General features: G+C 58.0%; 48 protein-coding genes and 1 tRNA gene (2 of these 49 cut by a window edge). 24 read left to right on the top strand and 25 right to left on the bottom strand.

Annotation, left to right across the window (positions count from 1 at the left end; genetic code table 11):
- A protein-coding gene (gene dxs, locus ATO10_RS08325) for a 1-deoxy-D-xylulose-5-phosphate synthase (RefSeq protein ID WP_035250285.1) crosses the window boundary here: on the top strand, positions 1-303 show its end. 1,527 nt of this gene lie to the left of the window's left edge; the window shows 303 of its 1,830 coding nt (coding positions 1,528-1,830); its start codon lies beyond the left edge, outside the window; it ends in the stop codon at positions 301-303.
- A gap of 75 nt (positions 304-378) precedes the next feature.
- Here the strand turns inward: dxs and ATO10_RS08320 are convergent, their stop codons facing one another.
- Entirely contained in the window at positions 379-1,221 is an 843-nt protein-coding gene (locus tag ATO10_RS08320; RefSeq protein ID WP_035250283.1) for an SDR family oxidoreductase, read from the bottom strand.
- A 34-nt stretch (positions 1,222-1,255) separates the two neighbouring features.
- The gene (locus ATO10_RS08315; protein ID WP_035250281.1) at positions 1,256-1,699 is read right to left on the bottom strand and encodes a hypothetical protein; all 444 of its coding nucleotides are present in this window, start codon (positions 1,697-1,699) and stop codon (positions 1,256-1,258) included.
- A 128-nt stretch (positions 1,700-1,827) separates the two neighbouring features.
- Between ATO10_RS08315 and ATO10_RS08310 the strand changes: the two genes are divergently transcribed.
- From ATO10_RS08310 to ATO10_RS08290, 5 genes are all read left to right on the top strand, one after another.
- Positions 1,828-3,312: an AMP nucleosidase gene (locus ATO10_RS08310; protein WP_051598039.1), complete on the top strand. Its 1,485-nt coding sequence runs from the start codon at positions 1,828-1,830 to the stop codon at positions 3,310-3,312.
- Between the two features lie 135 nt (positions 3,313-3,447).
- Positions 3,448-3,735, top strand: a complete 288-nt coding sequence (locus ATO10_RS08305; protein WP_035250279.1) for an HU family DNA-binding protein — start codon at positions 3,448-3,450, stop codon at positions 3,733-3,735.
- A gap of 74 nt (positions 3,736-3,809) precedes the next feature.
- Positions 3,810-4,676: a DMT family transporter gene (locus ATO10_RS08300; RefSeq protein ID WP_035250277.1), complete on the top strand. Its 867-nt coding sequence runs from the start codon at positions 3,810-3,812 to the stop codon at positions 4,674-4,676.
- 26 nt (positions 4,677-4,702) lie between these two features.
- A complete protein-coding gene (locus ATO10_RS08295; protein WP_337588301.1) occupies positions 4,703-5,458 on the top strand; it encodes a cytochrome c biogenesis CcdA family protein in 756 nt (251 codons plus the stop codon).
- A 12-nt stretch (positions 5,459-5,470) separates the two neighbouring features.
- On the top strand, positions 5,471-5,884 hold the full coding sequence (locus tag ATO10_RS08290) for a thioredoxin family protein (protein ID WP_035250275.1): 414 nt from the start codon (positions 5,471-5,473) through the stop codon (positions 5,882-5,884).
- Here ATO10_RS08290 and ATO10_RS08285 read toward each other — a convergent pair.
- The 13 genes from ATO10_RS08285 to ATO10_RS08225 form a co-directional block, all read right to left on the bottom strand.
- Positions 5,881-6,813 (bottom strand): AEC family transporter, encoded by a 933-nt coding sequence (locus ATO10_RS08285; RefSeq protein WP_035250273.1) that lies wholly within the window; start codon positions 6,811-6,813, stop codon positions 5,881-5,883. The two genes, ATO10_RS08290 and ATO10_RS08285, sit on opposite strands and share 4 nt — an antisense overlap.
- Positions 6,813-7,913, bottom strand: a complete 1,101-nt coding sequence (gene aroC / locus ATO10_RS08280; RefSeq protein WP_035250271.1) for a chorismate synthase — start codon at positions 7,911-7,913, stop codon at positions 6,813-6,815. Before aroC ends, ATO10_RS08285 begins: the two co-directional genes overlap by 1 nt.
- Before the next feature lie 104 nt (positions 7,914-8,017).
- A complete protein-coding gene (locus tag ATO10_RS08275; RefSeq protein ID WP_238323431.1) occupies positions 8,018-8,656 on the bottom strand; it encodes a c-type cytochrome in 639 nt (212 codons plus the stop codon).
- Complete coding sequence (locus ATO10_RS08270; RefSeq protein WP_051598038.1) at positions 8,641-10,380, bottom strand: SulP family inorganic anion transporter; 1,740 nt, start codon at positions 10,378-10,380, stop codon at positions 8,641-8,643. The genes ATO10_RS08275 and ATO10_RS08270 overlap by 16 nt, the downstream gene beginning before the upstream one ends.
- Before the next feature lie 127 nt (positions 10,381-10,507).
- The gene (locus ATO10_RS08265) at positions 10,508-11,302 is read right to left on the bottom strand and encodes a cytochrome c1 (protein ID WP_035250269.1); all 795 of its coding nucleotides are present in this window, start codon (positions 11,300-11,302) and stop codon (positions 10,508-10,510) included.
- Positions 11,303-11,319: 17 nt separating this feature from the next.
- Positions 11,320-12,666, bottom strand: coding sequence for a cytochrome b (gene petB, locus ATO10_RS08260; protein WP_035250268.1), 1,347 nt, complete (start codon positions 12,664-12,666; stop codon positions 11,320-11,322).
- An 11-nt stretch (positions 12,667-12,677) separates the two neighbouring features.
- Positions 12,678-13,241, bottom strand: coding sequence for a ubiquinol-cytochrome c reductase iron-sulfur subunit (gene petA, locus ATO10_RS08255; protein ID WP_035250267.1), 564 nt, complete (start codon positions 13,239-13,241; stop codon positions 12,678-12,680).
- Between the two features lie 245 nt (positions 13,242-13,486).
- Positions 13,487-14,128, bottom strand: a complete 642-nt coding sequence (locus tag ATO10_RS08250; RefSeq protein ID WP_035250266.1) for a glutathione S-transferase — start codon at positions 14,126-14,128, stop codon at positions 13,487-13,489.
- 101 nt (positions 14,129-14,229) lie between these two features.
- On the bottom strand, positions 14,230-14,817 hold the full coding sequence (locus ATO10_RS08245; protein WP_155886725.1) for a hypothetical protein: 588 nt from the start codon (positions 14,815-14,817) through the stop codon (positions 14,230-14,232).
- A 41-nt stretch (positions 14,818-14,858) separates the two neighbouring features.
- Positions 14,859-15,470, bottom strand: coding sequence for an FMN-binding negative transcriptional regulator (locus ATO10_RS08240; RefSeq protein WP_035250264.1), 612 nt, complete (start codon positions 15,468-15,470; stop codon positions 14,859-14,861).
- A gap of 9 nt (positions 15,471-15,479) precedes the next feature.
- Complete coding sequence (gene mtaB / locus ATO10_RS08235; protein WP_035250263.1) at positions 15,480-16,745, bottom strand: tRNA (N(6)-L-threonylcarbamoyladenosine(37)-C(2))-methylthiotransferase MtaB; 1,266 nt, start codon at positions 16,743-16,745, stop codon at positions 15,480-15,482.
- Positions 16,742-17,581 (bottom strand): diaminopimelate epimerase, encoded by an 840-nt coding sequence (dapF, locus tag ATO10_RS08230; RefSeq protein WP_035250261.1) that lies wholly within the window; start codon positions 17,579-17,581, stop codon positions 16,742-16,744. Before dapF ends, mtaB begins: the two co-directional genes overlap by 4 nt.
- A 48-nt stretch (positions 17,582-17,629) precedes the next feature.
- Complete coding sequence (locus ATO10_RS08225; RefSeq protein ID WP_035250259.1) at positions 17,630-18,523, bottom strand: LysR family transcriptional regulator; 894 nt, start codon at positions 18,521-18,523, stop codon at positions 17,630-17,632.
- A gap of 132 nt (positions 18,524-18,655) precedes the next feature.
- On the opposite strand from ATO10_RS08225, the gene ATO10_RS08220 reads away from it, so the two are divergent.
- The 4 genes from ATO10_RS08220 to ATO10_RS08205 all read left to right on the top strand — a co-directional run bounded on the left by ATO10_RS08220 (position 18,656) and on the right by ATO10_RS08205 (position 20,887).
- On the top strand, positions 18,656-19,249 hold the full coding sequence (locus ATO10_RS08220) for a glutathione S-transferase family protein (RefSeq protein WP_035250257.1): 594 nt from the start codon (positions 18,656-18,658) through the stop codon (positions 19,247-19,249).
- Positions 19,249-19,668, top strand: a complete 420-nt coding sequence (locus tag ATO10_RS08215) for a VOC family protein (RefSeq protein ID WP_035250255.1) — start codon at positions 19,249-19,251, stop codon at positions 19,666-19,668. Before ATO10_RS08220 ends, ATO10_RS08215 begins: the two co-directional genes overlap by 1 nt.
- A gap of 229 nt (positions 19,669-19,897) precedes the next feature.
- Positions 19,898-20,686, top strand: coding sequence for a hypothetical protein (locus ATO10_RS08210; protein ID WP_155886724.1), 789 nt, complete (start codon positions 19,898-19,900; stop codon positions 20,684-20,686).
- Between the two features lie 125 nt (positions 20,687-20,811).
- Positions 20,812-20,887, top strand: a tRNA-Lys gene (locus ATO10_RS08205).
- A 132-nt stretch (positions 20,888-21,019) separates the two neighbouring features.
- Here ATO10_RS08205 and ATO10_RS08200 read toward each other — a convergent pair.
- The 6 genes from ATO10_RS08200 to ATO10_RS16690 form a co-directional block, all read right to left on the bottom strand.
- Complete coding sequence (locus tag ATO10_RS08200) at positions 21,020-21,769, bottom strand: HNH endonuclease (RefSeq protein ID WP_035250252.1); 750 nt, start codon at positions 21,767-21,769, stop codon at positions 21,020-21,022.
- Entirely contained in the window at positions 21,769-23,730 is a 1,962-nt protein-coding gene (locus ATO10_RS08195; protein WP_035250250.1) for a chromosome segregation protein SMC, read from the bottom strand. Before ATO10_RS08195 ends, ATO10_RS08200 begins: the two co-directional genes overlap by 1 nt.
- Positions 23,720-28,147: an Eco57I restriction-modification methylase domain-containing protein gene (locus ATO10_RS08190; RefSeq protein ID WP_035250248.1), complete on the bottom strand. Its 4,428-nt coding sequence runs from the start codon at positions 28,145-28,147 to the stop codon at positions 23,720-23,722. The genes ATO10_RS08195 and ATO10_RS08190 overlap by 11 nt, the downstream gene beginning before the upstream one ends.
- A 2-nt stretch (positions 28,148-28,149) precedes the next feature.
- Entirely contained in the window at positions 28,150-30,921 is a 2,772-nt protein-coding gene (locus ATO10_RS08185) for a DEAD/DEAH box helicase (RefSeq protein ID WP_035250245.1), read from the bottom strand.
- Position 30,922: 1 nt separating this feature from the next.
- Positions 30,923-36,100, bottom strand: coding sequence for a DEAD/DEAH box helicase (locus tag ATO10_RS08180; protein WP_035250244.1), 5,178 nt, complete (start codon positions 36,098-36,100; stop codon positions 30,923-30,925).
- Positions 36,101-36,337: 237 nt separating this feature from the next.
- A complete protein-coding gene (locus ATO10_RS16690; RefSeq protein ID WP_272945291.1) occupies positions 36,338-36,463 on the bottom strand; it encodes a hypothetical protein in 126 nt (41 codons plus the stop codon).
- A gap of 1,253 nt (positions 36,464-37,716) precedes the next feature.
- Here ATO10_RS16690 and ATO10_RS08165 point away from each other — a divergent pair.
- The 12 genes from ATO10_RS08165 (at position 37,717) to ATO10_RS08110 (ending at position 49,952) form a co-directional block, all read left to right on the top strand.
- Positions 37,717-38,415, top strand: coding sequence for a TnsA endonuclease N-terminal domain-containing protein (locus ATO10_RS08165; RefSeq protein ID WP_051598037.1), 699 nt, complete (start codon positions 37,717-37,719; stop codon positions 38,413-38,415).
- Positions 38,409-40,559, top strand: coding sequence for a Mu transposase C-terminal domain-containing protein (locus tag ATO10_RS08160; RefSeq protein ID WP_035250237.1), 2,151 nt, complete (start codon positions 38,409-38,411; stop codon positions 40,557-40,559). The genes ATO10_RS08165 and ATO10_RS08160 overlap by 7 nt, the downstream gene beginning before the upstream one ends.
- The gene (locus ATO10_RS08155; RefSeq protein WP_051598036.1) at positions 40,559-41,569 is read left to right on the top strand and encodes a TniB family NTP-binding protein; all 1,011 of its coding nucleotides are present in this window, start codon (positions 40,559-40,561) and stop codon (positions 41,567-41,569) included. The genes ATO10_RS08160 and ATO10_RS08155 overlap by 1 nt, the downstream gene beginning before the upstream one ends.
- Positions 41,566-43,443, top strand: coding sequence for a TniQ family protein (locus ATO10_RS08150; RefSeq protein ID WP_081806471.1), 1,878 nt, complete (start codon positions 41,566-41,568; stop codon positions 43,441-43,443). The genes ATO10_RS08155 and ATO10_RS08150 overlap by 4 nt, the downstream gene beginning before the upstream one ends.
- A gap of 1 nt (position 43,444) precedes the next feature.
- Positions 43,445-44,008 carry a metallophosphoesterase gene (locus ATO10_RS08145; RefSeq protein ID WP_035250233.1) on the top strand — a complete coding sequence of 188 codons (564 nt, stop codon included), beginning with the start codon at positions 43,445-43,447 and terminating at the stop codon, positions 44,006-44,008.
- A gap of 226 nt (positions 44,009-44,234) precedes the next feature.
- Positions 44,235-44,555 (top strand): hypothetical protein, encoded by a 321-nt coding sequence (locus ATO10_RS08140; RefSeq protein WP_035250231.1) that lies wholly within the window; start codon positions 44,235-44,237, stop codon positions 44,553-44,555.
- A 4-nt stretch (positions 44,556-44,559) separates the two neighbouring features.
- Entirely contained in the window at positions 44,560-45,537 is a 978-nt protein-coding gene (gene bioB, locus ATO10_RS08135) for a biotin synthase BioB (RefSeq protein WP_035250455.1), read from the top strand.
- Positions 45,537-46,667: an 8-amino-7-oxononanoate synthase gene (locus ATO10_RS08130; RefSeq protein ID WP_035250229.1), complete on the top strand. Its 1,131-nt coding sequence runs from the start codon at positions 45,537-45,539 to the stop codon at positions 46,665-46,667. Before bioB ends, ATO10_RS08130 begins: the two co-directional genes overlap by 1 nt.
- Positions 46,664-47,290: a dethiobiotin synthase gene (bioD, locus tag ATO10_RS08125; protein WP_035250227.1), complete on the top strand. Its 627-nt coding sequence runs from the start codon at positions 46,664-46,666 to the stop codon at positions 47,288-47,290. The genes ATO10_RS08130 and bioD overlap by 4 nt, the downstream gene beginning before the upstream one ends.
- Positions 47,287-48,570 (top strand): adenosylmethionine--8-amino-7-oxononanoate transaminase, encoded by a 1,284-nt coding sequence (gene bioA / locus ATO10_RS08120; protein WP_035250225.1) that lies wholly within the window; start codon positions 47,287-47,289, stop codon positions 48,568-48,570. Before bioD ends, bioA begins: the two co-directional genes overlap by 4 nt.
- Positions 48,571-49,188: a pimeloyl-ACP methyl esterase BioG family protein gene (locus ATO10_RS08115; RefSeq protein ID WP_035250223.1), complete on the top strand. Its 618-nt coding sequence runs from the start codon at positions 48,571-48,573 to the stop codon at positions 49,186-49,188.
- Positions 49,185-49,952 carry a methyltransferase domain-containing protein gene (locus ATO10_RS08110; protein ID WP_035250221.1) on the top strand — a complete coding sequence of 256 codons (768 nt, stop codon included), beginning with the start codon at positions 49,185-49,187 and terminating at the stop codon, positions 49,950-49,952. The genes ATO10_RS08115 and ATO10_RS08110 overlap by 4 nt, the downstream gene beginning before the upstream one ends.
- On the opposite strand, the gene nadC is transcribed toward ATO10_RS08110, so the two are convergent.
- The 4 genes from nadC to glpK all read right to left on the bottom strand — a co-directional run bounded on the left by nadC (position 49,949) and on the right by glpK (position 55,077).
- Positions 49,949-50,797 (bottom strand): carboxylating nicotinate-nucleotide diphosphorylase, encoded by an 849-nt coding sequence (nadC, locus tag ATO10_RS08105; protein ID WP_035250219.1) that lies wholly within the window; start codon positions 50,795-50,797, stop codon positions 49,949-49,951. The genes ATO10_RS08110 and nadC overlap by 4 nt on opposite strands.
- Complete coding sequence (locus ATO10_RS08100) at positions 50,794-52,362, bottom strand: L-aspartate oxidase (protein ID WP_035250217.1); 1,569 nt, start codon at positions 52,360-52,362, stop codon at positions 50,794-50,796. Before ATO10_RS08100 ends, nadC begins: the two co-directional genes overlap by 4 nt.
- 8 nt (positions 52,363-52,370) lie before the next feature.
- Entirely contained in the window at positions 52,371-53,420 is a 1,050-nt protein-coding gene (gene nadA / locus ATO10_RS08095) for a quinolinate synthase NadA (protein ID WP_035250215.1), read from the bottom strand.
- A 166-nt stretch (positions 53,421-53,586) separates the two neighbouring features.
- Complete coding sequence (gene glpK / locus ATO10_RS08090; protein WP_035250213.1) at positions 53,587-55,077, bottom strand: glycerol kinase GlpK; 1,491 nt, start codon at positions 55,075-55,077, stop codon at positions 53,587-53,589.
- A gap of 177 nt (positions 55,078-55,254) precedes the next feature.
- Between glpK and ATO10_RS08085 the strand changes: the two genes are divergently transcribed.
- Positions 55,255-56,514 carry an imelysin family protein gene (locus tag ATO10_RS08085; RefSeq protein WP_035250211.1) on the top strand — a complete coding sequence of 420 codons (1,260 nt, stop codon included), beginning with the start codon at positions 55,255-55,257 and terminating at the stop codon, positions 56,512-56,514.
- A gap of 160 nt (positions 56,515-56,674) precedes the next feature.
- Positions 56,675-57,671 carry the 5' portion of a di-heme oxidoreductase family protein gene (locus ATO10_RS08080; RefSeq protein ID WP_155886723.1) on the top strand. Its footprint extends 533 nt past the window's final position, so 997 of the gene's 1,530 nt are visible here — the first part of the coding sequence; the start codon lies at positions 56,675-56,677; its stop codon lies off the right edge, out of view.

The following is a 57,671-nucleotide window of genomic DNA, read 5'->3' as shown; positions in this document are numbered from 1 at the left end:
GACGGGATCACCCCGACCGTCGCGGATGCCCGCTTCGCCAAACCGTTGGACCGCGATTTGATCCTTGAGCTGGTTGCCGCGCATGATGCGCTGATCACGATTGAAGAAGGTGCTGTGGGGGGCTTTGGCAGCCACGTAGCGCAGCTGTTGTCCCAAGAAGGTGTGTTTGATCGCGGCTTCAGGTTCCGCTCGATGGTATTGCCCGACACATTCATCGACCACGCCACGCCGCAGCAGATGTACGAACAAGCCGGGCTGACGGCGCGGGATATTGCCGACAAGGTCGCGGGCTTGCTGAAGTAATGGGGTTCTCCCGCCCGTCGTTGCGGCCCTTTGGGCCGCGCCTCCCGTTGGGCCGGGCGCCGCTGGCGCGGCGCGTTAGCGTTCTAAATCCAGCAGGGCGGCCAGACCGGCGCGGTAGTCGGGGTAAAGGAGTTTGACGCCCAGCTCGTCTTTTATCCGGTCATTGCGAACCTTTTTTGACTCGGCATAAAAGCTGCGGGCCATTGGGGTCATATCGGCGGTGTCATAGTCCACGGCGGGCGGCAGGGGCAGGCCCAGCAGTTCAGCGGCATGGGCGATGACATCTTGCGGCGGGGCCGGGTCATCGTCGCAGACGTTATAGGCGGCGCCGGGATTGGGGCGCTGGATTGAGGCCAGAAGGACCTGCGCGATATCTTCGACATGGGTGCGCGAAAACACCTGCCCCTGTTTGATGATCCGTCGCGCGGTGCCCTTGCGGACCTTGGCAAAGGGACCGCGGCCGGGGCCGTAGATGCCAGCAAGGCGGAAGATATGCAGGGGCAGGTTCAGGTCGGCCCAGGCGGCCTCGGCCTGTTTGCGGGCGATGCCGCGTTTGGTGGCGGGGGTGAGGGGCGTGTTTTCGTCGACCCAGCCGCCATTGTGATCGCCGTAAACGCCGGTGGTCGACAGATACCCGACCCATTCGAAATCGCCTGCGCACAGGTCATCGGCATAGGCGTTCAGCACCGGGTCGCCATCCGCGCCGGGCATGACCGAAGTCAGCAGATGGGTGGCCTGTGCAATCGCCGGGCGCAGGTCTTCGCCGGGCCAGATCAGCACCTCGATCCCACTGTCGCGGAGGGGGGCGGCTTTTTCTTCGGAACGGGTGGTGGCGATGATGCGCCAGTCGTCGGGCAGAAGGCGGGTCAGCGCGCGGGCGGAATAGCCGTGGCCGATGGAAATCAAGGTCTTGGTCATGGGAGGGATCATTCTCAGTATTGGTGCAGGGGTACTATTTGGTTGCAACAGGAGAGGGAAGCATGAACGTTTTGCCATTGTACAGCTCGCGTGAGACTTCGACTGGGCCGAAACGAGCGAGGAAACCTCCTATCTGGGAGGTATATTCTTCATGTTGCTGGGTCACGCTGGCATCCAGAAAGTACAAAAATGGTATGTGGAGGTCCCAGCAAAAAAGAGTGAAAATTTTCTCATCGGAACCGGCTATCTGGCATGTCGTTGGCTTGTCTGCACCAAGTGAAGTGTACAGTACGTCCCGATAGTTCGGGTAGATTGTCCCACCCATTTCTACGAGTAAGTCTTCCAACTGATCTTTGACTGTTTCTTTAGTTACTGTGGTTTGGCTTAAATCGACCCTGAATGTCGTTTGGCTGTTCTCTACTGGAATGCAAGCGCTCAACGAAATAAGGCAAAGCAACATTGCCGATAGGTGTTTCATGTCGGGCCTTTGTCTTAACTCCCTACGAGGATGGGCGACTTCAGGTGAAGGCGCAAGCGCAAGGGCAGGGTTGCGTGTTGTGAAAATTCGGGCACAGTTAGCGGAAACGGGAAGCGAGGCAGGGCATTATGGCAACGAACGGACAGAACCTTCCGGTGAAATCGCCACCTGCTGGGGTGCCGCGCAGTTTTTCTGATGCGGATGCGGCGGTGGCTTATCTGCAAGAGCTGTATGCTGAGGCCACCACATTCCTGCGCGATCATTTCGATGCGACGATTGCCGGGGCCGAACGCACCGCACGGTATCGGGCGTTTTACCCAGAGCTTCGGATCGTCACGACCAGCTTTGCCAAAATCGACAGCCGGCTGAGCTTTGGCCATGTGTCGGAACCGGGGGTCTATACAACCACCATCACCCGGCCCGATCTGTTCGCCAATTACCTGACCCAACAGATTGAGCTGTTGATTGAAAACCACGGGGTGACGGTAAGTGTTGGCCCGTCGATCACGCCGATGCCGGTGCATTTCGCGGTGGCTGGGGATGACAGCATCACCGTGCCCCAGGATGGGGCGCTGGATTTCCCGCTGCGCGATGTGTTCGATGTGCCTGATCTGGCCACCACGAATGATGACATCGTCAACGGGTTTGGCTTTGAATACGAAGACGGCGCCGCGCCGCTGGCGCCGTTTACGGCGCAGCGGGTGGATTACTCGCTGGCGCGGCTTAGCCATTACACCGCCACCACGCCTGAGCATTTTCAGAACCATGTTCTGTTCACCAACTACCAGTTCTATGTCGAAGAGTTCGAAGGTTTCGCACGTCAGATGTTAGCCGACCCTGACAATGGCTATACGGCGCTGGTGGGGCCGGGCAATGAGGTGATCACTGAATCGAGTGCCCATCTGCCCACCCCCGCCAAGCTGCCTCAGATGCCGACCTATCACCTGAAACGCGAAGGTGGGGCGGGGATTACCTTGGTCAATATCGGGGTGGGGCCGTCAAATGCCAAAACCGCGACCGACCATATCGCCGTGCTGCGCCCTCATGCGTGGCTGATGGTGGGGCATTGCGCGGGGTTGCGGAACTCGCAGTCGTTGGGGGATTTCGTGCTGGCCCATGCGTATCTGCGCGAGGATCACGTGCTGGACGATGACTTGCCGGTATGGGTGCCGATCCCGGCTTTGGCCGAGATTCAGGTGGCGCTGGAAACCGCCGTGGCCGAGGTGACCAAGCTGGCCGGTTATGACCTGAAACGCATCATGCGTACAGGCACCGTGGCCACCATCGACAACCGCAACTGGGAACTGCGCGACCAGTCCGGCCCGGTGCAACGGCTTAGCCAATCGCGCGCCATCGCGCTGGATATGGAAAGCGCCACCATCGCCGCGAATGGCTATCGGTTCCGGGTGCCTTATGGCACGCTGTTGTGCGTATCTGACAAACCGCTCCACGGTGAGCTGAAACTGCCCGGCATGGCGTCGGATTTCTATAAGACCCAGGTGTCGCGTCATTTGCTGATCGGAATTCGTGCGATGGAGCAGTTGCGCGACATGCCGCTAGAGCGTATCCACAGCCGGAAATTACGCTCTTTTGAGGAGACAGCTTTCCTCTGAAGCAAAAAACCACCCGCAAAATCGGCGATTTTCCACTGAAAATGACCACAACTTGTTGTGTTATAACCCAAGATAGACTTAAATTGCGCGGATAAGCCCCAAATCGAACTCGGGGTATGAATGAGGAGACCATACATGGCTAAACCGTTGACCAAGACTCAGCTGGTAGCTGCATTGGCAGAGGAAATGGGTGTCGACAAGAAAGCCGCCACCTCTGCGCTGGAAGCTGTCACGAGCGTAATCACCAAAGAAGTATCGGGCGGTGGTGCCGTGACGCTTCCTGGTGTTGGCAAAATCTATTGCCGCGAGCGCCCCGAGCGTATGGTGCGCAACCCTGCCACCGGCGAGCAAATCAAGAAAGACGCTGACAAGGTGGTCAAGATGACCATCGCCAAGGCGCTGAAAGACAGCGTAAACGGCTGATCTGGGCTTTACCAAGCCACAAAGTTAAGAAGGGTCGTCCTGGGGGCGGCCCTTTCTTTGTTTGAGGATGTGAAATGGATCTGCGTGCCATCGTTATGGGTCTGGCGTTTTCGTTGATGTGGTCGTCGGCCTTTACCTCGGCGCGGATCATCGTGGCCGATGCCCCACCGTTGTTGTCGTTGTCATTGCGGTTTTTGATTTCTGGCCTGCTGGGCGTGCTGATCGCCTTGGCGCTGGGTCAAACGTGGCGCCTGACGCGGGCGCAATGGAGGGCGACCTTTGTCTTCGGGCTGTGTCAGAACGCGTTGTATCTGGGTCTGAACTTCTTTGCGATGCAAACGGTCGAGGCGTCGCTTGCCTCGATCATCGCGGCTTCTATGCCGTTGCTGGTCGGTGCGCTGGGCTGGATTTTCCTGAAGGAACGGTTGCGTCCAATGGGCGTGATCGGGCTGGTCGCGGGCTTTGTCGGCGTAGCAATCATCATGTCCAGCCGGATTGGCGCGGGTGTCGATGTGGTGGGGGTGATGTTGTGCGTTCTGGGCGCTTTGGCGCTGTCGATCGCGACGCTTGCGATGCGCGGGGCATCTTCCGGGGGCAACCTGTTGATGGTGGTCGGCCTGCAGATGTTGGTGGGGTCAGCGATCCTTGCCGTGGTCGGCGGTGTAAGCGAGACATGGGATGTCACCTGGTCGCCGCCCCTGATTGCGGCGTTTGCCTATACGACGCTGGTCCCGGGTCTTTTGGCCACGTTTGTGTGGTTTGTTCTGGTCGAGCGCGTCGGTGCGGTGCGCGCTGCAACCTTTCACTTTTTGAACCCGTTTTTCGGCGTCGCCATCGCAGCGATGCTGCTGGGCGAGGCCTTGGGGCCGGGCGATGTGATCGGCGTAGCGGTGATCACGCTGGGAATTCTGGCCGTGCAGCTTTCGAAACAAATGCGCTGACGCGCATGTGATTTGGCGTTAGCGACATGTTTGATGACAGTCCCGCCGCACTGCGGCAGGGTGGCGTCATGGATTTAGTGCTTGGATATCTTGCGGGTCTGCTGACCCTGATTAACCCCTGCGTGTTGCCGGTTTTGCCAATCGTATTGGCCACCGCAGTGCAGGCCCACAAACTTGGCCCTGTCGCGGTTGCGGCCGGGATGAGCCTGTCTTTCGTGGCCCTGGGTATGTTCGTGACAGTTGCTGGCTATGCGCTTGGGCTGGACGAGACCATGATCGCCAATGGCGGTGCCGTTTTGATGATCGGTTTTGGTCTGGTGCTGCTGGTGCCGCGCTTTTCGGCCGGGTTTGCCACGGCAACGGCGGGCATGTCGGCCCAGGCTGATGGCCAGCTGGATCAGGTTGATCGATCTGGCCTGCGGGGGCAGTTCCTTGGTGGGCTGTTGTTGGGCGCGGTATGGAGCCCATGCATCGGGCCCACGCTGGGCGGGGCAATCTCTCTGGCCTCGCAGGGCGAAAGCCTTCTGTTTGCGGGCGCAATCATGGCCAGTTTTTCGCTGGGTGTGTCCACCATCATTTTGGCGCTGGGCTATGGGGCTCGTGCTGCCATTATGCGCCGTCAGGCGATGATGCGGTCGCTGGCCAATAAGGCCCGCCCGGCTATGGGCGTTGTCTTTGTCGCGGTCGGCCTGATGATCCTGTTCAAAGTTCACTACATGCTTGAAGCCTGGGCCGTGCAGAACCTGCCCGCGTGGCTGATTGATTTTTCTGTATCCATCTAACGGAGCTTAAACATGAACCGTCGTGATTTTCTTCTGATGACCTCGGCCGCAGCCGTGACATTGCCAACGGTCAGCTGGGCTGCGCCCCTGACTTACACCGACGGGCTGGTGCAAGAGCATCTGGCCAAAGGCGAAACCGTATTTCTGGATTTCAAAGCCAGCTGGTGTTCGACCTGTGCGGCACAAGAGCGCGTGATTAATGCGCTGAAGGATGAGTACCCGGACTATGAGAAAGCCATCACTTTCATTGATGTTGACTGGGACGACTACGGCAAATCGGATCTGGTGAAATCGCTGAAGATCCCGCGCCGTTCGACTCTGGTTGTGTTGAAGGGTGACGCCGAGCTAGGCCGTATTGTTGCCGGCACGGGCACCGCACAGATCAAAGAGCTTATGGACATGGCGCTGACGGCGGCGACAGCCTAAGTCAGCCAGACCAGAGCAATATTCAGTGTAACGAAAGATGCGGCCGTCGCCCCAAGCTGGGCGATGGCCGCAAGCCCTTCGTGGCCGGATTCCTGTGCGAAAACTGTGTACAGCCCGAACATGGGCATTGCCGCGGACAAGATAACGGCAGCCTTCATTTCGGGGGTCATCGGGATACCTACGGCCACGACAAGGCTTGCGAACAGCAAGGTCAGCGCGGGCTGCACCAGCAGTTTTCCAATGACGATCTGTAGCGCCAGAAGCCGCTCTCCGACCAGCTGCAACCCGACCAGCGTGCCCCCAATCACGATCAGCGCCAGCGCCGCCGCCGAAGCGCCCAGCATGCTGGTGAACTGCATGAACGAGGCAGGAACCGGGATGTTCAGCACCGAGACAATCAACCCGGCTGGCAGGGCCAAAAAATAGGGCCGCCGCAGCAGGTTTGTGATCAACCGCACAATGCCGCGCCCTCCGCTGCCGCCCCGCGCGGATTCAAAGAACAGCAGGCACAAAGGCAGGATCAGCAGGTTCTCGACCAGCAGGTTCATCGCCAAAACCGGTTCGGCGATGGCTGGAAACGTCAGCAGCATGATCGGATAACCCAGATAGACCGAGTTCGGGCAGGTACAGCCCATGGCCCCAATCGCACATCGGTTTGGGCCTGTGCCCGTAATGCGGAACCAGCCATAGGCCAGCAGGACTGTGCTTAGACCGCCAAGCGCATAGGCGGCCAGATAACTTGTGTGAAGCACTTCGCCGATCTGGCGGCTGGACACGGCGGTAAAGATCAGCGCGGGCAGGGCAATACTGACAACATAATTACCCAGAACGCGGATGTCAGAGGGTTTGAAAATACCCTTCCAGACGACGAAGTAGCCGACACCGATCAGGGCAAAGATCGGAAAGGTAATTCCAAGTATGTCCAGCATCAGCCGATCGTGCCGCCGGCATCGCCGACCTGACCGCGATGCAACATCAGTTGATCCAGCAGAACGCAGGCCATCATGGCTTCGCCCACGGGCACGGCGCGGATGCCGACGCAGGGGTCGTGACGGCCCTTGGTGATGATCTCGGCCGCTTCACCCGATTTGGTGATCGTTTTTCGCGGCGTCAGGATCGACGAGGTCGGCTTGACCGCAAAGCGCACCACCACATCCTGTCCGGTGCTGATCCCGCCCAGAATGCCACCCGCGTGGTTCGAGCTGTATTCGGGGCCGTTGGGGCCCATGGTGATCTCGTCGGCGTTATCGACGCCGGTCAGCATGGCGGCGGCCATGCCATCGCCGATCTCAACGCCCTTCACGGCGTTGATCGACATCATCGCGGCGGCCAGATCGGTGTCCAGTTTGCCATACACCGGCGCGCCCAGCCCGGCAGGGACGCCGCGGGCGACGACCTCGATGATTGCCCCGACGGAATTGCCGTCTTTGCGCAGCGCGTCCAGATCATCGGCCCACAGGTCGGCGGTTTTGGCATCCGGCGTCCAGAACGGGTTCTGTTCGATCTGATCCCAATCGAAATTGGCGCGATCAATGGCGCGCGCGCCCATTTGCACCATGTAACCGGTGATCTGAATGCCGGGCACAAGCGCGTCCAGCGCGGCGCGGGCAACGCCGCCAGCGGCCACACGTGCCGCCGTTTCACGGGCCGAGCTGCGCCCGCCACCGCGATAGTCGCGGATACCGTATTTCTGCCAATAGGTGATGTCGGCATGGCCGGGGCGGAATTTTTCGGCGATGTCGCCGTAGTCTTTCGAGCGCTGATCGGTGTTTTCGATCAGCAGCTGGATCGAGGTGCCGGTGGTCTTGCCCTCGAACACGCCCGACATGATCTTGACCGCATCGGGTTCGCGGCGCTGCGTGGTGTATTTGTTCTGCCCCGGCTTGCGCTTGTCCAGCCAGTGCTGAATCATCTCGGCATCCACCGCAATGCCCGGCGGGCAGCCGTCCACCGTGGCGCCCAGACCGGGGCCGTGGCTTTCACCCCAGGTGGTGACGCGGAACAGGTGACCGAAAGTATTGATGCTCATGGATGCGCTCCTTTCGGGCTGAAATACCGGGCCGGGCAGGGCGGGGCAAGCAAAAGGGCCGCAGGAATGAACCTACGGCCCTTAAATTACGACAGGTGTGCCGTTTACTTCAGGCTGGCCAGATAGGCGAACAGGTCGATCGCTTCTTCGGGCTTGCGCACTTTGAAAGACATTTTCGAGCGGCCAGATTCGCCGGTGGCTTCGGCCATCGATTTGCTGGGGTCCTGAACGAAGGCGGCAAAGACTTCTTCGGTGAAGACAACGCCTGCTTCGGCGGCGGCCATCTGCAGCTTGGAGTATTTGAAGCCTTCGACCGAACCGGCGGTCGCGCCAGCGATGCCATACAGGTTCGGGCCGGTTTTGGCTTTCTTACCAGCCAGAGTCTCGCCAGCTTCGTTGGCTACAACGTGGCACGATACGCATTTCTTAAAGGCTTTTTCGCCTTTGGCTACGTCCCCGGTGACGGTCAGTTCCATCTCCATGGTTTCGGCGGTGGCGTCGCCTTCGGTTGCGGTCTCAGCAGCGTGAGACTCGGCGAAGGCCGGTGCAGCGGCCAACAAGGTTGCGGCGACGATGGCCATAGTGGATTTCATGAAGATTCTCCTCTCATTCAAGACGCTGAATTTCAGCATAGTCCGGCTTCCCAACCGGTCAAACCTTTCGGGCGATTCCGCCTGCTCTTGGGCACAATACTGCGACAATGCGCCGCCCGACATGCGACTTTTGGTCAGGATGTCAGGCATTTCACTGCCTCATATTGCGAAAGGAATACTTTTCCCGACAAATCGTGCAGGAAATGCGTGCGGCTCAGGCGATCCATCACCGGGCCTTTAATTTCAGACAGGTGTAGCATCAACCCCATATCGCGCAGGCGATGGTCGATGGCTTCAAGTGATTCCAGAGCGGAACTGTCAATTGTGTTCACCGCCGAACACATCAGGACGACATGTTTCAGGTCGTCATCCCCGACCACGCGGTCATAGATGTAATCTTCAAGGTAGCGCGCGTTGGCGAAATAGAGGTTTTCATCCACACGGATCGTCAGGATGTCCGGGCGGGTCTCTACCTTGTGACGGTTGATATTGCGGAAGTGTTCAGTGCCGGGCACCAGGCCGACCTCGGCGATATGCGGGCGCGAAGTGCGGTAAAGAAACAGGAAGATCGACAAGATCACCCCGGCTGACACACCGATTTCCACGCCAAAGCCCAGCGTCAGCAGAATCGTCGCGGTGACAGCAGCGAAATCGGTTTTGGAATAGCCCCAGGTCGTGCGCAGGATCGAGAAATCCACCAAAGACAGCACCGCGACAATGATGGTTGCGGCCAGAGTCGCCTTGGGCAGGAAGTACAGCAGGGGGGTCAGCAGCAGGGCAGCAATGGCGATGCCGATGGCGGTGAAGGCGCCGGCGGCGGGTGTCTTGGCGCCGGCGTCGAAATTCACGACCGAACGGGCAAAGCCGCCGGTCACCGGGTATCCCCCGCTGATCGACGCCGCGATGTTTGACGCGCCCAGCCCGATCAATTCCTGATCCGGGGTGATGCGCTGGCGTTTCTTGGCGGCCAGCGTTTGCGCCACCGAAACGGATTCAACAAAGCCGATGATTGAAATCAGCAGGGCCGAGCCAAACAGGCTGCTCCAGACATCCATGTCAAAGCGTGGCAGAGTCAGCGGCGGAAGGCCTTGGGGTACGTCGCCCACGATGGCGACTCCGCGTTCGTGAAGTCCCAGTGCCCAGCTTAGCACGGTGGTGATCACAACGGCGCCCACCGGGCCGGCTTTGGCCAGGTTTCCCGCCAGCCGAGGTGACAGCCCGGCGGATTGCAACATGGGTTTCAGCCCGGTCCTGACCCAAAACAAGAAGGCGGTCGCACTGGCGCCAATGATCAGCGTCCAAAGGTTGGTTTGACCGATTTGGGAAACCAAGGATCCGATGAGTTCGGCCAGATTATGCCCCGAGGCGTCAATGCCCAGAATGTGTTTCATCTGGCTGGTCGCAATGATGATGCCCGACGCGGTGATGAACCCCGCGATCACCGGGTGGCTTAGGAAGTTCGCCAGAAACCCCAACCGGAAGATTCCCATCACCAACAGGATCACCCCCGATAGGAACGCCAGAGCGATGGCAGCGGCGATATATTCGGCGGTGCCTTGCAGTGCCAGATTGCCCACCGCCGCGGCGGTCATCAACGACACCACGGCGACAGGGCCGACAGCCAAGGCGCGCGAGGTGCCAAAGATCGTATAGGCGACCAAAGGCAGGATAGACGCATAAAGCCCCATTTCCGCGGGCAGACCGGCCAGTAACGCATAGGCCAGCGATTGTGGGATAAGCATAATCGTAACGATCACGGCGGCCAGAAGGTCTCCCTCCAGCGCATCGCGGTTATAGCGCCTGCCCCATTGCAAAATGGGCATGTGGCGCAGCAAAGGTTTGATCAGGTGGAAGCGCATTGGCTCCATCAACATATTCGCACGTCCTAATGTGTCTAAGCATGACACCTTGAAAGTTCAAGGATTTCGGGCAGGACGGGCCTTAAAAAGTAAGAAACGCGCCCCAGGGGGCGCGTTTCGGTTTTCTACAAAGTCGATCAGATCAGGCCTTTTTGGCGCCTTGTTTGATCGGCTTCCAAAGCTTTTTGTTGGTCAGGTACAGCAGCACCGACAGAACCGACAAGAACAGCACCGCAACAAAGCCCGCGCGCTGGCGCGCCATCATCTTGGGCTCGGCCGCCCACATCAGGAAGGCCGAAACGTCGACGGCTTCGTGGTGCAGATCGTTGGAGTGACCGTCGGCATACTCAACATCCTCACCGTACAGCGGCGGGGCCATTGCGATCCAGCCACCGGGGAAGGCGTCGTTGCCGTAGAACACGGTACCGGCTTCTTCTTTTTCCTTACCGTTATAGCTGGTCAGGATCGAAGCGATGTACTCTGCGCCACCCATGCCGTTGACCAGCTGCGAGATGCCGGTGCCCAGCGGGCCATGGAAGCCTGCACGCGCCTTCGCCATCAGCGACAGGTCAGGGGCGTTCGGGTCGTTCGACTCGGGGAAGAAGTCGGTCGGCTTAGCCGGGCGAAAATCTTCCAGTTCCTCGTCATAGGCTTCGAAGTTCTGCTCGGAGTAGGCGCGAACCTGATCTTCGGGCAGGTGCGGACCGCCTTCGTCAGCCAGGGTGCGCAGGGGCACGTACTTGAGGCCGTGGCAGGACGAGCAAACCTCGGTGTAGACCTGAAGGCCGCGCTGCAGCTGGTTCTGGTCAAACTTACCGAACGGGCCTTCGAACGAGAATTGCTCGTCGTGGACGTGGCCCGCGCCACCCGCGGCAAGCGCAGTGCCTGCCGAGAGTGTCAGAGCGGTCAGAGTCGAAAGGGCTAGCTTTTTGAACATTTGCTTGTTCCTCTCTCTCATTCGGCCGGGGTCGAGGCGGACGCGCCCGACTCGGCTTTGGCTTTGCCATAATGAGCGTTGAAGTCGTCTTCGATCGTGGCAACCGGGGTCTGCGGTTTCTCAATCACGCCCAACAGCGGCAGGATCACCAGGAAGTAGGCGAACCAGTAAGCCGAAGCGATCAGCGAGAAGGTTGCATAGGGCTCTTCAGCGGGCATGGCGCCCAGCCACATCAGCAACATGAAGTCCAGAAGCAGCAGGTAGAACCACCACTTGAACATCGGGCGATAGCGGCCCGAACGTACCGACGAAGTGTCCAACCACGGTGCCAGAGCCATCACTGCGATGGCGCCGAACATGGCCAGCACGCCGAAGAACTTAGCGTCGATGATGCCACCGGTCACAAAGGATGCGAACTGAACAATCCAGACTTCCGAGGTGAAGGCACGCAGGATCGCGTAGAACGGCAGGAAGTACCATTCAGGCACGATGTGTGCGGGCGTCGCCAGCGGGTTTGCCTCGATGTAGTTATCGGGGTGGCCCAGGTAGTTCGGCATAAAGCCGACGATGGCGAAGAACACAGCCAGAATAACGGCCAGCGCGAACACGTCCTTGATCACGTAGTACGGGAAGAAGGGAACAGTGTCTTTCTCGGCTTCTGCTTTCGAGCCACGGCGCACTTCAACACCCGAGGGGTTGTTGTTGCCGGTGTTGTGGAAGGCCCAGATGTGAACGACAACCAGGGCGGCGATCACGAAAGGCAGCAGATAGTGCAGCGAGAAGAAGCGGTTCAGCGTGGCGTTGTCCACCGCCGGGCCGCCCAGCAGCCAGGTTTGCAGCGCGTCGCCGATAAACGGGATCGCACCAAACAGGCCGGTGATCACGGTTGCACCCCAGAACGACATCTGACCCCAGGGCAGAACATAGCCCATGAAAGCAGTGCCCATCATGCACAGATAGATCAGCATGCCGATGATCCATGTGATTTCACGGGGCGATTTGTACGAGCCATAGAACAGGCCGCGGAAGATGTGCAGATACACAGCAACAAAGAACAGCGAGGCGCCGTTCATGTGCAGGTAACGGATCATGTGACCCGCGTTCACGTCACGCATGATGTGCTCGACCGAGGCAAAGGCCAGGTCAACATGCGGGGTGTAGTGCATTGCAAGAATGATACCGGTGACAATTTGCAGGCCCAGGCAGAAAGCCAGGACGATGCCCCAGATCCACATCCAGTTCAGGTTCTTGGGCGTGGGGATCATCAGCGTGTCATATACCAGACCAACGATCGGCAGACGCTCATGAACCCATTTCTCGAAACCGGTTTTCGGTTCGTAATGATCGTGCGGAATACCAGACATAAGCCCCTCCCTTAACCCAGTTTGATCGTCGTTGCGTCGACGAATTCAGCGACCGGGATCCACAGGTTCTCGGGCGCGGGGCCTTTGCGGATTCGCCCGGCAGTGTCGTAGTGCGAACCGTGGCAGGGGCAGAACCACCCACCGAATTCACCAGCGCCATCCCCGATGGGCACGCAACCAAGGTGCGTACAAACGCCAACCATCACCAGCCACTCGCCGGCTTCATCCAGCGTGCGGTTTTGGTCATCCGCGTTCGTGTCGGGCTTGTTGGGGTTCTGCGACCCTTGGTCGATCGTCAGCTCGGCAGCCGAAACGGCACGCGCTGCTTCGATTTCTTCAGCCGTACGACGGCGAATGAAAATCGGTTTACCCAGGTACTTTACCGTCAGCTGCGAGCCCACGGCAACGTCAGCAACATCCACGCGGATCGAGCTGAGCGCCTGAACGTCGGCAGACGGGTTCATCTGGTTTACGAGCGGCCAGACGGCCGCACCGGTCGCTACTGCACCTGCGCCACCTGTGGCGTAGTACAGAAAATCGCGACGTGTGGTATCGTGAGTTTCACCTTGGGACACGAGACAACTCCCTTTCCTTGGCCCTTCTGCACCCCTCAGACAGAAGGCCTGAGACGCGCAATTGGCGCGGTTGTAACGACCTTCCCCCACATCGTCCAGCGATCAATAGACGCAGGTGCAGCAATTGTTGCCTGATAACGCCATCAATGACCCGCGCAGAGAGGAGCAGGCTCTTGAACACGGGAAATTCGCGCCTAATTAGCCGGGTTTGCTGCGTTAAATCCGCGAATCCCTTCGAATCTGGATTACGCGCCAAGTGTGTTGGGGAACCACGTGGCCGGATCACCGTTCTGCCAGCGGGGATACTTGCCCATAATGGTCAAAAACCGGGGCGATGCGATGAATGTTTCCAGCCAGCGCGACAGGTTTGTCCAGGGCTGAGCATCGAACCAGTTTTTATCTGTCATGGCATATTGGCGCACGAAAGTGATTGTCGCCATATCGGCCAATGTAGGTGCGTCACCGAAAAGCCAATCCTGCCCGTTGAGCCGGGCGTCAAACCCACGCAACACATTAGCGGCGATCTGGCGCTGTTCCATAGGGTCCAGTTCCGGGTGTCGCGAGGCGTATTTATACCGATCCAGCGCCAATTTGAACGGGCCTTCGATCTGGTCGATCAGCACGTGGCCTTCGGCGGGCATGTCCAGCCAATGCTCGGGGTCATTCCGATTTAGGGCCCACAGCATAATGTCCCGGCTTTCGTCGATCACCTGATCGCCGACCACCAGAACCGGCACCGTTGCCTTGGGTGACGCTGCAATCAGTTCGGCGGGCTTGTCACGCAACACAACCTCGCGCAGCTCACAGGTGATGCCCGCGCTGACCAAAGCCAGACGGGCGCGCATCGCATAGGGGCAGCGGCGGAAGGAATAGAGGATCGGGGTCATACGCCATCGCTATGGTATTATGCGGCCAACATCCAGACCGGTTTGGACCAGATGCCAAACGCCCAAATGCGTTTGGGCGGTGCTTACCGACGATCGTTTACCTAATTGTAGTGAAACTCGATCTTAACAGGCGCCTGACGAATGGTCAGTGTGACGTTGCCCACAGGTTGGTAAAGCAATCCGCTTCCGTCCCCCAAGCGCGACGAGACAACCTCAAAAACAAACCCGCTTGGGGTGAATGTTGTCCCTGACCATGCCTGACCCGATTTGTCGCTTGTCGTCACAAAGCCAAAGACCTGTTCAACAGCATTCTCGGCTTCATTGTGAATGTTTTCCCGGTCGGACACAGTGGCGTAGATGGCGCAAGAAGCCGTCTTGGTGCCATTATCGTTTACAAACATCTGACGCACGCCCGTCATGCCGTTCGGGCCATCGTAAACAACTGTTTTGGGCCCCGGCCCCTTGCGGCCCGCTCTTTGAAACGCGTCACTGCTGCCGAGCGCCGTGGACAAATCCTGCCCCTTTGCTGGGGGCGCGAGGCAGGTGTTGGCAAATACCTGGGCAGCCGTTTTCGCGGTTACGATTTCGTCTGGGTCGGTTGCTACGCCACCGCCTTCCATACAGGCGGATGTGGTAAGAAAAATGAGCAAGGCGGTAATTTTTTGCATAAGGCATTCACGAATAGACAATGGTCTAAGTGTTCAAGACAAACAGACCTAAGTCAACGCTATTAAAAGGCGTTTTTCATCAGTTCGGCCAGTGCGGCCAGCTCTGTCCCGATGGGGCTTTGCGCGATTTGCGTGGCGGCGTTTTGGCGGGCTTCGGCGGTCTTGTTCTGGTTCAGCTTCCAGGTGCCATCCACTGTTTCAATGGTCAGTCGGGCAGGCACGATCATGCGCAGCAGTTTGTCCAACGCGGGTTGGCTGACCTTTTCGGTTTTCCAGATGGGTTTGGGGGCCAGCTGAGCCTCGAACTGGTCGGACAGTTGTTGCAGATGCGGGAGCAACGTTTCTTGCGGGCGCAGTTCCAAAGTGCCGCGCAGATGCACGGCGACGTAGTTCCATGTCGGCACCTGATCGTCGACCTCGTACCAATCGGGCGACACGTACCCATCTGGCCCACTGACCGCCAACACGGCAGCGCCGCCGCCCATCCGGGCGATGGGGTTTGACCGCACCAGATGCAGGTCGGCCTGCGTGCCCTCGGCGTTCAGGATAAACGGCACATGAGAGATCAGCGGGGCGGGGTCGCTGTTGATGGACAGCACGCCAAAGCCACGCTGGCGCGCAAAGGCCAGATTGCGCTGGGGTTCGGTTTTGCGAAAGGCGGGGTTGGGGTGCATCAGAGCCTCTTATGCCACAAGCTGCGCGCCTTTGATCCCGGTGATCTGCGCCTCGACAATCTGCCCCTCAACCTGCGGGCTGTCAAAGCTGACCTCAGTAAACTGCGCGGTGCGGCCCATATGGGGGTTTTCCAAAAGCACCTGATGGGTCAGCCCCACCTGCGCGGCCAGATGCTGTTGCACCTGCGCGTCGCCTGCGGCGCGCAGTTTGGCGGCGCGGGCTTTGATGATGTTGCCGTTTACCTGATCGGGGATGCGCGCCGCCGGGGTGCCCTCGCGTTTTGAATACGGGAACACATGCAGCCAGGTCAGATCGCAGTCGGTGACCAGTTTCAGGCTGTTGTCGAACATCGCGTCGGTTTCCGTGGGGAAGCCCGCGATGATATCGGCGCCAAAGGTCATATCGGGGCGCAGCTTTCGCGCCTCTTGGCAGAACGCAATTGCATCATCCCGCAGGTGGCGGCGTTTCATCCGTTTCAGGATCATATCGTCGCCCGACTGCAAGGAGAGGTGCAGATGGGGCATCAAACGAGGCTCGGTCGCGATGGCTTGCATCAGGTTCTCATCGGCCTCGATGCTATCAATCGAGCTGATCCGCAGGCGCGGCAGGTCGGGCACCAACCTCAGTATGCGCATGACCAGATCGCCCAAACGCGGTTCGCCGGGCAGGTCCGCGCCCCAGCTGGTCAGATCAACGCCGGTCAGCACCACCTCATTATAGCCGCGATCCACAAGGCGTTTGATTTGGTCAACCACAACGCCCGCCGCGACCGAGCGCGAATTGCCCCGGCCATAAGGAATAATGCAGAACGTGCAGCGGTGATCACAGCCGTTTTGCACCTGCACATAAGCGCGGGAGCGGGTGCCGAAGCCGTCAATCAGATGGCCGGCGGTTTCGGTGACTGACATGATGTCGTCCACCTGCACCTTTTCCGCGTCGCCGATGAAATCGGGGCCTTTGGCCATGCGCTGCCATGTGTCGGCCTGCATTTTCTCAGTGTTGCCGATGACCATATCGACCTCGTCCATCGACGAAAAGGTCGCAGGTTCGGTTTGGGCGGCGCAGCCGGTGACGATCAGCGTGGCATCGGGGTTGTCGCGGCGCAGTTTGCGGATTTCCTGACGGGCTTTGCGGACGGCCTCGGCGGTGACGGCGCAGGTGTTCACCACCACGGCGTTCTCCACGCCCGCCTGCGCCGACAGCTCTTTCATCGCCTCGGTCTCATAAGCGTTCAGGCGACAGCCCAGCGTGGTGAATTTGGGTGGCTGGGTCATTGCGCGGCTGCGATAAACGCGGGCGTCAGAACACCATCGGCCACATGCATGGTGGCGCCGGTCATCCAAACGCCATCCTCGCGCCAGTCGATCCAGATCGTGCCGCCATCCAGCTCAATGCGCACCTTGCGCCCGGTCTGCCCGCGCCGCGCAGCGGCGACCGCCGTGGCGCAAGACGATGAGCCCGAGGCCAGCGTCACACCCACGCCCCGCTCCCACACCCGCATCCGCAGATGGTCGGGGCCAATCAGGCTGGCGAACTGCACATTGGTGCGTTCGGGGAAAAGCGGGTGGTGTTCGATTTCGGCGCCGCGGGCCTCCAGGTCGACCGCCTCGGCGTCATCCACGAAAAAGGTGCAATGCGGGTTGCCCATGCCGGTGGCCGTGGGACTGCCCTCGATCGGCAGCTCCAGCGTGTCCATTTCATGCGACAGAGGCACCTGATCCCAGTGCAGCAAAGGGGCCCCCATATTGACGCGGGTCAGACCATCGCCGGCCTCCTCGGCCCGTAGAAACCCGCGCTCTGTTTCCAGCGTCAGGGCGTCCCGGCCGGTTTCATTCATCAGATGCCGTGCGATACAGCGGGTGGCGTTGCCACAGGCCGCAGATTGCGAGCCATCAGAGTTATAGAACACCAGCCGCGCATCGGCGTTCTGTGCGGGCTCAATGGTTGCCAGCTGATCGAATCCCACGCCCATGCGACGATCGGCAATCGCCTGCACCAGCGCATCCGTCAGCGCCACGGCATCCGTGCGCTGGTCGATGACAACGAAGTCATTGCCAAGCCCGTGCATTTTCATGAAGGGCAGGCCGGTTTGGGCGGTCGTCTTAAGCATGGGGCGGCATATAAACCCGCTTGCGCGCAGAATCCAGACAATCCGGTGTCAGGTTCGCGCGCGCAGTTGTTTCGAGGCAAAGTTGATGAACTCTCGTACCCTTTGCGGGTCGGTCCGGTTGGGCCAGCGTAGCAGATTAACCGGGATCGTGGTGTCATCGAATTCAGTCAGCACGGGGATCAGTTCTCCGGCGTCGATCTGCGCTTGCGCCTGATAGGCCAGCACCCGGGTGATCCCCAGCCCGGCTACGGCGGATTCTATCGCGGCTTCTGCGGTGTTGACCGACAGGCGCGGTTGCAGGCGGATCGCCTTTTGCCCATGCGCTTGGCTCTTATAGACCCAACGTGCGCCGCTGGGCCGTCCGGTGAACATGATCAGGTCATGCGAGGGCAGGTCCTGAACCTGCAGCGGCGTGCCGCGTTCCTTAAGATAATTTGGCGCAGCGCAGGTGATCAGGGATTGCGTACCAACGTGGGTGGCCAGATGCGCAGAATCGGGCAGATGGCCAATACGCAAAGCCACATCTATGCCTTCGTCCAGCATATCCACCTGCCGGTCCAGCAGCATCAGTTTGGCCGAGATCTTGGGGTATTGCCGCAAAAACAGGTTGATGACGGGCAGAACATGCAGCCGCCCAAAGGCCACCGGGGCGGTCACCACGATTTCACCGGACAGTTCTGTGGCTTGCCCGGTTAGCTGCAGTTCGGCCTGTTCCAGATCGTCCAGCAACAGTTTGCACACGGTCAGGTAATTCCGTCCCTCGGCGGTCAGGGCCATTTGCCTTGTGGTGCGATGAATCAGAGAGCAGCCAAGCTCGGCCTCAAGCTGCGTCAACAGGCGGCTGACGTTGGTAAGGGGCTCACCCATCTGCCGCGCGGCCGCGGACAGGCTGTCAGACTGGGCAACTTTGACAAAAACTTTGATCGCGCGAAGCTTGTCCATTTTTATCTTTCCGATTTTAGGAAAGATCATAATCAAAAATGCCACCTACCGACAATATCACTTGCCGGGCAGACTGTTTGGGACAAGGGCGACATTGGGTGTCGCCTCGAAACGGAGGAGGCCCTAGGGGCTATGGAACTTTACGATCTCGAACTGTCTGGCAACTGCTATAAGGTGCGACTGTTTCTGTCGCTGATCCAGAAAGACTACACCCTGATTCCGGTGGATTTTCTGGATGGCGAGCACACCCGCCCCCCCCTGAGCGACATGAACCCGTTCAAGGAAATTCCAATCCTAAGCGATGGTGATCTGACCCTGCGCGATTCGCAGGCCATCCTGATCTATCTGGCCCGCAAATATGGTGGGGAAGCCTGGTTGCCGACCGAAGCCGGCGCTCAGGCGCAGGTGATGGAATGGCTGATGATGGCCGAGAACGAAATTGCGCGCGGCCCAAATGACGCCCGTTTGCATGACAAATTCGGGTTCAAGCTGGATCAGGCATTGGCGGTGAAGAAGGCGCAACGCGTGCTGGCGTTGCTTGAAGCGCGCTTAGAAAGCCGCGACTGGCTGGCGCTGGACCGCCCGACCATCGCGGACATTGCCTGCTTCCCCTATGTGGCGCTGGGCCACGAAGGTGGTGTCCCGGTTGGCGATCACCCCAATGTTGCGGCGTGGATCGACCGGATCAAAGCGCTGGATAACTTCATCACGATGCCGGAACTCTGATGGCGTTTCGGGTTACATCCTATGAACATGTGGGCATCCGGGTCACTGACCGGGATGTCGCCCGCAAGTTCTATGAATTGCTCGGCTGGGAAGAGGTCATTGACCTGCCAAAGTATCATGCCAACGAAATGCGCAATGCCGATGGGGTTTATATCAACCTGATCTTCAACGGCGCCAAACGCCCGGATGATCGCAACATCCTGCAGGATGAACCGATCAAATGGCCCGGTGTTACCCATGCGGCCTTTGTTGTCGAAGACATGGATGATCTGCTGCTGAAGCTTGAACGCAATGGCATCGCGATTTCAGAAGGTCCGGTGATCTATAGCAACCGGCGCAGAGTTGTCTTTCTGCGCGACCCCGACGGAAATGTGCTTGAGTTTAACGAGTTGCTGCGCCCTTCTGTCTCTGCGCGTTGAAGGTCTTTCCGCGCCTATGTCTTCCGTCCGGGCGCGGAAACCAAGGATTTCTCGGAACTGATTTAAGAAGCATAGCTAGACTAAGAGGGTCCTATCGTGCCTCTTTGAGTAGACCGATTTCAATGCTGTTAAATTAGTTTCGAGAGCAGTCGTCCGCTGCTTGATTCTTGGAGGAAGTTCGGGTCTCCTCGTTGTGTTTTAGTCTCACACACACAAGGGATTTCACGAGGTGCCTTCAATTATTGATAGAGAGCTTAGAGAAACCATAATGCGTGGGCCTCGGCTTAAAACTGAACAAGCAAACAGGCACATCGATCAAATCGTCGAAATGTCGGAACGACTTCCCAGCGATTTCTATGAGTTAAGACAAACAGAGCGTTTTGAGACTGGATACCCCGGTGGACCGAGTGTCTTTTATGGACTTGAGTATGAACCATCGAAACCAATTCCAGAGCAATTTGCGCTCATTGTTGGTGAGGCTTTGCACAACTTTCGGTCTGCGCTGGATCACTTGGCTTCCGCCATCATTCGCACGAAGATTAAAGAAGCTAGATGCCACTTTCCTGTCAATGAAAGTCGAGAAAACGCAGTAAATCACGGTGATCTGAAAAATATGGAAGACGCACTGCCCGGCTCCAACGAACTTTTTTGCAATACTATAAGACCTGAAAATGATGTTGGGGATCACTTGTGGTACTTCGGGCAGTTAAACAATGACGATAAGCACAACCTTATCATTCCCACTGTCACCTTTGCCGATATCAAGTTCAGGAAGATATCAATTGGAAACCAGCAACTGCACGACGCCGCTGTCGGTGGCGACGCTAGCAAGACCATGCGGCTTATTGCTTCCAGCGTCAAACCGTCGTTTGACGGCGAACCAATTGTCTCAGTTGAAGTAAGCTTCGGTCCAGACGCTGGCCCCTTTGCAGGGAAGCCTGTCGCCCAAGTCTTGCGCGAAGTCGGCGAAAAGGTCGTTTCGACCCTCGATGAATTCGATAATTTGATGTCAAGGTAAGCCAGCGTGTAGCGGTATCGTTGTGAATCAAATCTACGAAAATAGAATCCTGCATTAAGTTCAGAAAAACCTTACAATTGGGGTTGACCCCCCTGCGCGGTTTTCCTACTTAGCGGGCCTCAAGTGGGCCGTTAGCTCAGCTGGTAGAGCAACTGACTTTTAATCAGTAGGTCGATGGTTCGAACCCATCACGGCTCACCACTTGAACAAAAGTGACGAATGACACCTGATCGTTCCTTTACGACAGGTTTCTGTCCTCTCGAGGACAGTGCCGACCCGAAAGGACGAAAGCTCGGAACGTGCGAATTGTGCTCATTCCGGGGGGCTATGCTCCTAATCCTTAAAGACATAGTCCCTATGCCACTCGAGAAATACTCGATGTTTTGCGTTCAATTTGATAGGCGTTTCATAATGCAGCTGTGATTGCGCCAACTTACATAAGCGTTCCGAGAAGATCGGGATACCCTCAGGATCAAAGGTCACGAGACCGTTGTCGAATGCGGCATCCCAGAGAGCCGAAAGAAGAAAGCCATTGTGGACATCCAGACGCTCTGCGTCGTTTTCACAGTCGCGCCATGGCTTGATGTGAGAGGCACGGAGAAGCGGCTTGTCGACAATCCCGGTCAGAGGGCATCGCCCCCGCCAGTATTTGATCAGACGCTCACGAAAGATGTTCTGGCCGACACGCTGGACCACAAGGCGTTCCGCTTCTGTAGTCGACGGCAAGTTTTGCGTGCGGTGAAGGAACTCTTGAAGTGGTGCATCAGGAAGACTTACAGCAAGCTCATAAACCCTTGGCATCACGGCATAGAGCGGTGCCAGTGAGGCAAATCGGAAACGTGCGAGGCCAGGTCCTGCGGCATCGGACGTTTCAATTCCAATCTCTGCGATAATACCGGCGTGATCTAACGCGAGGAGCCACGCGCCAGAAGTCTCCCGCCCGAGCCAGACCGACCCCTGCGCGGTCGTCGAACTGTACCGCTGCCAGCCATCGACTTCGCCATGGGGGCGTCGGAAGCCGTTCTGGTACATGACCTTCTCGCACTCCTGACGGGTAACGAAGGATTGAGGTTTCTCGATCATCAAAAGTCCATCGCAAACAGCCGAGCCTCAGGAGGAGTCGATGACAGTTTCAGCCTTAGTGCATGATGATCGGCAGTGATTTGTGGCGGGGCGGTGGTTGTAGTGATAATATACTGAAATGGCGGCGGGCTTGCCTTTTCTTCCAAGCTCAACGCGAAATCAAAGAGGTTTGAGTAAATGCCGGCGTCAAGGTCCGCTTCACGCGGACTGTCGTGGATAAGGAAAGATGGTAGTTCAGCCTTTCCGTTTACAGAAAGGATCATGGCTGCGAGGTCAAAAGCTACGATTTTGAACGACTCTACTGCCGCCGTTGAAAGCCCTGCGCCACGATCGAGCAATATCTCGGGATGAAGGCCGTTGCCGTCTAGCTTCAATTTCCCAGTACAACCATTGGGCATCAGTGTCGTAACGAGCTGTCGAAAGTATGTTTCCAGATCACCTATTGTTGCCGTAGCGCGCTCTCGTTCCAAACCCATCTTTTGCCGCTGGCCTTCGAGCATCATATCAACGCCAGCCAAACTTTGAGTGATTCCGACGCGCTTGCCTAACTGGCGGTCGAACCAGCTAGCTTCTCTCACCAGGTCCTGCGCGTAGTTGATAGCCCGGTTGGCGTCAGAGACCTGCTGTTCGAGTTGAGAGAAAGATTCGTCAATTTTGGAAATCTCACCATCCAATCGAGCGATTTCCCGATCGAGTTTTTCGATTTCTCCCGGCAGCGCCAGTATCTGACGCTCCAGCTCAGCTACATTTTTCTCGGTTTGTTCAATCCGCGCTCTTACCTCGTCAAGGTTGCATCGCTGCAATGATACCCCGCATCCTTTGGCCTTCACTTCATCGATGCTGACATGGCAAATTGCGCAACGGACAATAACGCCGGTCTCAAGTCTCGCTTGCTCGGTTCCCTGTTCGGCGCGAGCAGCGGCAATCTGACTCGGCAGGCTGTTCAAAGTGGCTTTCTTTTCTGCCCTTTCGTCGCTGCTTTTGTTCCGTTCGGATTGCAGAGTGTTTCGCTTGGCACGCAGAGCGTCGCCGGGGCGATTGCCCTTTGAGTGCTCGGTGCCGAGGGCCTTCGCAAGCTCTTCATGCGCCTTGTCGATCAACTCCTTTCGAACGACCTCTTCAGTCGGATCACGGTCTTTGGGGTATGAAAGGCGCTCACAAAGCTCGTAGAACCTTTGACTTTGGAACCAGTCGAGATGACCAAGCTTCTCACGCAGACTATCGCGCTCGCGTGTATGCGCTCTGGCCTGCTTCGTGGCTTGAACCTCGTCCGCGGAGAGCGCGCCGATGGCCAGGCGCACGACAGTCAGCCTTGTCTCAAGTGAAAGCTCCTGTGCAGGTGATCCCGAACCGGACCGCTTAGAACGCCAATCGAAAACATCATCCAGACGGCATTCCTGATCGCGGGTGAGCCAAGCCAGCAGGACGTCCCAGACTTGCTCTGCCTTCAAGTTGTCCGGAACCTGATCTCGATACCGGGCACAAAATCTGTCGGAGATCACCGGCGCGATCGTTGGAGGTTCAGTGCCGACCAGAAGCTGGTCAAATGTCTCCTCGATCCGTTCTGCGCGGGTGGCGCGGGATGGCAGGTTTATGCCAATCGGACGGGTGACCACCCAACACTCGCCATCAACGATGACTTCGGCGCCAACAAAGCCGTTGGGCAATTTTTGCTGCATGAGCGGGCGCTGTTCATCGTTTGCGAACGTTCGCTCGCCCAAGCAATATCGGATCAGACGGCAGAACGTGGTCTTGCCGCTGCCGTGAGGGGTGGCACCTGTTTCGTTCATTGAAAGATCAGGCGACCAGATGATGTTGACTCCACGCCGAAGCTCGATGTCGCGCAGCAGGCTCTGAGGATCCTGCCAGAGCGCCAGGCGCCGAACCCACAGGCGCGGCCCTTGCTGCCCTTCCGGCAGGTTGAATTCAATCTCAGACGGGTGAAACAGGTCACGCTGCAAGATTGCCCTCCCGAATAAAGGGCAGAACTTCGGCCGAAACTTGCGTCAGTCCATGCTCCAGATCCACACCTTCCAGCCTCGTCCATGCAAAGATTGCGCGGCCGACTGCAGGATCGCTTGCATTCAGAGTCGATCGATCAAGCTTCGAACCCGCACTCCATTGTGTGCCGTCGGATGAGACATCCAACACCGCAGAGGAAACAAGTTCATTGAAGGCCGCGCCCCATGCTGAATTCGTTGGCGGCACAAGCTGAGTCAAGCCTGTCGAGTGCACCATGAGACGTTGCCACTCTCGGCGATCCGCTTCCGACAGGAACCCATCCAGCAGAGCGGGCTGAAGGCAAGCTAGCGCGGCCAGACGGACTCGACGGACATCGGAGGGTTCCGGCAGGATACCCACCATCGCCCGAAGCTGGGCCCGAACCCTATCTCGCTCATCGATTCCTTGAGGCCACGCCCAAACTGCATCCTGATACTGGTCAAGCGGAGAAGGCTCGATTTGTTGGGCGACGGCTGTTGCTCCGTCAGCCATGCCGAGAGCGGCAAACGTGCCATCCTGCTCCATCCGGTCCCAGGCTTCTAGGACGAGGCGGCGGGTGCGGTATTCGCCGTGTTGACGGATTTCCTTTTCCTTGAGGACGCGGAAGGTTTCCGAGGGGTAGTCGGGGCCCTTCACGTCGGCGGGGTCAAGGATGTAGCGCAGCTCGTCGCGGGTCAGGCCGTAGGCGCGGGCGTAGAAGGCGTCGAGATCGGCGCGCAGATTGGCGCGGCGGTCCTCGTCCCAGACGAATGGCGGGCCGTCATGGCCCAGATCGCGGGCGAAGGGGGCGAGACTGTGCGATGTGTAAGTGAGTTCCTGCACCTTCGGGGTGATGAAGGCCAGGCGGGGTTCGGTGTAGAAATCTGGAGGGAGAATTGGAAGTTGCTTGAGAATCGTGAAGGTCATATGGGCACCAGTTAGCGATTGGCGCGCAACGTAGTCGACAACCATCGAGTTCATGTTCGCTAGCAGGAGATGCCCAGGTTTGGAGTTATCGAAACCTAGCACGGGAAGATTGCGCGCAGCGGGCCTCCTCGGGATAGCTGAGGCAATCAATGTTCTGTTATCGTTTGATCGGGCAATGTCACGATATGCCAAGAACCATTTTTTCTTGAATTCGGTTCTGGCCGCTAGGGAGTCAAAAAATTTCGAGCCAATCCAATAACGGGGCTTGAACTCATAATCTGATTCACGTTCGCTCAGGGACGTAAGTTCCACTCCGTCGGAACCTTCGGCTCGAGCATAACGGTGATCAAATTGATGGACGTATTTGCTCTCATAGACGGGTCGAAGCACCTCTAATTTTTTGTTCCAGTCAGCTCCGCTAGGTTCGAAACCTTCTGATGCTGCACGTTCCGCTGTATACAATTCTGACGAATGATCGCCGTAGTCGATCAATCTGATGTAGTAAGCGCCCCAAGAATTGCCGATATCAGGTTTTCCCTCATCAATCAGAACCCCAGAGTTCAAGTATATCTTCGCTGTCAGTTCCGCATCTGAACGGGAGCGGAATACAGGCGCGGTCTTAGAGTTCGGATTGATCGCAGCAATGTCGGCGGGCGATAGGGTGAAGTTGCGCTCGGGTTCGGCCAGCTGCGTGGGCTCGGTCAGGAAAAAGGCAAAATGAGCGGCGGGCTCGTCATGGCCTATGGTCAGGAGAGCGAACTTAAAGCTGCGGTGAACACTCGGGAAGATAGGCTTCGAGTTTTCGAAGTCTACCAGTCGCGCCAGCCGCTTGCACTTCACCAAATGTGCAAAGAAAGGGGCCGTGGTGGCATCTGTGGCAATGCCCGTTGGAACGATCACCCCAGCCCGTTGCCGCGCGAGATCAGCGAAAAGTTCGGCGAACAGAGCGTAGGTGTTCACATCGCCCCGCCCGGTCAGGGCAAAGCGCCCACCATCATCATTTGCAACACGGACAAATTCGCCAATCGCCTCCGACTCTCGCTTCGCCCGGACAAAACCATCGAATAGCGCGCGGTCAGCGGTCCCGGGTTCGGAATTTTCCAGCGCCTTGATCAGCCGGTCGCGTGCAGCCTTGTTACGGGCACTCGCTATTTCGGGCGAACGTGAGGCAAAGAACTCCTTCTCCTGCAGCTTAATCCGCTCCCATGGCGGGTTGCCAAGAACAACGTTGAAACCTCCGCGCGCGATGATGTCGGGAAACTCGAGCGGCCAATGCAGCGCCCGCGCCTGCGTCGCCGCCTTCGCGTTCGCCATGATGGGCTTGCGGCCTTTGCCCTGACCAACCGCCAGCCAGACATCCTGCGAGGTCGGCACGGTCCGTTCGGAATCGCCGTTTGGCACTTCTCCGCTCTTCGGCAACAGAAACGCGGCCGCATAAAGGTTGCAGCCCATCCGCGCCCGCAGGAAGGCGTCCTGCTTGCGGAGGGACCGGTACGCCTTTGCCTTGGCCTCCACATCGTCAACGGTGTCCTCCGGCAGGTCGCGCAGGTCGGAGAACTCGGCCGAGAGCGGCGCGGTGGGCAGATCGGACCGCCCACCGGTGAAATCAAACGTGCCCTGACCTTTCTTCGCGTCCTTGTTGGCGCGGTCGTAGAACTTGGCGACGTCCTTGTCGTCGCCGGTCAGCGGCTTGTAGGCGGCATCGGGGATGCCGTCCTCCAACACTTTCAGGTCGAACACACCCAGCAGCGCGTCGCCGCAGCGGATCTGCGCGTCGAAGAAGCCGAGGGGAAGGCCGGGGTCCACTGTCTCGATCCAAAGCGCAACCTTGGTCAGCTCCACCGCCATCGGGTTGCGGTCTACCCCGTGGATGCAGCAGCGCGCAACATCGCGAAGGGCATGGCGGAAGTCGGCGAGCGAGGGCGTGCCCTCGGCCCGGATGCGCGCAAGGCGCGTGGCAATGCGGCGGGCGGCGGCCAGCAGGAAGTGACCCGAACCGCAAGCAGGGTCGATCACCGACAGCTTCAGCAGCGCCTTTGCGGGATCGTTCGCCTCGGCCTCGGTCTTGTCGAGCACGGGGTCGAGCGCGGTGTCGAGCAGCGCCTGAACGAGGCTGTCGGGCGTGTAGTAGGAGCCGGTGGTCTTGCGCTGGTTGCCCTTCTGCTCAGCCGCCTCGGAGGCGAAGCGCAGCGTCTTGCCGTCGTCGCCCAGCTGGGGCTGGAGTTCGAGAAGGGATTCGTAGACGGAGCCCAGTTCCTCGGTCTCCATCGCGCGCCAGTTGACGGGGACCATGCCGGTCTTGTCGGCGAGCCAGGAGAGGCGGTAGAGCGCCTCCATGAACGCCTTGTTGCGCAGGCGGGCGGTTTCGAGGTGGGGCAGACGGTCGTCTGCAAAGAGACCACCGAGCGCCGGAAGCGCAAGTGGTGGCTGGCCATGGGCGAGCGCCTTGAAGACGATCTTGACGCCTTCGTAGCGGTCATGGTGCTTGTCCCAGGTCACGGCCCGGTAGCACTGCTTGCGCAGGGCTGCGAGGGAGTATCCTTGGGCGTAGAGAGCGCGCGCGTCGGTCTTGGCGTTGGTGGGGTGCAGAAGGTTCCGATCCTCGGCCACCATGAGGAAGATCAGGCGGTACACGAGACGCAGGAGTTCGTTGAACCACTCGGTCAGGTTGACTTCGCCGGAGCGCAGTTTCGCGGCGAGGTCGGGGTTGGCCTCTAGGAAGCCCGAGCCGAGCAGTTTGAGAGCCAGCTGGACCTGACCGGCCAGGCGATCACGCGCGGCTTCGCCTTCCTTGGAGCCGACATCGCGCCAGCGTTCGAGAGGGCAATCGGTGGCCGGGGTATCTGCCGCGCCGAAGCGAGTGCGGTGGATCAGGAGCCAGAGCGCCGCGAAGGACGCGATGTCCTCGTTGGTGAACATCTGCGCCAGATCGGCCTCGATATAGGCGGGGCGGGTCAGAGAGGCATTATCGCGCATGAGGCGCAACTGCATCCCGTTGGTCACAATGCCCCAAAGGGCCTCGTCCCGATCATTCAGGTGGTCCTGAAGGGCGAAGGCGGGAGAGCGCGACCGGTCCGTCGAAAGCGTTGGGCTGCGGCGATCGAGCAGCTCGGACGGCGGGACGACGACGACAGGCACACGATCGGACGCGATCAGGGCGATCGGTGCCGCTGCCACCGCGAGGTCGGTGTATCCGAAGGTTTCTTTGAAGAAGTCCGCGATGAAACGTGAGGTTGCTACGGCCGAGGGGTGCTCGATCTTCGCAAAGGCGTCAAAATGCGATTGGCCTACGCGGAAAGCGGTGGCGATTTCCTCGCGGATCTGGAGACCTTTTCGAACCCCGTATTCCTCGGCGGATTGCTCGGGTGCCTGGCGCTGATCGATCTTGGCGATCATCGCAGGCGCGATCAGGTTGCCTTCGAGGCTTAGCGACGGCCATGCGGACATATCGGTAATTGGTTTGCGTGCCATGATTACACCTCCCCCGGAACAAGAACGAAGAGGCCGATAACGTCTGGGGGAATGATCGGCTCCACACTGACACGCGACGCGGAACCGGCAGCAGCACGAAGACGGGCGTGGTCTTCAACCAGCTCCGCGGCACGCTTTTGCACGAAATCGGCAATCGGGCCGCCCAGCAGGTCAGGAAGGGCCGCCTTCGCCGTGTTGATTATCCGATCGCGGGCAACAGGCGCGAGATCAGCAGTAGCGGGAGAGGCAAGCAGCGCGCGCGCCTCACTGCCAGAGGCGATCACCGAGTTGCTGTCCAGGGCAATAAGAGCAGCCTCTTCAGCCAGCAGAAGGCGTTCGCGCCGCGCATGGACCGTAAGCTTGTAACGAATGCGCAAAAGCGCAACCCGCGTCATCTGAGTGACGGCGGCACTCGGCCAGGCCCCGACACGACCGATGCCCAGATCCGGCAATGCTTCGGTGTCGAGAGATGCCTCAAGCAGGCTTTCTGCCAGAGACGATGTCAGCGGATGGGTTCTGGTCAGAAGCGAAGCACCAGAGGGTACCGGTTCCTGAGTGGCCAATTTCAGAGAGCCCTTCAGCCCGCGCTGCTCCAGCTTTTCTTTGAGGCTATCCTGAAGGGCATGCACGTGGGCGAACTGCAGTACTTTCTTCTTCTCGAGGGGCACCCCGAACCGAGACATCGCGCGCTCGAGAAATTCGAGCGTTTCCGCTGGCGTTCCAAGCAGGGACTTCACCTTGTCCCATTCATGTGCGACTTCACTCGGCTTCATGGCGTTTTGTGCAAACCGGGCGCGTGACCGCTTTTCGTTCTCGCTTGCATCGCGCCAGCGAGTCTCCATCACCTGGATGCCGTCACCGATTTGCAGGTCCAGCGTCAGCTGCTTGTGGCTGCCACCTCCACGGCGGAGCATCATTGCAGCCATCAGCGCATCGGTGACCGGTCCCCGCTCGTCGGGGAGAGGCACAGTCACGCCCGTCGCCTTGCGGATTTCCTCGGCTTTGCGAAGAATGACGTCCAAGACGGCACCGTCGATGGCGCTGTCGGGCGAAAACATCATGATCGAGCGAACGAGTTCGGCGGGTTGCCCAAAACGATCCACGCGACCTTCGCGCTGTTGATGGCGCGTCGGGTTCCAGGAAAGGTCGTAGTGGATCACGGTGTCGAACAGCTGTTGAAGGTTGATCCCCTCCGACAGGCAGTCCGTGGCGACAAGGATGCGTTGATCTGTGGCGGCACTTTCTTCCGCCGCCATTTCTGCGACGCGATCGCGACGTTCGTCCGGCGTCAATTCACCCGTCACGGCTTGCACATTCAGCTTGGGGAAGGCCTTACGAAGCCCTTCCTTCACATGCTCGGCAGTGGCGAGGTAGCGGCAGAAGACCACGGAGTCAGCGCCGTCTTTGATCAAGGGTTTGAGGGCTTTGATAAGGGCGTTCAGTTTGGGATCTTCGGCCGTCAGAAGTTCGCTAGCCTTTTCGAGTAGCTCTTGGAGAGCGGGATCATTTGAGAAGACGGTGTTTGGCTCAATGTCCACGGCGTCTTCGTCATCGCCATCTTCGTCGTAGATCTGCTGCTCGAGGCGGTTGTCTTCATTGGAAGCCCGGTTTCGCAACGCGCTCATTGCGGCTGCGGGTGACGATCCGACACAGCGCATCAGTGCCAGAGTGCCCCAGAAGGCAAGCCGGCGATCCTTTTGCGCGTCCCCAGCCCGAGACACGACCGAGAAGCAGTAATCAAGTACGGCCTCTTGGAAGGCCCGATGCTCTTCGTTCAGGCGATACGAGTATTCGGTGGTCTCGTGCTTGGGGAACGAGCGGTTCTCATCCCAGTCCCCCTCGACCAGGTCGACGCGCCGCCGCTGAACAAAGTGCCTGACTAGGCGCTCGCGGTATTTTTGGTTGTCGAAGTTGACGGTCCCGAATTCCGTGTCGATCAGCGACAGCAGCCGAGCGAACGCATCTTCGTCCCCTGAGTGTGGCGTGGCTGTCAGCAAGATCAACCGACGCTCAGGGTCGCGTGCAAGGCCTTGGAGCAGGTCGAAGCGCTGCTGCTTTCCCTTGTGCGTCCCTACACAGGCGTGTGCTTCATCTACGATAACGAAATCCGGACAGGCCCTGGCGAACCCATCCCGACGTTTCTCGGCTTTGATGTAGTCAAGGCTGACCACAGTGAAGGGGTAGGCATCGAAAAGGGTTTGCGCCAATGGGAGGTTGCGCTCCAGACGTGCGGCAGTCCCGGAGGTGACGGCAACGGCATCGATCCCGAAGCGATCCTTCAGCTCGGTGATCCACTGGTCCACGAGGTGCGGAGGGCAGAGAACCGAAAACGTATCGACCTCTCCGCGATCCATCAGTTCGCGGAGGATCAGACCGGCTTCGATGGTCTTACCGATGCCGACGTCGTCGGCAATCAACAGACGCGGGACCTGAAGCCGAAGGGCCATGAGAAGCGGAACCAGTTGGTAGGTCCTAGGCTCAAAAGCAAGCTGTGCGGCGGACCGAAACGGGCCTGCCCCCCGGCGGAGGGTCAGTCGCAACGCGTCGGCAAGAAGCGCCGCCTTGGACTGCACTGTCGTGCGCGCATCGTCAGGCAGGTCGAACCGAGCGGCTTCTACCGGTGTAAGCTCGAGATCCGGAGCAAGAACCACGATATCGTTTTCATTGCCCGAGAGGGGGCGCAGGGCGAGCAGGCTCTCACCGGGTGGCGGCAAGGCAACCCATTCACGACCGCGCGCTCTGACAAGGTCTCCAGGAGTAAAATTCACCGTCATATCAACCTTCAAAATTCTTCATGAAGCCATCCGGCAGTCCTTCCGACGGAACCGAAGGCAATCCAAAAACGACCCAGCCCTTGTTCATCGCGTCTGCCTCAGCTTCTGCTGTCATGTCAGCGGTCGTTGCGGCAACCGCGAATGCGCGCCAAACGAACTCGAATTCGCGTCCACCAAAGCTCGCAGGCATCGTATCGACTTGGGGAATGCCTGCGGCGCTGAATGCTTCGATCCATGGTGATGCCACCGTTCCAGCGGTCGGCTTCGCAGCAAGGGAAATAGTGCCGCGTGCAAGATCGATCAGGAATTGCGCCACTTCCGAGCTCGAGCGGTCGATCAGCTCATGGTCCGGTTGGTTGAAATAGGACAGCAAGCAACGATAGCAGCCGCGAACACAGCTTCCGTCTTTCTTCTCCTGCAACAAATCCGCATCACCCGCCGCAATCGCAGCATTCACATTCTCGAAGTGCATCAGACCCAATGCGGTCTTCGCCACCTCGTTGATTGCCTTTCCGTCATCGATCAGGCGCGTGAGGACGCCGGCGCCGCCTTCCGTTGCCTCGTAGGCAAGGATTGCACGGCGGTTGTCCCTCGCGGGCAGAGGTTCACCGAGGATTTCGCCTTCTTCCAACTGGAAAACCACTTCGATTCCGCGCAACAGCGCATGCTGAACCGTCGTGATAGTCTCGGGCTCGTACTGCTCCGGTTTTTCGAAGCGGAACAACAGGGCATTCTTTCTGTCACGGACAATCGGGACAATGCGAACCGGCTTGACCACGTCCGGCGGGACGTCCGTGTCGCTGTCCTCGTCGTCGGATTTCGCCCAGTAGCCGGATCTTGGATCGATGTGGAAACCGAAGACAGTCTGGTCCTTTCGGCGCTTCAAGCCCTTGTTCAGACGGCTGATTTCCGCGCTGTTGGCGTATTGCAGGGCCAAGAGGGAGGTGTCGCCACAGACGAATTTGGCGTTGGTCACTTGGACCTGCCCATCCTTCTTCGGCCAGGAGAAGACGGTCTGGATGTCAAAGCCCTGCCGAACGCGCTCTTCATCGTTCGCCGTGATGCGCTCAGTTGGGGCGGCCTCGACGTTATCGATGCGCAGGGTCTTCTTGATGGGGACCTCACCCGCCATGTGGTTGTGGCACCCATGACATCGCTCGATCTCTCCCTCATGCGATGCGCCACAGTTGGAGCAGATGTAGATATCCTTGGTCGCCAATTCCGATCCGTCGCCCTGACGCACCTCGGGCGGCAGTTTGGCTTTCAAGACCCGGTAGGCGCGACCCTCATGATAGATCAGACTGCGCGGGCCGAACTCGGAAATTGCCAGGAAGCGGGCTCTGGAAAGGAATGACCCCGTCTTGCCTTCGCCAGGGACAAACGCGTAGAGCGGCAGGCGCGGGAAGTTGTACCCAGGCAAGAAGCCCTCTGTTGCCAGATACCGATACGAATAGAAATCGGAGCCATTCGAGGCTTTGCCTTGTTCGAGGATGGCGATCTGATCCTGGGCCTGCATTTGCGCAGCCTTGATCTTGCGCCGGTCGGCTCCCGAGAGCCCAGTAATCTCCGAACGCTTGTTCGCCTCGGCCAATTGCGCCCTGGCAGAGCTATAAAGCTCGCGCCAACGGTCGAAGGCGCGGTCAAACTCCTTGGGGGCATTCATGGCCGTGTGAAGAACGAACTCGTCTGGATCGTCCATCCAGATCGGGGTTTGCCCTCCGTCGGACGCCAGAATCTGCTTCAAGACACGCGCCATCGGTCCCCTTGCTTGCGAAACCAGCGCGGGTTTCGAGATGATCGCCAGAACGTCTTCCTTCAGCGGGAATTTATCCCCATGAAGGTCCAGTATCTCCGGGATATCGGGAGAAAGCGCCAGTTTTGCTTCCGCAAGCCACACCGCATGTAGGTGCGATCGGACCAGCTCTTCATTCGTGATGTCGAGTGCGGGCGGCCGTACAACACCGGCCACCATATCATTGCGTCGCTCGAAGAAATACTGGTCATGCGGAGACCCCGAGGCGCAGTAGGTCACGACAACGGCGGCCTGGCCCGAGCGACCGGCACGGCCAGCGCGTTGCGCGTAATTCGCCGGCGTAGGTGGTACGTTGCGCAGGTAGACGGCATTCAAGGCAGAAATATCAACACCGAGTTCCATGGTCGGAGAGCAGAACAGTGCGGGAAGGAACCGGTCTGACTCGCCGGTTGCCCGAATTTCCGTTCGGTACTCCGAGGTCGCGAGATGGTCCATGTCGTCCTGCTCGAAACGGAACCGCCATTCACGCCATTCTCGCTGCTTTTGCGAAACCTGAGCCGTGTGCTCGCGTCCCTCCAGCCCCCAGTAGGAACTACGCCCGCCGCCAAGGTCACTGGCAATCGCGGTGTAAAGATCGTGGAAATAGCGGTTGCCGCGGTAGGTTTCATCATCGAGGGCCGGTCCAGGCACAAGCCGAACCGCAGATGGTGACAGGCGCCAGCCCGTCACATCGCTATCGAGTTCGACAGGCACCAGCAGCCCTTCTTCGCTCAGGAAGGCAAGCATCCCTTCCATGAATTCGTAGTACTCATCCTTGTTCAGCTTCATGCCGAGAATGGACTTCCGGTTTACGAGCCGTGCGATCCGCGAATTGGGACCTGCCCGAAGAAGTGTTTGTTCTTCACGCAGCGTGACGACGTTCTTGCTGCCCGCGCGCAGGACAAGCGAGGACCGCGCTCGCGGATTTTCCTTTTGGTCAATTGCCCAAGGTGCCTGAAGCAGCATTCGGGATTTCTGGGCCACGCCATCGAGGACAGTCAGATCCAAGGCTTCGGTCTGAACAGCCAGGCCCTCGAGCATCGCGGACAAAATCGCCTTGAGAATTGCCTGCCGCTGCTCGAGGCTGAGGTCCCCCAGCGCTGGATGGATTGCCATGAAGCGCTCGCGATCTTCAGAGATTTCCTCGAGGCCGAGGAAATTCACGTCGATCAGGTTCAGGACAGACAAGCTGGGATTGGTGAAGCGCCAACCGCGACGCAGGTCAGTCCAGACACGATGGGCGAGAACCTTTGCGAGCGACCGCTGGGCATCTTCACGAATGATGGCACCAGAATTCGAATCCAGAAGCCAATGCTGGCGCGCCTCTTTGTTAGTGGCAGTAAAGCCGAGGGCCTTTACCACCTGCAGGCCGAACTCGTCTTCTGCGAGCCCACCTGAACCAGCAGAAATGACCGCGCGAAGGATGGCTCCCCGCAACAGGCTTACGAACAGGAAGTCATTGAAATGGCCAGATTGCAGGGCTGCATCCTGACGGTTATCCGTGAACCCCAAAAGCTTCCGCTTCGTCTCGGGTACGCCGCTGCCAGGTTTGTTCATCCACTCCAGGGCGCTGGCGACCAGCAGGGTCGTGGCCGAGCTGCGCCCTTCGCCGGAGAGCCCCGCCAACTTGCTGCGCTCACGCATCCCCTGTGTCGGTTCGTCATGGCAACATAGGCAGAACGCGAACTTGCCCGGGATGAACCAGAAATCGTTTCCGCCCGCACCGTGGCGACCATCAGCACCCACGACGTAGGATACCGGCATACGCTTTTTGCGATACCCTCTCAGCCGTTCAATGCCGTTTTTCTCTTCTCGCCAGCTTTCGGGGTAACCCTCAAGCTCGCCTGTGAACTGAAAGTCAGTATCGCCGGGCGTCACCGGACAGAGATACCCTGCGACCTCGTCTTCCTCGGTATCGAGCGGCGTGTCGTCGATGCTTCGGGGCAGAAAACGCAAACTCCCATCGTCGTCGACCTTGGTCACGACATGGTATTCTTGGCCACAGTTTCGGCAGAACCGCGTGGGGTAGAGGCGGTTGCCAGGGGCTTCGGGATCTTCGAGCTGCCCTTCAAGAAGGATCCGACGTGGCCTAGCTGTGAGCGTCGTAAAGACTTCACCGGCACCAGAGATGAACCGGTGGAGTTTGAAGGCGAGAAAGGCTCCGTCCTTCGTGCCGCCGCGCTCATGCTCTGGCAGGCTTACCCGGGTCAGGAATCTTTCGAGATAGTCTCGGCAGGTTTCGACATCGACCGCACTGGCCAGAGAAAGCTTTTCAACGGCTTCTTCGAAAGGGATAGGCTTCTTTCTGCGTAGCTCAAGCCCATCGTCCAATCCGAGTTCGAGTTCGGCCCACACCGAGAGCGGATGGCGCTTCAGAGTTTCGTCATCAAGTGCGTCCGGCAAAGGCTGAGTCAGGGCCGTCTTCAAAGAGCCAAGGACGTGCTCGGTCTTCAGGGCGTCATCGGTCGCGCGCTGCAAGGACTCGTCGATGACCGCGTCCGGGCCAATGTCGGTACCAAACAGACGAGACGCTACCTTCGCCACAGCAAGTGCGCGGCTCTCGTCCGATCCCTCGGAGGCCATCGTTGCCGAGGTCCCAATGCAGATTGGCTCCTTGTCAGGCGAACACCTGTCCCTCAGGCGTCGAACGAGGACCGCGACATCGGCACCTTGGCGCCCGCGATAGGTATGGAGTTCGTCGAGAATGATGAACTCGAGACCGGACGCGTTCGAGACGACTTTCGAGTCTAGGTCGTCCTGACGCGTCAGAAGCAATTCTGCCATCATGTAGTTCGTCAGGAGAATGTCGGGCGGATTGGCCGCGATGCGCTCCCGCTCTTCACGGCTTTCCTGACCGGTGTAACGTTTGACCACCGGCTTGAGCTCATCGGGCAAACCGGAACCGGCGATGAACTTGTCGATCTCCTTCATTTGGCTGTTTGCCAGCGCGTTCATGGGGTAAACGATGATTGCCGTCGTGCGACGCGGCTTTCCTGCGCGCCGCGCGCGGATGATCGAGTCGACAACCGGCACGAAAAAGCACAGGGATTTCCCCGAACCCGTACCGGTCGTGACGACATAACTCTTTCCTTGCTTCGCCTTCGCGATGGCCTCGGCTTGGTGCCGGTGAAAGCGAAGAGGTGTGGTGCCAAACCGGAAAACTTTGCCCGTGCCGTCGTCGAGATCACCCGTGGCGACGAGTTCATCAACCGTCGGCCCCGCCATGAAGCGTGGATTTAGAGACAATAGGGCATCAGGCCAGAATTTTCCGGCGTCGTACTGGGCGTCGATCTCGGATTTCAGGTCGGGCGCCCGAATTGCGCTGAATGAACGCGAAAAGTGCTCATATGCGGCAATCAACTGTTGATCAAATTCAAACGCTTTCATCAGAAACCTTCGCCACTAAAGATTGTTGCCGTTTTCGAAAATACAGGCAATCCGTGTGAGAGGTTGGCTACTTGTTCGAAACGCATTGTTGTCCGAACTCTAAACATTTTCTCAAGTTACGAAACCACGAATGGTAAGTTTGGAAGCGCATTCTAAGGAAGTTCTCACCGAGAATGCTCGTAGGCCTCTAGACCCATAAACGCATGATGGCGACCGGTGGATGCCAATTGATAGTCACTAATCCAACAACTCTTTGATGAAATCTTCCTGCCGGACCGGCGCTGCCTCCCATTCCAGCGGTACGACCGATTCCGACGCGGGCGTCTCTGGTTCAGGTTGCCGGCACCCGGTCTCCTTCGCCATCACACACTTCCCTGCGCCGCGACCGATCTCAGACAGTTGTAAGTTCTGCAGCTTTTGCGGCATCGTCCGCGCTGGTTTCGTTACCACCATCCCAAGGCCCAACAACCTGTGCACTAGGCGGATTCGTTGCGTTGAAATCACGCCGGTGAGGGTGAGCGGATACTATCTGCAAAAGGCAACGAATCAGGCATCCAGAGAAAGCCGTTCTTGGGGAATAGGACGGCGCAATCAGCGCTACAGTGGGCAGGAAACTGAATTTGACACCATCACCAAGGCTAAATACGAAAAAAATTGACCGGGTTTTGCGGGATGGATGGGCTTTCAAATTGGCTAATATACATACCAACAAGTTTGTGATCACAACAGACGTTTTCTCGGGAGATATAAATCTACACTATCAAATGGGTCCTTCATCCTCTGGATTTTCTCTCGCGCTAATAGTCAGGCACCGGTGCTGCCGTGTATATGTTTATCTGTAAATTGAGGGCACCAAACTACAGCCAATGAAAGCAATTATATGTTTATCTTCCAAGATAAACATATAAGGATCAATAACTTATCCCTTGCTTACTGAACATGTTGAGTCAATGCTTGGCACCGAAATGGGTATGAAGTCCGCCTTCGGGCAACTGCGAACACATACCCTTGAGCGAAAAAGGTGTCGACATATTGGCTATTGATTTGGCAAGGCATGCCCAAATTCGGATCGAACTTTTGAGGCTTGGCGTGAGCTTTTCAGACGTCGCCACAAGCACAAAGCGGAGCAGGTCAGGAGTGACAGGGTGCAGCCAGGGCCGCTTCTTCAGTGACGTGATACAATCTGAGTTGGCAAAACGCCTCGGCACGACACCTCAAGCTCTATTTCCCGAAAGATACGACGAGGAGGGCAAAGCGCTGAAGTACAAATCGTAATACCTACCCCAAAAATGACGAAAGCCCAGATGCGCTAACATCCGGGCCCTCTAGAACAGATTAAATCCGTCCATCGCTGTTCGATTTAATCCCACTTCTAGAGCCAAAAGTCAAGCTTTTCGCGGCCGTTATGCGGTCCGCGCAGAGCATTTCTTTTCAAAATCTAGCTGAACTGGGAACTCTATGTTTACAGAACCAAGAATCCTGCTCGATGCGCAGGCAATGTCCGACTGCGACCTTCAACAACTGTTGGATTTGGTCGCACTGCCCGAACCGATTCTCACAGATCGTGAAATCTCAGATTACCTGAAACCGTCCTCTTGTTTTGAGGAGGTACGGCCATGATGCACCCTCTTCTGACCGAGATAGGTTACCGCGAACCGCTGCCCAGTCTCTCAACGCGCAAGATACCCATGCGTTCAAGGACCAGCTGCAGAGGGTTTGTCCCAGTCTGGCTCGCTTCCGAGCAGTGGTGGCGACGCATCGTTTTTGAGAGCCAGCTCGAACTGATGTTCATCCAACTGATCCTATCGCAGGGCAATGTTTACGATATCTGGGAACAACCGCCTGCGGTGCGCTACGTCAAGGAAAATGGAAAAAGCGCTCAGCATTACTTCGACTTTTTGATCACTTGGATGGACGGCTCCAAGACAGCATGGGCCGTGAAACCATTTGAACTGGTGCAAAGGCGGGATTTCGATCAAGAGATCGCGCTCATAGCGTCACAAACACCGAAGTCGTTCGCCGATGAGGTCCGTTTGTTCACGGATGCCGGGTTTCAGCGGTATGACGCGGTGAACGCCGCAAGGTTCCAGCAGTTCTCCAAGAGTCCAGATCAAGCCGCTGATGATGCCGTGGCGGAACAAATCTCAGGGCTTGAGGGGACGAAAACGATCGCTTGCATTGTGGAGCAAACTGGAATGTCCGGCCGGGCATATCGAGCAGTTGTACGCGCAATCTTCCGAGGTGACCTGCGTCAGGTCAAAGGTGGGCTCATTGACTACCCGACGCTCGTAAAGCGGGGGGTGGCACAATGCTGAAACAACGATTCACAACAAATGATCGCGCTCTGATCGGCCGCCCACCTCACTACCGTTTCCTAGGCCAGGACGCCACGACAACCAGTTGGTTGCGCGAAGGTGAAAATGGGCAAGTCGAACATTTTACCTACGAGCAGCTCGCGGAGTTCCAAAAGTCTTCTCTCTGGCGATATGAGCGGGACTATTACGATCTCAATCAAACCAAGCTGGCATCATCGATGCCAGCCCTGACCCTGGACCATTTGTCTGATAACGCGCGGAAGAAGACCATCTGGTACTTCATAATCTGCATGGCTGTGAAGGCCATGTATGACGCCGGTGAGATCTCGTTGACCGACACCAGCATCACCATGGCAAAGGCCGCTCTTCAGGAAAAGATGAATGAAATTGAGGCGCAACGGCACAACGTCGGCGTTGACATAAAAGGTTTCACCGACATGCGCGTCCGTAAGCTCCCATGCAGCAAGACCATCCGAACCAAGTTCGCCACGTTAAGGCGGTTTGGATACAACCTGCTAAGCCTCGCACCCGGTTGGTATAGAGCGCCGAAAGTCGGCAACAAGTTCGATGAAGAGACCGAAGCCGTTGTCATGAGATTGGTGCGCGAGATTGCATCCCGCGAGATGAACAACAAGGCGGAAATCGCCCGACAAGTCATAGATCGGCTCGTGGAGCTCAATGAAGAGCGGGCTGATGAGGGTATCGCCGCTCTCGGCATTCCATCGCAACGGACAATAGAACGCCGGATAGCGGCAATGAACCAGGCCGAGCTTTACGCCATTTTCCATGGTGCAGACGCTGCGCGAAAGGAGTTTGCCCTCTCTGCCGGAGGGATATCCAAACAGTTCGCGATGGACAGGATCGAGTTTGACGAGTGTGAGAACGACCTCTTCAACTACTTCACCGATCTGGGCATCTACGACTATCTGCCGAAGCATGTTAAGGAAAGCCTCCCCCATGGACGCCGCTGGATCTGTGCGGCGATCGATACCCGCACACGTGTCATCTTAGGCATTCGGGTTGCTGCTAAACCTTCTGCGGAAGAAGCCGTCAAATTGTTGCGGATGGTTGTCCGCGACAAGACAGACATTGCGATGGCAATGGGCGCAGAGTCGCCTTGGCCGTTTCACGGCGGTTTGGGCATGGTTGCCTGCGATACCGGATCGGCTTTCGCGAGCGACGAATTCATCTCGGCAGTGACGGCTCTTGGCGGAACCATGTTCTTTCCACCAGTGAAGATCCCGGAACTTCGCGCCGAGATCGAGCGAGTATTCGGCACGATCAACTCCAAGCTACTGACGCGGATCTACGGGCGTGCGTTTCACAATCCGAAGGCTCGTGGCGACTATGATTCCGAGGGTCGCGCCGTTCTCGATGACGACGAATTGGCACGCATATTGACGATCTTCTTTGTCGATTTCTACCACCATAATCAGCACACGGGCTTGGACTTCAAAACGCCGGCGAACTCCTGGTCAGAGGTTGAAAACAAATACTTCGTCAACGCACCGCCAGATCGGCACACTGTTCGATCTGCCGTCGGCATCGAGATGCAGCGCAAGCTCTCGAAACGCGGTATCGATGTCTTTGGCAACTATTACACCTGTCCCGAACTGCAAGCCTTCTGGCATGCGTCCTCAAAACGGCAGATGCGCATCAGGGTAGATCCCCACGATATCGGTGCCATCTCAGTGCTTATCGGAGAAAACTGGGTAGCGGCAGATGCCTTGGATTGCGACCTCGACGGTGTTCACATAAGCAGCTGGGTCACCGAATTTCGTGCGATCAAAGCGCACAACAAAGCCGAAAGCGAGTTGTCCAGCGACTTGCGGGACCGCGCATTGAAGAACATCGATGCAATTTGCCACAAAGCTGCGCTGCGTGCCGGTATCGGGCCCCACGATCTCACAAAAGAGCAGGTCCTGAAACTTCAGAAGGATTTGTTCCACGGGACCACCTTCAAGCCTCGGCCAGAGATCGGAGCACCCGTGGAGGAACCTGTCCTGATGGGAACTCGCTTTGAAACGGCCACCGCACTGGAAGGGTCAAAGCCTTCCCGGGAGCAGACCGCAGATGACGAGACAGATCCCTTGGAAACATCTCCACCAATCACAAAACCCACTTGGAATTTGGAGGACAAATAATGTCACTGACACGGCAAAAAGCGCTCGCCACGGGTAAGATCATCTCTGATCTGTGCGCCAAATTTGTTCCTCATACCCCCTTCTCTGACTTGCAAGATCAGTTCGATCTGTTGCTCTATCGACGTCGCGCAGAATTGGAGACAGGGCGCTCAAGCGAGGCGCGTGGCATCGTTTTGATCGGCAACTCTGGTTCCGGTAAATCGACAGCGATGTCGCATCTATTCAATCGACACAAGGATCTCGCCCGACTCGAGCCCAACAAGATTAAAGCGGAGGTGATCAGCCTATCGGTTCCATCCCCGGCAACGCTGAAGCACGTCGGAATGTCATGCCTGAATGCGATCGGCTACCCCATTCGTCGCGATCGTACGGCCGGCATCATCTGGGAACTCCTGCAGAGCCATTTGCGGGAACGTGAGACCTTGTTCTTGCACCTCGACGAGGCACAAGATCTGCACATCAACCGCAACGAACGCGAGATGCAGTCCGTCGTCAACACGCTTAAATCTCTCATGCAAAACCCGATGTGGCCAACCGGCCTGATTTTGAGCGGGATGCCAGCTTTAAAGGACTTACTGCACCTTGATCCACAGCTGTCACGACGCTTCATACCAATCCATCTCGCTCCGATCAGCTTCACAACCCATGGGAACATCTTGCCTGAAATCGTGGCCAACTACCTGGCCGCGGCCAAAATTCCCATTGCGGATGGAACTTTCAGCTCCGAGTTCACAAAGCGTTTGATCCATGCCGGTGCTGGAGAGTTGGGGCTTGTTATTGAAATCATCATTGCGGCAATCGAAGAGGCTTTGCTGGCTGACAATATGACGGTTGGTCTGGATGACTTCGCATCAGCGTTTCGGCGGCGGTCGGGATGTGTCGACGATCTCAATCCCTTCATCTCCGAAGATTACCGCGTCGTCGATGCGCGCAAGTTGCTTGCGGAAGTCGAAGAGGATGAAGCGGATGTCCTGATGCCGCATGCAAGAAAGCGCCGGAGGAGAGCATGATGCAACTCGGATTGACCCTACCTCTTCGCCCTGCGCAAACGACCACCTCGCTGGTCACAAATATCGCTGCCTTTAACGGCAGCCAATATGTGCAGGATTTTTCGCAAGATATGCGGATAAACTGGAAAGGCCTTGTCAAAGGCCTTTCTGAAGAACTTGATCTGGTCTCCAAACTATCAGGTGTGCCACGCGAGCAGATGGACAAGTATGCCAGCCGTCTCGTTGTCGAACCTGGTGGTCGTAAGAGCTTTGTGGTGGCGGGGCAGTACCTGTCAAATCGACAATTCGCGCGCGGCAGGCTGCGGGTTTGCCCCAAATGTATCATGGAAGACAAAACCAGATTTGGAGATTTTGGTCCCTACACACGTGTCTATTGGCACGTCTCATCGATCCGGACCTGTCCAGAGCATCAGGTCGCGCTGCTGGAGCTTCCTGCAGCGGAATTCCCGCGTGATATCCATGACACCTTTGGTCGCATCAGAGATCACTGGAGCCTAATCGAGGCGGCCACGCGATGCCTGGAATTCCGAAAACCCTCATCCTTTGAGCGTTATCAAATCCAGCGATTGGACGGGCAGAAGTCGGGAAATTTGCTTGATGAACTGCCCTTTGAGATCGTTGCAAAAACATCGGAAATGTTGGGCTTGGTTTGTGCCTTCGGGCCCCAAAAGGCCTTTTCAACTGCTAGTGATGCAGAGCTTGCCGACGCCGGCCGTCTCGGATTTGAGGCGCTCCGCAAAGGAAAGCAGGGAATAGAAGCTGCGCTGAGTGGCGTGCAAAGTCGCTCGGTTGGATTTCGGTCGGGCCACTACACCGATTTCTGCCATTTCGCGCGCTGGCTGGACCGTCGAACTCATGACGAGCGATATGATCCTATTCGCGAAATTTATCGCAATTTTGTCTTTCGCAATTACCCGATTGGGCAAGGCGAGATTGTGTTGGGAAAACCTTGCCCGCAGCGACACCTGCATTCCTTCGCCACAATAGCAAAGGAGTTCGACATCGATCCATTTCGCTTAAAGAATCTGTTGTGGGGTTTTGGTTTTGGGCAGGGCAAGCGAACCAGAGCCCTCTCTTCCTGTGAGATCGGATACTTTCCAGCCGCTGAAAGTGAGGCAAAAATCCGAGAGATGTTAGATGTGGTGGACCGCGTGGAAGCCGCGAGGCATCTCAACATCAACAGGTCGCTATTTGACCGTTTGCGAAAAATCGGAGTCATCCAGCCAGCGGCAACATTCGAAGGCTTGAAAGGGCTGTATCAGCCCGAACATTTGGATGAGGTTCTCGCGCACTTTCTTGATCGCGCTGAACCGATCGATGATTTGGTTGGTACACAAATGGACATCGGCGTTGCCTGCAACAAAGCCAAAGTTACGATCGAACAAGTGATTCCAATGATTTTTGATGGTCGTTTGAAGTGGTTGGGAAAGCGGAGAAGCATCGACGGCCTGGCGGCGCTGGCTGTCGATCTCGAAGAGATCCTCGACTTGTTCGAGGGTCCACCTTTGCAGGGATACACGAAACAGGAGCTAAAACGATTGCTGCGCGTTAACGATCCGACGATCACCCTTCTGATTCAGGAGGAATACATCCGAGCGCAGAAAACACGGCATCCGCGTTCACGCCGCCCGATGTCAGTCGTTCCGCATGAGGCCTATGATGCGTTTTTGAAGCGCTACGTGACTCTGGGCATCCTCGCGCATCAAATTGGTACACAGGCCAAGCACGTTTCTTCTAGACTTGAGAAGCTGAGTATTGACCCGATACAGATGGCGCCTCGGTTCAGCAAAATCTATGAACGCGAAAAACTGGACGGGCTAATTGAGCGCGACAGGTGGACCTCGGGTCCGCCGTTGCAAATGGAAGGTTGCTAAGATGGTGAATTGGTACACTGCCGACACCCATTTTGGGCATGAGAACATCATCAACTTCTGTAACCGGCCATTTCGCGATGCAGAACACATGGACCGTGTTTTGATAGAGAACCTGCGTGCGAAGGTCGGACCCGAGGACGACCTGTGGATTCTGGGAGATTTTGCGTTCGGGAAACGAGCAAAGCGTGCACCATACATTGCCGAGCTGTTCAACGAACTGCCTGGAGCAAGAAAGCACCTCGTTATCGGCAACCATGATCATGGACCGACATTGGCACTACCTTGGGACAGTATCGCAGATCTCGCGCAGGTCAGAGACGGACCCCAAAACCAGAACCACACCCTGTGCCACTACCCGATGATCACTTGGAACCATGCCGGGCGAAACGCGCTGCAGTTCTTTGGGCATGTCCACGACAATTGGCTGGGGAGTCGAAACTCCATTAACGTAGGCGTGGACGTGTGGGACTTCGCCCCGGTGACATACGAAGACATTGTTAGTCGAGCAGCGAAACTGCCGATGAACCTTCATTGGAAGGACGTTGAGCCGGGTACGATGGAATAGAACATGAACTTTTGTCCCCGCATTGCCCATCATGAATAGTAACAGTCGACGCGGTTACCCATAGAATTTAGCACGCTTCTCAATTGGGGCCGATCGGTTTGATCGGCCCTTTTTATTGCTGGATGAGAGGAAAGATTCTGCGTCGAGAGAGGAAAAATGATTGTCGTGCTCAACCGGCTCGAACAATGAAAAAAGGGGTTTTGAGAGCCGCCAAAGGAAATGTCTCATGACATTTCACAAAAAGGCGCAGGCTGACAAGCCTGCGCCTTTGTTGATTCTGGCACGGCTTTTGGCCCAGGTCTTGGTTCATTTAAGTTTGTTTGCGCAACCTGGGCACTCGAAATGCCCTGATTGCGCGCGAAACCTTGACGCTTGGGGCTGGTTTGGTCAGAAGGGCACCCGTACTTCTTTCTCTGGGTACACAACTATATCCGTGGACAGTGCTTGTGGCGCGATCCGCGAAAGCGTTGGCCTGCGTCCGGCTATGCGTGAAACTGAATTCGGTCTCCTCTCATCTTTGAAGGGGATCCAGGCCAATGAAAGGTGAAACGATGTTTGACATGCAAGATCTGCGCACCGACTGGACGCGTGCTGAAGCTGAACAGATTTACAACCAGCCGTTCATGGATCTGCTCTATCAGGCGCATACTGTGCACCGGATGTATTTTGACCCAAATCAGGTTCAAAAATCCAAACTGCTGAGCATCAAGACAGGCGGGTGCGCCGAAGATTGCGCGTACTGTTCGCAGTCGGCCCGCAATGGGGCGCAGCTTTCGGCCTCGAAGCTGATCGAGGTAGAGCGCGTTCTGGCCGAGGCCCGCAAGGCCAAAGAGGCGGGCGCGACACGGTATTGCATGGGTGCGGCTTGGCGTTCGCCTAAAGACCGTGACATGGAACAGCTGGAGGCCATGATCCACGGCGTCAAAGAGTTGGGCATGGAAACCTGCATGACCCTTGGCATGCTGGATGACAATCAGGTCTTCCGCCTGCGCGATGCCGGGTTGGATTACTACAACCACAATATCGACACCTCTGAACGCTACTATTCCGAGATCATCACCACGCGCACCTTCGCCGACCGGATCGACACGCTGAACCGGGTGCGCGAGGCCGGGATGAAAGTCTGCGCTGGCGGGATCGTTGGCATGGGTGAGCAGCAGATGGACCGCATCGACATGATGCTGGCACTGGCGACTTTGGAACAGCACCCTGATTCCGTACCCGTCAACATGCTGATCCCGATCGAAAACACGCCTTTGGCAGATGTTGAAAAGCTGGACCCGATTGAATTTGTGCGCACCGTCGCCTTGGCGCGTATCCTGATGCCCAAGTCTCATGTGCGCCTGTCTGCGGGTCGCACCGAGATGACCGACGAGATGCAGGCAATGTGTATCTTTGCCGGGGCCAACTCGATCTTTGTGGGCGACACGCTGCTGACAGCTGACAACCCCGAGGAAGACAGCGATCAGGCCCTGTTTGATCGTCTGGGCGTCACTGCAATGAATGCGGGTTGTGACGGAAGCCGTTAATGGCGTTTCCCCGTCATGAAAAAGTGCTGACCGCGTTGAAAAACCGGGGGCGCTATCGCTCTTTGATGCCGCGCGCCGGGCATGACTTTGCCTCGAACGATTATCTGGGGTTGGCAGGTGACGACGTGTTGCGCGATGCCGCCGCCGCCGCTTTGGCGCGGGGCGTGCCCGTTGGCGCGGGTGGCTCGCGCCTGTTGCGCGGCAATGACAAAGAGCACCAGCTTCTGGAAGCCGAGGCCGCCGCGTTTTTTGGCACCGAGTCTGCTTTGTTCATGGGCGGTGGGTTCAATGCCAATCTGGCGATTTTTTCCACGTTGCCCCAGCAGGGCGATCTGGTGCTCTATGATGCGCTGATCCATGCCAGCACCCATGACGGCATGCGGTTGGGCCGCGCCCAAACCCGTGCCTTTGCCCATAACGATGCCGCTGACGCCGCTGCACAACTGGCCGCTTGGCGCGCCGAGGGCGGCGATGGTCAGGTCTGGATCGCGGTAGAGGCCGTGTATTCCATGGACGGTGATCTTGCTCCGCTTAAGGCATTGAAGCTGGTGGCGGATGCGCATGATGCCGTGCTGGTGGTGGACGAAGCCCATTCGACGGGTGTTTTTGGTGATTTGGGGCGCGGTCTGGCGCATGACATTGCCAGCGCCCAGAATGTCTTGTCGCTGCATACATGCGGCAAGGCGCTTGGCGCGTCGGGGGCGTTGATCTGCGGTGCAGGAGTGCTGATTGAGAGCCTTATCAACAAGGCGCGCAGCTTTATCTATGCCACGGCGCCTTCTCCGTTGAACGCGGCACTTGTGCGGGCAGCTTTGAGAGAGCTTCAGGATAACCCGGAGCGTCGCATTCAGGCTTGGGATGGCATTTATCATGCCTGGGCCGAAGCCGAGCGCCTGTGCGGTCTGTCGGGGTTTAAAAGCCAGATACTGCCGGTGATTGTCGGCGCGGACAAACCGACCATGAAATTGGCGCAGGGGCTGCAAGAGCGTGGTTATGACATCCGCGGTATTCGCCCGCCAACCGTACCGCGTGGGGCGTCTCGATTGCGGATTTCGATTACCCTGAACACCTCTGGCGAGGTTGTCACGCAGATGTTCTCGGACTTGGCCAAATTGCGGGGGGCGGCATGACCAAAGTGATCGTCACCGGTACGGATACGGGCATCGGCAAAACCGTGTTTTCGGCCGGTTTGGTACAGGCCCTTGGCGCCACCTATTGGAAGCCCGTTCAGGCCGGGCTTGAGGATGAAACAGATAGCGAATTTGTGGCGCGCCTGTCAGGGCGCCCAACTTTGGCAGAGCGGTATCGGTTGACCATCCCCGCATCGCCCCACCTGGCGGCCGAAGCGGACGAGGTGGCAATAGAACTTGGCGAACTGTCTTTGCCACAGGTCGACGGGGCGTTGGTTGTGGAAGGCGCAGGTGGTGTAATGGTCCCGGTGAACCGTGAGCACCTGATGCTGGACCTGTTCGCGCAGTGGAACGCGCCTGTGATCCTTTGCGCTCGTACGGAGCTGGGTACGATCAACCACTCTTTGCTGTCCTTGCAGGCGCTGCGAACCGCGGGTTGTCGGGTATTGGGTGTGACGTTCATTGGCGACGCAGAACCTTTGGTGGAAGATACAATCGCGCAGATGGGCGATGTGCCCTATCTGGGCCGTCTGCCCATGATCGACCCGCTGACCCCTGATACGCTGGCGCAAGCTTTCGCGGCGATAGATCTGGATGCGATCCAACGGGGGATGGCGGCATGACCCAGCTTGAATTTGACCAAAAGCACCTCTGGCATCCCTATACCAACGTGACCCAGCCCGGCCCGACCTTTTTAGTGAAAGAGGCCGAAGGGCTGTACCTGACGCTGGACGATGGCACCCGGCTGATCGACGCGATGTCATCGTGGTGGTGTATGATGCATGGCCATCGCAACCCGTCGATTACCCAAGCAATTCATGATCAGCTGGATCGCCTGCCGCATGTCATGTTCGGCGGGCTGACCCATGATCCGGCCATTGATCTGGGTCGCAAGTTGCTGGAGATCGCGCCCAGTGATCTGACCCGGATCTTTTACTGTGATAGCGGTTCGGTCTCGGTTGAGGTCGCGATGAAAATGGCGGTGCAATACCAGCACGCCATGGGGTTCGAAGGCCGCAGCCAGTTTGCCACTGTGCGCTCGGGCTATCATGGCGACACCTGGAAAGCGATGAGCGTCTGTGACCCGGACACGGGCATGCACCATCTGTTTCAGGGCGCGCTAAGCGTGCAGCATTTCGTCTCTCGCCCGCCCGTGACGATTGATCAGGAATGGACGGATGATCCTGCGCGCAACGGTCTGGGTGGACTGCGATCTGTCCTTGAGGCCAGCGCAGATAAAATCGCCGGTTTTATATTGGAACCGGTCGTTCAGGGTACGGGCGGGATGTATTTCTATCACCCCGAATACCTAAATCAGGCGCGTGCGCTTTGTGATGAACTTGGCATTTTGCTGATCTTCGATGAAATCGCCACAGGGTTTGGCCGCACGGGTGAATTGTTCGCCACTGATTTTTGCACGGTCCAGCCCGATATCATCTGTCTGGGGAAGGGGCTGACGGGCGGACATATCTCTTTTGCCTGCACCATGACGAATGATCGAGTCGCGACCGGCGTCGGCGGGGGGAACCCGGGGATTTTCATGCACGGGCCAACCTATATGGCCAATCCGCTGGCCTGCGCTGCGGCGAAGGCCTCGCTTGACCTGCTGACGGGGCAGGACTGGCGCGGCACTGTCGCGCGGATCGCCGATCAGATGCGGGCCGAGCTTGCCCCTGCGCGCGACCTGCCCAACGTCCGTGACGTACGGGTGTTGGGCGCGATTGGTGTCATCGAGATGAACCACCGTGTCAGCGCGGATCAGGCCCATGCGCTGGCGCCAGAGATGGGGGTCTTCCTGCGCCCGTTCGGCCGCAACATCTACTGCATGCCGCCGTTTATTACGGGGCCTGATGCGCTTAGCCAGATCACCGCGGGGATGTTGCGGTTGGCGCAGGAGCTTTAGATGCGGGCCCGCTGGCTGATCCAAACCGGGGCTGATCGGGCCATCGTGATATTTGGCGGCTGGGCCGTCGGCGCAAGGCCGTTTGCCCATCTGACCGGGGGGCAGGATGTGCTGTTTGTCGATGACTACAGCGCGCTGGACGCCGACCTGCCTGACTTGTCTGTCTATGGTCATGTCAGCCTGCTGGCGTGGTCCTTTGGCGTGGCGTCCTATGCCCACTGGCAGGTGGGGCGCGTTGATCCGTTTGCGCAAAAAGTGGCGGTGAACGGAACCTTGCATCCGGTCAGCCGTTCCAAGGGCATTCCGCCAGTTGCGATGCGTAAAACGGCCGAAACGCTGAGCCCATCGGCCTTTGCGCTGTTTCAACGTCGGGTGTTTGGCAAGGTGATGCCAGAAATGCCAATCGACGTGCCCGCCCGCCGGGCAGAGTTGGACGCGATTGAGACACGCGGCGACGCGCCCCGAACGGCGTTCGACAAGTGCCTGATCAGCACGCAGGATAAAATCTTTCCTCCGGCCAATCAGGCCCGCGTATGGGAAGGCTTGCCCGTCCAACAGATCGACGCGCCGCACGCCCCATTTGACCAATTCCAAACGTGGGAGGCATTGTTATCATGACTCCGCGCGCCAGAGTCCGGGTTGCCGAAAGCTTTCGGCGCGGGCTTGAAACCTATCACAGCGCGGCCCGGACACAGGCCCAGATCGCACGGGATTTGGTGCTTATGCTGCGTGGCAATGGTGCACCGGCAGGCTTTGCGAAGGCCTTGGAGTTTGGGTGTGGTACCGGCCATCTGACCGAGGCGTTGGTACAGAGTTTTGACCTTGACACGCTTTATCTGAACGACCTGCTGCCAGAAGCTGCAGATCTTGCCGCCCGGTCTGTTGCCCCACTTTGCCCAAAGGTTTTAACTGGCCCTGTCGAAAGCCTTGATTTGCCGACGGGGATTGACCTGATTGCGTCGGCTTCGACTGTTCAGTGGGTCTTGGATTGGCCGAAGGTTCTGGATCGCTTGTGCGATGCGCTGGCTCCGAAGGGTTGGTTGGCGCTGTCCGGGTTTGGCACCAACCAATATCACGAACTGACGGTGCTGAGTTCGGGGGGCGCAGCGCCAAACTATATGGATGCACAAGATTGGCCGCGCATCTTACCGCTGGGTATGGAGTTGCTGGAAATACGTCAGACCCCGATCGTGGTTACCTTCGACAGCGCGCGCGAGGTGCTTCGCCATTTGCGTCGCACGGGGGTGAATGGGCGCGCGGGTGATCAATGGACCCGCGAGCAATTGCAAAGGTTTGAAACCGCCTATCACGACCGTTTCGAACAGGATGGCAAAGTTACGCTGACCTATGACCCGGTCATGTTGATCGCACGCAAGGCTTAGAAATCAAGCCCAAGATCGACGGTGCGTGCCGAGTGGGTCAGCGCCCCGGATGAAATGTAATCAACCCCGGTCGCTGCGATTGACGCCACGCGTTCCAACGTGACATTGCCGCTGGCTTCGGTCTGCATCTGGCCATCGACCATGGCGACGGCTTCGCGCAGAGTGTCGTTGTCCATGTTATCCAACAACACAACGCTGGCGCCGCCAACCTCCAAAACCTCGGCCAGTTGATCCAATCGGTCGACTTCGATTTCAACCGCCATCATATGGCTGGCGGTGGCTTTGGTGGCTTCCAGAACTTGGCGCACACCTCCGGCGGCGGCGATGTGGTTGTCTTTGATCAGGATTGCGTCGGACAGCGAATAGCGATGGTTGAACCCGCCGCCGTGCAACACGGCCAGCTTTTCAACCAAACGCATGTTCGGAGTGGTCTTACGGGTGCAGGTTACGCGGGTGTCCGTGCCCTTGGTTTCAGCCACAAACCCAGCGGTTTTGGTGGCGATTCCGGTAAGGCGACCGGCGTAGTTCAGCGCCACGCGTTCCCCCGACAAAATCGCGCTGGCCTTGCCGCGGATCGTCATCAAACGATCCCCCTTTTTGCAGGGCTCGCCGTCGTTGACGTGGGTGATGATCTGTAGCGCCGGGTCGACCAGCTGAAAGGCGATGCGCGCCACCTGCATACCGGACACAACCGCGTCTTCACGCGCGTTCAGCGCGGCGTCATAGGTGGTGTCGGCCGGGATCACGGCGCGGGTGGTGACATCGCCATAGCTGCCCAGATCTTCCATCAGGGCATTGCGGATCATCGGTTCAAGGATCAGATCGGGAACGGCGGAAAAGCTCATGCGGGGGCCTCGGATGCCTGCGCCCTTATCTTGAGCGCGTCGTTTAGATACATGAAGGACCGCTCTGCAGGGCCCTCCGACGTGTCGGGAAAATCAGAGCGTTCATGCGCGCCGCGACTTTCCTGGCGCTGCAGGGCGCAGGCAGCAATCAGCGTTGCGGTAGCGCACATGTTGGCGAACGAAGGGCTGTCGCCATGGGCGTTTTCCAACGCTGCGATACGGCGCAAGGCTGCGCGCAAGCCCTCGGCGTTGCGAACGACGCCGACACGCGCAGTCATGGTTGCACGCAGATCGGCCACTGCATCGGCGTCGGGCGGGGTGCCACCCGGTTCAAATGTGATATCCAGCGGTGCGCTTTGATCAGACTTTGGGACTTCGGCGGCGATACTTTCAGCGCAGATACGGGCGTAAACCAGCGCTTCCAGCAAGCCGTTCGAGGCCAGACGGTTCGCGCCATGCAGCCCGGTTGAGGAGGCCTCGCCACAGACCCAAAGCCCGGCAAGGCTGGCGCGACCGTCGGAATCCGTGTCGACGCCGCCCATGTGGTAATGGGCAGCGGCAGAAACCGGGATCGGCTCGTTGACCGGGTCGATGCCATTGCGGGCGCAGGCTTGGGCGACGGTGGGGAATTGCTCAAGCACCCGTACGCCAAGAACCTCGCGGGTGTCCAGCATCGGGCGGTTACCTGCCTGAGTTTCGGAAAAGATCGCACGGGCCACCACATCACGCGGGGCCAGTTCGGCGTCTTCGTGGACGGCCTGCATAAAGCGTTCGCCGTGCTTGTTGATCAAGATCGCACCTTCGCCGCGCAACGCTTCGGTGGCCAGCGGGGCGGGGTCTTCGCCGACGTCAATTGCGGTAGGGTGAAACTGAACGAACTCGGCATCGGCGATCCGCGCACCGGCGCGCGCCGCCATTCCGATAACCTGCCCGCGAATGCGCGGCGGGTTGGTTGTCAGCGCATACAGCCCGCCCGAGCCGCCCCCCGCCAGCAGGATTGCCGGGCCGCGCAGCATAACCGGGGCGGAGCGGGCAGTATCGGCATCCTGAATGACCACACCGCGTACGCGCCCCTGCGCAACATCAAGCCCGGTGGCCATCGTTCCTTCCAGAACCTGAATTGATGGGGTTTTACCCACCTGTTCAATCAGAGCAGCCATGATTTCGGCCCCGGCCTGATCGCCCTTGACGCGGACAACGCGGGCAAAGCTGTGCGCGGCCTCGCGCGAGAGCACATAATCGCCGTCATCTGTGCGATCAAACGGTGCCCCCATCGTTGTCAAATCAAGGATGTAATCACGTGCGTCTTTGGTGACCATCCGTGCCACATCAGGGTCGACCGTACCCGCGCCCGCCTTAACGGTATCCTTGGCGTGGTATTTGGGCTTGTCGTCTTCGTCCATCGCAGCGGCCACACCACCTTGCGCCCAAGCGGAACTTGCACCCGCGCCCAACTGTTCGGGAGAGATCATCACAACCGGACGCGGAGCCAGCTTTAGCGCAGCATAGAGTGCGCCCAGCCCGGCCCCGACAATGATGATGCGGTCGGTGGCGATGTCTTTCATGGTATTCTTCAGAGACCCAGTTCGCGCGACAGGTCGATCATCGCCTCGACCGATTGGCGGGCCTTTTCAGCCATTTCAGGGTCTACCAGAACTTCGTTTTCCCCGGTGTGCAGCACATAGAGAATCTTCTCAAGCGAGATTTTCTTCATATAAGGGCACATGTTGCAGGGGCCGACAAAATCGACGCCTGGCAGCTCGTCTGCGATGTTTGCCGCCATCGAGCATTCGGTGATCAGCATCGCCATTTTTGGCTTTTGCTCGGTCACGTATTTGATGATGCCGCTGGTCGAACCGCTGAAATCAGCCTCGGCCACAACTTCGGGCGGGCATTCGGGATGCGCGATCATCTGCGTGCCCGGGTTCCATTCGCGGAAATCGCGCAGGTCCTGGGCGGTGTACTGTTCATGCACGATGCAGGCGCCGGGCCAGTAGACCACGTTCTTGTGGCTTTCATTGGCGACGTTTTGCGCCAGATACTGATCCGGGGTCATGATGACCGTGTCACTTTCCATGGCGTTCACGATCTGAACCGCGTTCGATGAGGTGCAGCAAATATCCGAAGCGGCTTTGACCTCGGCCGTGGTGTTTACATAGGAAACGACCGGCGCGCCGGGATACTTGGCACGCATCTCTTCGATGCCCTCGGCGGTGATGCTTTCGGCCAGCGAACAGCCAGCTTTCATGTCGGGCATCAGCACAGTCTTTTCGGGGCTGAGGATTTTTGATGTCTCGGCCATGAAATGAACACCGGCCTGCACGATGATATCGGCCTTTACATCCTGAGCCTTCATCGCCAACTGCAGGCTGTCACCCACAAAGTCGGATACGCCGTGGTAAATTTCGGGGGTCATATAGTTATGACCCAGGATCACGGCGTTGCGCTCTTTTTTCAGGGCGTTGATCGCTTTGATGTAAGGCGCATAAATGGCGAAGTCGGGTGGGGTTACGACACGGTCCATCTTTGCATAGATGTCCTGCATCGACGCCGCCAACTCGGGCGAGGGGGCAAGGTCATAGTGATCCGCGAGGACGGAACGGACGTGAACTTGGTCTAGCAAAGCGCTGGTCTCCTGATCGCTTGTCACGGTTCTGATACAGTTCTACGGGTCGGATGCCTAGCCCCGAGACAGCGTGTTGCAGGCTGCTTTGGTGCAGGAAGCACAAGATTTTAGGGTTAGAATTCAAGTTTCTGAACGTGTTTGGCTGACGAAGACACCGAATCGTCTAGCGTTTGGACGCTTGCATCGCTGCTTGAACGGCCGCTTGCCATGCCGTGTAGGAGCTGCTGCGCAGGTTTTCCGGCATCTGTGGCGTAAAGCTGGTCGCGCAGCGCCAATTCGCCGCGAAGGTGTCGGGGTCTGGATACAGCCCCACCTGCATGCCCGCCAGCCAGGCGGCGCCTAATGCTGTAGTCTCTAGAACGGGTGGGCGATCAACCGGCGCGCCGGTAATGTCGGCCAGAAACTGCATCGTATAGTTTGACGCGGTCATGCCGCCGTCCACCCGAAGCGTCGCCGACTTGGGACGTTCGGGCCAGTCGGCTGCCATTGCGCGCAACAGGTCTTGGGTCTGAAACCCCACGGCTTGCAGGGCGGCGCGCGTGAACTCGTTTGGTCCAGAGTTGCGGGTCAGGCCGAACACCGCGCCCCGGCATTCCGTATTCCAATAGGGGGCGCCAAGCCCGGTGAACGCCGGGACAAGAATGACCTCTTGAGAGGGATCCGCTTTGGCGGCCATTGCGTCGGCTTCACGCGCATCGCTTAACACACCCAGCCCATCGCGCAGCCATTGTACCGCTGCACCCGCGATAAAGATCGAGCCTTCGAGCGCATAGGTTGGCTGACCATCCAGCTGATACGCGATTGTCGTCAGCAACCGATTGCGCGAGCGCACCGGTGTGTTTCCGGTGTTCAAAAGCGCAAAGCAGCCGGTTCCATAAGTAGATTTCATCATGCTCGGGGTGAAGCAGGCCTGACCAACGGTGGCTGCCTGCTGATCGCCCGCCGCGCCCGCGATTTGGATCGCAGCGCCCAGTAGCGTTGGGTCAGTGGTGCCAAAGTCATCTGCACAGTCACGCACGTCGGGCAACAGCTGCATCGGAATATCCAGCAGCGCACAGATATCGCCATCCCATCGCCCGTCGTGGATGTCATACAGCATCGTGCGCGCCGCGTTGGTGGCGTCGGTGGCATGGACCTTGCCGCCCGTCAGTCGCCAGATCAGGAAACTGTCGATTGTGCCGAAAGCCAGCTCTCCGGCCTCTGCCCGCGCCCGTGCGCCGGGGACGTGATCCAAAAGCCATTTGATCTTGGTGGCCGAGAAATACGGATCGCACAGCAAACCGGTGCGCGCGGTAATCAACTTTTCATGCCCATTCGCACGCAGATGCGCGCACAGGTCTGCTGTGCGCCGGTCTTGCCAGACAATAGCGTTGTGGATCGGCGCCCCCGTGGCACGGTCCCAGATCACAGTGGTTTCGCGCTGATTGGTTATGCCGATTGCACTGATCGTGTCTGCCCCCACTTGTTGAGCAACCTTGCGGCAGACCTGAAGCGTGGTCGTCCAGATGTCTTCGGGGTCGTGCTCTACCCACCCGGAATCCGGGAAATGCTGGGTGAACTCGCGCTGGGCCGAGGCAACAGGCTGCATCTGCCCATCAAATGCAATCGCGCGGGACGACGTTGTGCCCTGATCAATGGCCAGTATGTGCTGCATCTCTGCCTCCTCCTTGTCCCCTTGTTATCAACGGGGATGTCTATGGCGAGGTCAAGGTTCAGATAAAGGCGACAAAAATTGTCGGATTGACTATCCTGATAAATTTTGTCAGTTAAGCGGTGAATCTAGCCAACCCGTCTATTGGGTCAGCCGATACTCGAATTAAGGGACAGACCTATGAGACTCCGACTCCTTGCCACTTCGGCGCTCTGCGCTGGCATGACCACCACAGCATTTGCCGCCGACAAAGCCGCGGTTCTGAGCAACTATGCAGATATTGCCGAAGCCGGTTACAGTGACAGCCTTTCCACCGCCAAGGTTCTTCAGGCTGCTGTCGAGGCGCTGATCGCAGAGCCTTCGGCCGAAAATTTGGAAGCCGCCAAATCGGCGTGGCTTGCCGCACGCGTTCCGTACCAGCAAACCGAAGTGTTCCGCTTTGGAAACGCGATCGTGGATGACTGGGAAGGCAAAGTGAACGCCTGGCCGCTGGACGAAGGTTTGATCGACTATGTCGATGCCTCCTATGGCGGTGCAACAGACGAAAACCCGTTGGCGGCACTGAACGTCGTCGCAAATGCCAACTTCGAGTTGTCGGGCAATGCGATTGACGCTTCTCAGATCACTCCGGCGTTGCTGGCAGACACGCTGCATGAAGCAGACGAAGTCGAATCCAACGTCGCAACGGGCTATCACGCCATTGAATTCCTGTTGTGGGGGCAAGACCTGAACGGAACCGAGCACGGTGCGGGCGCGCGCGCATGGTCAGACTATGCCCTTGGCGAGGCCTGCACCAACGGTAACTGTGATCGCCGTGGCGGCTATTTGAAAGCGGCCACTGATCTTTTGGTTGCGGACCTAACCTGGATGGCGGCCCAGTGGGCCGACGGTGGCGAAGCGCGTGAAACAGTGCTGGCTGACGAAACTGCTGGCATCACCGCTATCCTGACGGGCATGGGTTCTTTGTCCTATGGCGAGCAAGCCGGTGAGCGTATGAAGCTGGGCCTGATGCTGATGGACCCCGAAGAAGAACACGATTGTTTCTCGGACAACACCCATAACAGCCACTACTATGACGGTCTGGGTATTCAGAACGTTTACACTGGCGAATACGTCCGCGTTGACGGGTCCATCGTATCGGGCGCTTCGGTGTCAGATCTGGTTGCCGCTGCTGACCCAGCGCTGGACGCTGAACTGAACGGCAAGCTGAGCACCACGATGAAGGCGTTGGGCCGTATCAAATCGGCCGCCGAGGCCGGTCTGAGCTATGACCAGATGTTGGGTCAGGGCAATCCCGGCGAGGCTTTGGTTCAAGGCAGTATTGACGGTTTGGTCGACCAGACCCGCGCAATTGAACGCGTTGTTGCGGTGCTTGGGCTGAATGGCGTTGAATTCGAAGGGTCTGACAGTTTGGACAACCCGGGGGCCGTGTTCGAATAAGGCCTGTGACCGGGGCGGGTTAGGTGACCGCCTGCCTTGGTCTGCACATGCTTTCAAAAAAGGACGCCGGGCGATTTGGGAAGATTGCGCCCGGTATCCGAAATGTCGTCTGGGCAGAGTTAGGGACGGTTCAGACGAACCCAAAAGGAACATCCAATCGATGAACTATCTTACATCGATCCAGACAACCTGCGTTATTGCGATGCTGTTCTGCTCGGGCAATGCTCTGGCTGGCGTCACGGATGAACCGTACTTGAACATTGTTCAAAAAACTGAAGCTGAATCAGCACGTATCACCAAAGTTCTTGAGGCGCCGACGGATTTCACAGTGCCGTCCACTTTTGAGTCTATGACTGCAGGAGCCGCCACAGTGCGCGCGCGCTCTGATGAGCACGCGTTTTCGCAACCCAGTGCTTCGATGAAGGCTGACGACAGGCTGACCTTTAAGCTGGGCAACGCGATGTTCGAAAAGTTGTGGGTGACTTCTCCGGCGTCGACCAAGGCGTCGGACGGATTGGGGCCGATCTACAATGCCCGATCATGTAATGCATGCCACCTGAATGACGGGCGCGGACATGCGCCTGACGGCCCTGAAGACAGGGCGGTATCCCTAGTGTTGCGGGTTTCGATTCCGGGAAGGCCAGAAGACCAGATTAGCCAGATCGAAGACTATATCGCGACACGACCTGATCCAAACTATGGCGAGCAGCTGCAGGATTTCGCGAACCCCGCGCATGATGCTGAGTACCGTTTGGAAGTTACCTATCAACAGGTCACCGTGCCCTTGTCTGAGGGCGAAACAGCGACACTGCGCCAACCAAACTATAACGCCAAGGATCTTGCCTATGGAGCCTTGCACACGGAGGCCATGCTCAGCCCCCGTATGGCGCCGCAGTTGATTGGGCTGGGCTTGCTGGAGTCGATTCCGGCAGCGGATATTCTGGCCAATGCGGACCCAGATGATCGCAATGGTGACGGTATCTCGGGCCGTGCAAACATCGTTTGGTCGCGCCAGTTTGATCAGCCCTTGTTGGGACGGTTCGGATGGAAAGCAGGCCTGCCCACCCTGCGGGAACAAACCGCCGCGGCCTTTGCCGGGGACATGGGCATTTCTTCCGCGCTGTTTCCGGGCGGTTGGGGGGACTGTACCCCGGCAC

The sequence above is a fragment of the Actibacterium atlanticum genome (assembly GCF_000671395.1).
Taxonomy (GTDB): domain Bacteria; phylum Pseudomonadota; class Alphaproteobacteria; order Rhodobacterales; family Rhodobacteraceae; genus Actibacterium_D; species Actibacterium_D atlanticum.
Note: the sequence above shows the minus strand (reverse complement) of the source record. Positions and strands in the feature narration are given on the sequence as shown.

Bases quoted from the DNA above. Each gene is read 5' to 3' on its own strand.
- ATO10_RS08290 (WP_035250275.1), top strand. From the start codon at position 5,471: ATGAACCGTCGTGATTTTCTTCTGATGACCTCGGCCGCAGCCGTGACA.
- ATO10_RS08115 (WP_035250223.1), top strand. From the start codon at position 48,571: ATGCGGGCCCGCTGGCTGATCCAAACCGGGGCTGATCGGGCCATCGTG.
- ATO10_RS08085 (WP_035250211.1), top strand. From the start codon at position 55,255: ATGAGACTCCGACTCCTTGCCACTTCGGCGCTCTGCGCTGGCATGACC.
- bioA (WP_035250225.1), top strand. From the start codon at position 47,287: ATGACCCAGCTTGAATTTGACCAAAAGCACCTCTGGCATCCCTATACC.
- ATO10_RS08320 (WP_035250283.1), bottom strand. From the start codon at position 1,221: ATGACCAAGACCTTGATTTCCATCGGCCACGGCTATTCCGCCCGCGCG.
- ATO10_RS08270 (WP_051598038.1), bottom strand. From the start codon at position 10,380: ATGTTGATGGAGCCAATGCGCTTCCACCTGATCAAACCTTTGCTGCGC.
- ATO10_RS08215 (WP_035250255.1), top strand. From the start codon at position 19,249: ATGGCGTTTCGGGTTACATCCTATGAACATGTGGGCATCCGGGTCACT.
- ATO10_RS08225 (WP_035250259.1), bottom strand. From the start codon at position 18,523: ATGGACAAGCTTCGCGCGATCAAAGTTTTTGTCAAAGTTGCCCAGTCT.
- ATO10_RS08310 (WP_051598039.1), top strand. From the start codon at position 1,828: ATGGCAACGAACGGACAGAACCTTCCGGTGAAATCGCCACCTGCTGGG.
- ATO10_RS08315 (WP_035250281.1), bottom strand. From the start codon at position 1,699: ATGAAACACCTATCGGCAATGTTGCTTTGCCTTATTTCGTTGAGCGCT.
- ATO10_RS08140 (WP_035250231.1), top strand. From the start codon at position 44,235: ATGACATTTCACAAAAAGGCGCAGGCTGACAAGCCTGCGCCTTTGTTG.
- ATO10_RS08220 (WP_035250257.1), top strand. From the start codon at position 18,656: ATGGAACTTTACGATCTCGAACTGTCTGGCAACTGCTATAAGGTGCGA.
- ATO10_RS08300 (WP_035250277.1), top strand. From the start codon at position 3,810: ATGGATCTGCGTGCCATCGTTATGGGTCTGGCGTTTTCGTTGATGTGG.
- ATO10_RS08240 (WP_035250264.1), bottom strand. From the start codon at position 15,470: ATGCACCCCAACCCCGCCTTTCGCAAAACCGAACCCCAGCGCAATCTG.
- ATO10_RS08200 (WP_035250252.1), bottom strand. From the start codon at position 21,769: ATGATCGAGAAACCTCAATCCTTCGTTACCCGTCAGGAGTGCGAGAAG.
- bioB (WP_035250455.1), top strand. From the start codon at position 44,560: ATGTTTGACATGCAAGATCTGCGCACCGACTGGACGCGTGCTGAAGCT.
- ATO10_RS08275 (WP_238323431.1), bottom strand. From the start codon at position 8,656: ATGCCTGACATCCTGACCAAAAGTCGCATGTCGGGCGGCGCATTGTCG.
- ATO10_RS08100 (WP_035250217.1), bottom strand. From the start codon at position 52,362: ATGAAAGACATCGCCACCGACCGCATCATCATTGTCGGGGCCGGGCTG.
- ATO10_RS08180 (WP_035250244.1), bottom strand. From the start codon at position 36,100: ATGAAAGCGTTTGAATTTGATCAACAGTTGATTGCCGCATATGAGCAC.
- bioD (WP_035250227.1), top strand. From the start codon at position 46,664: ATGACCAAAGTGATCGTCACCGGTACGGATACGGGCATCGGCAAAACC.
- ATO10_RS08305 (WP_035250279.1), top strand. From the start codon at position 3,448: ATGGCTAAACCGTTGACCAAGACTCAGCTGGTAGCTGCATTGGCAGAG.
- ATO10_RS08165 (WP_051598037.1), top strand. From the start codon at position 37,717: ATGATGCACCCTCTTCTGACCGAGATAGGTTACCGCGAACCGCTGCCC.
- ATO10_RS08110 (WP_035250221.1), top strand. From the start codon at position 49,185: ATGACTCCGCGCGCCAGAGTCCGGGTTGCCGAAAGCTTTCGGCGCGGG.
- ATO10_RS08185 (WP_035250245.1), bottom strand. From the start codon at position 30,921: ATGACGGTGAATTTTACTCCTGGAGACCTTGTCAGAGCGCGCGGTCGT.
- ATO10_RS08250 (WP_035250266.1), bottom strand. From the start codon at position 14,128: ATGACCCCGATCCTCTATTCCTTCCGCCGCTGCCCCTATGCGATGCGC.
- ATO10_RS08160 (WP_035250237.1), top strand. From the start codon at position 38,409: ATGCTGAAACAACGATTCACAACAAATGATCGCGCTCTGATCGGCCGC.
- ATO10_RS08130 (WP_035250229.1), top strand. From the start codon at position 45,537: ATGGCGTTTCCCCGTCATGAAAAAGTGCTGACCGCGTTGAAAAACCGG.
- ATO10_RS08150 (WP_081806471.1), top strand. From the start codon at position 41,566: ATGATGCAACTCGGATTGACCCTACCTCTTCGCCCTGCGCAAACGACC.
- petB (WP_035250268.1), bottom strand. From the start codon at position 12,666: ATGTCTGGTATTCCGCACGATCATTACGAACCGAAAACCGGTTTCGAG.
- ATO10_RS08265 (WP_035250269.1), bottom strand. From the start codon at position 11,302: ATGTTCAAAAAGCTAGCCCTTTCGACTCTGACCGCTCTGACACTCTCG.
- ATO10_RS16690 (WP_272945291.1), bottom strand. From the start codon at position 36,463: ATGGCGAAGGAGACCGGGTGCCGGCAACCTGAACCAGAGACGCCCGCG.
- ATO10_RS08285 (WP_035250273.1), bottom strand. From the start codon at position 6,813: ATGCTGGACATACTTGGAATTACCTTTCCGATCTTTGCCCTGATCGGT.
- dapF (WP_035250261.1), bottom strand. From the start codon at position 17,581: ATGCTTAAGACGACCGCCCAAACCGGCCTGCCCTTCATGAAAATGCAC.
- nadC (WP_035250219.1), bottom strand. From the start codon at position 50,797: ATGAGCTTTTCCGCCGTTCCCGATCTGATCCTTGAACCGATGATCCGC.
- ATO10_RS08145 (WP_035250233.1), top strand. From the start codon at position 43,445: ATGGTGAATTGGTACACTGCCGACACCCATTTTGGGCATGAGAACATC.
- ATO10_RS08295 (WP_337588301.1), top strand. From the start codon at position 4,703: ATGTTTGATGACAGTCCCGCCGCACTGCGGCAGGGTGGCGTCATGGAT.
- ATO10_RS08155 (WP_051598036.1), top strand. From the start codon at position 40,559: ATGTCACTGACACGGCAAAAAGCGCTCGCCACGGGTAAGATCATCTCT.
- mtaB (WP_035250263.1), bottom strand. From the start codon at position 16,745: ATGACCCAGCCACCCAAATTCACCACGCTGGGCTGTCGCCTGAACGCT.
- aroC (WP_035250271.1), bottom strand. From the start codon at position 7,913: ATGAGCATCAATACTTTCGGTCACCTGTTCCGCGTCACCACCTGGGGT.
- ATO10_RS08190 (WP_035250248.1), bottom strand. From the start codon at position 28,147: ATGGCACGCAAACCAATTACCGATATGTCCGCATGGCCGTCGCTAAGC.
- glpK (WP_035250213.1), bottom strand. From the start codon at position 55,077: ATGCAGCACATACTGGCCATTGATCAGGGCACAACGTCGTCCCGCGCG.